Here is a 54,866-nt window from a genome sequence, read left to right as displayed (position 1 = left end):
GGCCATCGACACCGCGATCTCGATGGTCGACCTGACCACGCTCGAGGGCGCCGACACGCACGGCAAGGTCCGCGCGCTGACCGCGAAGGCCCGCCGCCCTGACCCGGAGCGGCCGGACACGCCGCAGGTCGCCGCGGTGTGCGTGTACCCGGACCTCGTCGCGACGGCCGTCGACGGGCTCAAGGGCACCGGCATCGGCGTCGCGAGCGTCGCCACGGCCTTCCCGTCGGGACGGTCGTCCCGGCAGGTGAAGCTCGCCGACGTGGCGCTGGCCGTGGAGTCCGGCGCCACCGAGGTCGACATGGTGATCGACCGGGGCGCGTTCCTCGAAGGCCGCTACGGCGAGGTGTTCGAGGAGATCCAGGCGATCAAGGCCGCCTGCGGGAACGCGCATCTGAAGGTCATCCTGGAGACCGGCGAGCTGGTCACCTACGACAACGTGCGCCGCGCCTCCTGGCTGGCGCTGCTGGCGGGCGGCGACTTCATCAAGACCTCCACCGGCAAGGTCTCCCCCGCCGCGACGCTGCCCATCACGCACGTGATGCTGCAGGCCGTCCGGGACTGGTTCACCACCACCGGCGAGCTGCGCGGCGTCAAGCCGGCTGGCGGCATCCGCACCACGAAGGACGCGATCAAGTACCTCGTCGCCGTGCACGAGGTCGCGGGCGAGCAGTGGCTCACCCCGGAGCTGTTCCGCTTCGGCGCGTCCAGCCTGCTCAACGACCTGCTGCTGCAGCGGCGCACCCAGCACGACGGCCACTACAGCGGCCCCGACTACGTGGCGGTGGACTGATGCCTGCCTTCGAGTACGCGCCCGCGCCCGAGTCGCGCGAGCTGGCGAACCTCAAGCCGAGCTACCGGCCGTTCATCGACGGCGAGTTCGTCGACGGCGGCGGCGAACCGCTCAAGACCGTCAACCCGGCGACCGAGGAGGTCCTGGCCGAGGTCTCCACGGCGAGCGCCGCCGACATCGACACCGCGGTGAAGGCCGCGCGCAAGGCGTTCGAGAAGACCTGGGGCCCGATGCCGGGCAGCGAGCGCGCGAAGTACCTGTTCCGCATCGCGCGGCTGATCCAGGAACGCTCGCGTGAGCTGGCGGTGCTGGAGACGCTGGACAACGGCAAGCCGATCAAGGAGTCGCGCGACTCGGACCTGCCGCTGGTCGCCGCGCACTTCTTCTACCACGCGGGCTGGGCCGACAAGCTCGACTACGCGGGATACGGGCCGGACCCGAAGCCGCTGGGCGTCGCCGGGCAGATCATCCCGTGGAACTTCCCGCTGCTGATGCTGGCGTGGAAGATCGCGCCCGCGCTGGCCACCGGCAACACCGTGGTGCTCAAGCCGGCCGAGACGACGCCGCTCACCGCGCTGGTGTTCGGCGAGATCTGCCAGCAGGCCGGGCTGCCGCCGGGGGTGGTGAACATCCTGCCGGGCGCCGGCGACGTCGGCGCGCGGCTGGTCGGGCACCCGGGCATCGACAAGATCGCGTTCACCGGGTCGACCGAGGTCGGCAAGCAGATCCAGCGCCAGGTCGCGGGCACGCCCAAGCGGCTCACGCTGGAGCTGGGCGGGAAGGCGGCGAACGTGGTCTTCGACGACGCGCCGCTGGACCAGGCCGTCGAGGGCATCGTCAACGGCATCTTCTTCAACCAGGGCCACGTGTGCTGCGCCGGTTCGCGCCTGCTCGCGCAGGAGTCGGTCGCCGAGGAGCTGCTGGACAAGCTGCGGCACCGCATCACGACGCTGCGGCTGGGCGACCCGCTGGACAAGAACACCGACGTCGGCGCGATCAACTCCGCCGAGCAGCTGACCAAGATCCGCGAGCTTGCCGACTCCGGCGAGGCCGAGGGCGCGCAGCGGTGGACCAGCCCGTGCCCGGTGCCCGACCGCGGGTTCTTCTTCGCGCCCACCGTGTTCTCCGGCGTGCACCAGTCGATGCGGATCGCGCGCGAGGAGATCTTCGGGCCGGTGCTGTCGGTGCTCACCTTCCGCACGCCGGACGAGGCGGTCGCGAAGGCCAACAACACGCCCTACGGGCTGTCCGCCGGGATCTGGAGCGAGAAGGGCTCGCGGATCCTGTGGACGGCGAACCGGCTGCGCGCCGGCGTGGTCTGGGCCAACACGTTCAACCGCTTCGACCCGGCGGCGCCGTTCGGCGGCTACCAGGAGTCGGGCTTCGGCCGCGAGGGTGGCCGCACCGGTCTGGAGGGATACCTGGATGTCTGAGCGGGTGACCGTCGCGAAGACGTACAAGCTGTTCATCGGCGGCAAGTTCCCGCGCTCGGAGTCCGGCCGGGTGTACCCGGTGACCGACAGCAAGGGCAACTTCCTCGCCAACGCCGCGCACGCCTCGCGCAAGGACGTGCGGGACGCGGTGGTGGCCGCGCGCAAGGCGTTCCCCGGCTGGTCGGGCGCGACCGCCTACAACCGCGGGCAGGTGCTGTACCGGGTCGCGGAGGTGCTGGAGGGGCGCCGCGGCCAGTTCGTCGCCGAGGTCGGGGCCGCCGAGGGGCTGTCCGGGCGGCGCGCCGAGGCGGTCGTGGACGCCGCGATCGACCGCTGGGTCTGGTACGCGGGGTGGACGGACAAGGTGGCGAGCGTGCTGGGCGCGGCGAACCCGGTCGCCGGGCCGTACTTCTCGTTCACCGTGCCGGAGCCGACCGGGGTGGTCGGGATCCTCGCGCCGCAGAAGTCGTCGCTGCTCGGGCTGGTGAGCGTGCTGGCGCCGGCGCTGGCGACCGGCTGCACGGCGGTCGTGGTGAGCAGCGCGGAGCGGCCGCTGCCCGCGATCACGCTGTCCGAGGTGCTGGCGACGTCCGACCTGCCCGGCGGGGTGGCGAACATCCTCACGGGGCGCGCCGCGGAGCTCGGCCCGTGGCTGGCCTCGCACGGCGACGTGAACGCGCTGGACCCGACGGGCGCCGAGGACCGCGCGGAACTGGCCCGCGAGGCGGCCGGGACGGTGAAGCGCGTGCTGGCCGTGCCCGCGGAGGAGCCGGACTGGACGCAGCGCCCGGACATCGCCCGGCTGCGGCGCTACCTGGAGGCGAAGACCGTCTGGCACCCGATGGGTGTCTAGGGGCGCGGCCGCGTGGCTGCCGGGCGGTCACGCGGCCGGACTAGCGGTCGCGGTGCCGTCCGCGGGGGCGCCAGTGGCGTCCCCGCGGGCTGGTGGCCGGGAAGTCCGGGTGGATCTCCGCGAACTCGGTGTCCGTGATGCCCATCAGCACCAGGTACTTCACGCCGTCGCGGGACAGCTCGGTGTCGCGGACGCGGCCCTCCTCGCGGAAGCCGAGCCCGGCGTGCATCGACAGCGACGCCACGTTGCCGCCGTAGATGCTGACCTCGCACTTCCGGTAGCCGCGCTCGCCGAACATGAAGCGCAGCAACGTGATCACCGCGTCGCCCGCGTAACCGCACCGCCGGTGCTGCGGCCCGATCCCGATGCCGTAGCTGAACCGGTCCGGCGAATCCGCCTCGGTCGCCGACAGCGAGCCCACCACGAGGCCGCCGCGCAGGGTCTCGATCGCGAAGTGGAAGTCGGCTTCGGCGCGGTGCGCCGCCCAGTGCCGGTACTCCCCGACGCGGCGGGTGTCCGCGGCCTCCCGGTCGAAACCGGCCAGCCTGCGCTGATCGGCAGGCGTGATCACCCGCAGCCGCACCTTCCGCCCGGCGCGCGCAGGCACGCCGGCCCAGACCGTGGCGCGGTAGCGCGCCAGGTCGAGACGGGGCGGAGGCATCACCATCGCGAGCACCATACCGGTACCCGTCAAGAAATCCGGAGGTCCTCACCGGTGATCGGGCGGCCCGGCAACGGGCTGGCGGAACTCGACCGCAGCCCGTCGAGCATGAGGGCCGCGGCACGTTCGAAGGCCAGCAGCGCGGGGTCGTCCACCGCCGGCGGCTGTCGCAGCACCAGCGAAAACAGGATGGCGACGTCGCCGGTCCCGACGTCGGCGCGGACCGATCCCTCGGCCTGCGCCGCCTGCACGATGGCGTCCAGCTCGGCCAGCAGCGCGTCGCGGGAGGCGGCGGTTTCCGGGTCGCGCTTGAGGATTTCCCTCGCCCGCTCGGAAACCAGCGCCAGCTGGACGCTGGCCTGCAGCTGGTGCGACCGCCCGATGACCCGCACCAGCGCGTCGAACGCCGTCGGCTCCTCGGCCGCTGCTTCCCGTGCGTCGGCGAGTACCTGCGCGAAGCTCTCCCGCGCGACGGCCCGGATGAGGGCCTCCCGGTCGGGGAAGCGCCGGTAGAGCGTGCCGACGCCGACTCCGGCGGCGCGCGCGATCTCCTCCATCGGCACGTCCGGGCCCGCTGCGGCGAACACCTGGCGGGCGGCGGCGACGATCTGGTCGCGGTTGCGCTGGGCGTCCGCGCGCAGCCGCGTTTCCGAAGCCGTCATGTCGTTCCTCTCCGTCACCCCCGCGAGATTCTCTCACCCGAACGTAGGTGGACGAAAAACTTCCACATCAGTACGTTGGCGGTAAGTGGACGACATCCTTCCACATTTTGTCCGGATTGGGGTGCAACACCGTGACCGCTCAGCTTCCCGCCACACTGCCCATCACCCGCGGCTGCCCGTACGCGCCGCCGGATGAGCACCGCCGACTGCGGGACGAGGCGCCGATCCAGCGGGTGACGCTGCCCAGCGGTGAGACGGCCTGGGCGATCACCCGGCACGAGGACATCCGGGCGATGCTGACCGACCCGCGGTTCAGCTCCGACCGGCGCAACCCGAACTTCCCGCTGCTGATCAAGGGACAGCGGATCAACACCGGCTTCCGCGCGTCGCTGATCGGGATGGACCCGCCGGAACACGGCCCGGCGCGGCGCAAGGTGGTCGGCGAGTTCACGGTGCGGCGGATGGAGGCGCTGCGCCCGCGCATCCAGGAGATCGTCGACCAGCACATCGACGCGATGCTCGCCGGCCCCAAGCCGGCCGACCTGGTGAAAGCGCTCTCCCTGCCGGTGCCGTCACTGGTCATCTGCGAGCAGCTCGGCGTCCCGTACGCCGACCACGAGTTCTTCCAGCTGCACTCGTCCCGCCTGCTCAGCCGGGTCACGCCGCCTGAGGAGCGCAAAGCGTCGATCGACGCGCTGCGCGACTACCTGGGCGAGCTGATCGAGCGGAAGGCGCAGGAACCGGCCGACGACCTGCTGAGCCGCCAGCTCGACAAGCAGGACGACCGCGAAGAGCTGGTCAGTCTGGCGTTCCTGCTGCTCGTCGCCGGGCACGAGACCACGGCGAACATGATCTCGCTGGGCACCATGGCGTTCCTGGAGCGCCCGGAGGACATCCGGAAGATCCAGGAGGACCCGTCGAAGACGCTGCCCGCGGTCGAGGAACTGCTGCGGTACTTCACGATCGCGGAGTTCGCGGTGTCCCGTGTGGCGGTGGAGGACGTCGAGCTCGGCGGGGTGCTCATCAAGGCAGGCGAGGGCGTGGTGCCGCTGAGCAACCTCGCGAACCGCGACCCAGACGCGTTCGACCACCCCGAGGAGCTGGACATCGAGCGCGGCGCGCGACACCACCTCGCGTTCGGTTTCGGCGCGCACCAGTGCCTCGGCCAGAACCTCGCGCGGATGGAGCTGCAGATCGTGTTCGACACGCTGTTCCGGCGGATCCCCGGCCTGCGGCCCGCCGTGCCGCTGGACTCCCTGCCGTTCAAGGACGACGCGAGCGTCTACGGTATTCACGAGTTCCCGGTGACCTGGTAGGAGGAGCCATGCGCATCGTCGCGGACACCGATCTCTGCATCGGCGCGGGCCAGTGCGTGCTGACCGAACCGGAGGTGTTCGACCAGGACGACGACGGCACGGTCGTGGTACTGGTCGAAAACCCCGAGGGCGGGCAGGTGGACAGCGCCCGCGAGGCGGTCAAGCTGTGCCCCGCCATGGCGCTGTCCCTGCAGGAGTAGCTACTTCACCGCGCCCATCGACAGACCGCGGACCAGGTGGTTCTGCGCGATCCACCCGACGATCATCACCGGCAGCGAGGCCAGCAGCGCGGCCGCGGACAGCTGCGCCCAGTACAGGCCCTCGCTGGTGATGAAGCCGACGAGGAACACCGGCACCGTGCCGGCCCGCGCCGCCGTCAGGTTGACCGCGTAGAAGAACTCGGTCCACGAGAAGATGACGCAGATCAACGCGGTCGCCGCGATGCCGGGCGCGACCACGGGCAGGATCACCCGGTACAGCAGTGTCGGGAGGTTCGCCCCGTCGACGCGCCCGGCCTCGATCATCTCGGTGGGCACCTCGAGGAAGAACGAGCGCATCATCCAGATCGCCAGCGGCAGGTTCATCGCCGTGTAGAGGATGACCAGCGCCCACACGTTGTCCAGCAGCTGCGTGCGCTGCGAGATCACGTACAGCGGGATGATCGCGGCCACGACCGGCAGCATCTTCGTGGACAGGAAGAACCCGAGCACGTTGCTGGTCTTGGGCACCGGGGCGAGCGACAGCGCGTACGCCGCCGGGACGCCCAGGAGCAGCACGATCAGCGTGGACAGGATCGTCACGAACGCCGAGTTGCCGAGGTAGGGCAGGAACCCGCGCTCGAAGATGCTGGCGAACTGGTCCAGTGTCGGGGTGAACGCGATCCGCGGCGGATCGGTGTAGGCGTCGGCCTCCTGCTTGAAGGCGGTCAGCACCATCCAGATCAGCGGGAACACGAAGAGGATCGCGACCACCCAGGTGGCGGTGGTCAGTGAGGCGGGACCGAGCCGCCTGCGCAGGGTGCTCACTTCACGACCCCCTTGCTCACGTCGAACGCGCGGAACATCAGGCGCAGCGCGAAGGTCGCGACGATCAGCGTCAGTACCACCACGACGACGCCCATCGCCGAGGACTGGCCGATGTCGAAGCCCTGGAACGCGCGCTGGTAGATGTAGTACGGCAGGTTCGTGCTCGCGGTGCCCGGACCGCCCTGGGTCATCAGGAAGATCGCGTCGAAGCTGTTCACGATGTAGATCGCGCCCAGCAGCACCGACAGCTGCAGGTACCGGGACAGGTGCGGCAGCGTGATCGACGCGAACGTCCGCCACCGGCCCGCGCCGTCGACCTGCGCGGCCTCCAGCACGTCCTTCGGCTGGCTCTGCAGGCCGGCCAGGACCAGCAGCATCATGAACGGCGTCCACTGCCACACGACCTGCGCCATGACCGAGGCGAGCGGGAACTCCGACAGCCAGTCGGTTTCGCCGCCGAAGACGAAGTTGAGCAGCCCGTAGGTCGGGTCGAACATCGTCGTCTTCCACAGCAGCGCGCCCGCCGCGGGCAGGATGAGGAACGGCGTGATCAGCAGCGTCCGCACCACGCCGCGGCCGAGGAACTTGCGGTCCAGCAACAGCGCCAGGCCGAGCCCGAGCAGCAGCGCGACGAACACGCACACCACGGTCAGGACGACCGTGTTGAGCATCGCGCCGCGGAACTGCGAGTCGGCGAACACGTCGGCGTAGTTCTGGAACCCCACGAAGTGCTGCGAGCCGGGCCGCACGAGGTTCCACGACTGGAACGAGTAGACCACCGTCAGGATGAACGGGATCTGGGTCACCACGATGGTGAACAACAGCGCGGGCAGCAGGGGCGCCCGGCGGGCCCAGGCTCCGGTGCCCTTGCGCTTCTCCGGTTTCGCTTCGACTCTCTGTCCACTTGCGACTGTGGGCGCAACGGCGGTCATTTCGTCTCCCGGTAGGAATCGCCGACGGTCTGCGCGTACTCCTGCGACTGCTCGATGGCCTCGTCGACGGTGATCTGACCGGCGATCGCGGCCGAGAGCTCCTGGCTGACCCGGGTGCCCAGGTCCTGGAACTCGGGGATGCCCACGAACTGGATGCCAGGGTAGGGCACCGGCTTCGTCATCACCTTGCGCTGATCGGCCGCGTCGATGCCGTCCAGCGTGGGCTGGGCGTAGGCCTTCGCGGCCTCGGCGTACTCGGGGATCCGGTAGGTGGAGAACCGGCAGCCCGGCGGGACCCGGTTCCAGCCGTAGGTCTTGCCGACGGTCTGCACGAACTCCTTGTTCGTCATCCACTGCAGGAACTTCCAGGCGTCCTGCTTGTTCTTGCCGACCTTCGGGATCGCCAGCGCCCACGTGTAGAGCCAGCCGCTCGCCTCGGTCTTCACCACCGGCGCGGCGACGTAGCCGGACTTGCCGACGACCTTGCTCGACTCCGGGTCCTCGTTCGTCCCGGCCATCACGGTCGCGTCGTACCACATCGCGGCCTGGCCCTGGCCGTAGCGCGTGCCGCACTCGGAGAACCCGGCGCTGGAGGCGCCGACCTCGCCGTGCTCGCGGACCAGGTTCACGTAGAAGTTCGCGGCCTCGCGGAACTCCGGCGTGTCCAGCTTCGCGTTCCAGTCCTGGTCGAACCACTGCGCGCCGAAGGTGTTGGCGACGGTGGTGAACGGCGCGAGGCTTTCGCCCCAGCCGGGCTTGCCGCGCAGGCAGATGCCGGCGACACCGGCTTGCGGGTTGTCCAGCTTCGCGGCGAAGTCGGCGATCTGCTGCCACGTCGGGTGCTCCGGCATGGTCAGCCCGGCCTGCTCGAACAGGTCCTTGCGGTAGGCCAGGAACGACGACTCGCCGTAGAACGGCACCGCGTACATCGAGCCCTGGTAGGACAGCGAGTCGCGGATGCTCGGGATGAAGTCGGCCGGGTCGTAGCCGGGGCTGGCGTCGATGTAGGGCTGCAGGTTCTCCAGCCAGCCGTTGGCCGCCCACTGCGGGGTCTCGTAGTTGCTGATCATCACCGCGTCGAACTCGCCGCCCTGGGTCGCGGTCGAGGCGGTGATCTTCGCGCGCGCCTGGTTCTCCGGCAGCGACACGAACTTGAGCTTGACGCCCGGGTTCGCCGCCTCGAACTCGTGCGACAGCGAAATGGCGTCGTTCATCTGCGGGTTCGCCACGATCGCGATGACCAGGGTGTTGCCGCCCGCGCCGAGCGCGCCGGCGCCCGCGCAGCCGGTCAGGGTCAGCAGCGCGGTGACCGCGAGGAGTGCCAGCCGCTTACGCATCCGTGGCCCCCGGCAGCACCTGCACCTTCAGACCCGCACCACTGCGCATCAGGTCCAGCGCGTCCGGGAACCGCTCCAGCGGCAACGCGTCGGTCAGCAGGGCTTTCGTGTCGATCGCGCCGGAGGCCACCAGGTCCAGCGCGGCGCCGTAGGAGTGCAGAACAGCCATCGATCCCACCACCGTGATCTCGTCGTTGTAGATCCGGAACGGCGAAAGCGCGACACGTGCCTCCGCCGGGGCGACGCCGAAGACGAGCAGACGCCCGCCGCGGCGCAGCGCGTCGAACGCGGCCTCGATCGCCGGGGCCGCACCGGTGCAGTCCGCCGCCGCGTCGAACCGCTCACCGTCCAGTTCGGACACATCGGTGGCGACGGCGTGCGCACCGAGGTCCTTCGCCCGCGGCAGGCGGGACGCGTTGCGGTCGACGACCGTGACGCGCGCGCCGGCCCGCTGCAGGAGCATCTGCATGACCAGGCCCATCGTCCCGGCGCCGACGACCAGGAAGTGCTCGCCCGCCTCGACCCCGATGCGCCGGACGCCGTGCACCGCGCAGGACACCGGCTCGACGAGGGCGCCCTCCTGCCAGGACAGGTGGTCGGGCAGGCGGTAGCAGGTGCTCGCCGGGACTGCGACGTACTCGGCGAAGGCGCCGTTGACGGTGTCGCCGGTGGCGCCCCAGTTCTCGCAGAGGTTGCCGTGGCCGGCGCGGCACGGGTCGCAGTAGCCGCAGAACAGGGACGGGTCGACGGCCACGCGGTCGCCGACCTGCCAGCCGCCGGGGACGTTCTCGCCGATCTCGACGATCTCGCCGGCGAACTCGTGGCCGGGGACGATCGGGTAGGGCGTCGGGGGGAAGTGGCCGTCGGCGATGTGCAGGTCCGTGCCGCAGATGCCGCACGCGCCGACCTTGATCACGACGTCGCGCTCCCCCGGCGTGGGATCGGGAACCTCGCCGACCCTGATGGAACCCGGCTGATCGACGATGGCGGCCCGCATGCCGTCTCACCTCTTCCTGCGCTCATCTGAGCGCCTCACGACTTTGTGGTCACATGTCTGGTCATGCATTAGAGGGGTTTTGGTGGTTTCTCGTCAACGGAGCTGGCGCTATAGTGCTCAGATGAGCGAGACTGGCATGCTGGACGGGCTCACCGCGACGCTGGTGGCGCACCGGTTCTACGTGCTGGGGCATTCCAAGATCGAAATCGCCGCCGACTTCGGGATCAGCAGGTTCAAGGTGGCGCGGCTGATCGACGCGGCGTTGTCGCAGGGCCTGGTGCGAGTGGAGTTCGCTCCCCCGGCGCCGGTCGACGTGCGGCTGTCCGACGAGCTGCGGTCCGCGTATGGGCTGCGGCAGGCGTTCGTGCTCAATCGAGCGGCGAGCACGGGGCCGCGTCCGCAGGTGCGGCGGCAGATCGGGGCGTTCGCGGCGCAGCTGCTGTCGGAGACGGTCACCGAGGACGACGTGGTCGGGTTGTCGTGGGCGCGGTCGGTGAACGCGATGGCGGCGGCGGTGCGGCGGCTGCCGAAGTGCCCGATCGTGCAGTTGTGCGGGGTGCAGGCCGGGATGGACATGCGGGACCGGTCGGTGGAGACGGTGCGGCACGTGGCGGAGGTGTCAGGCGGGGACGCGTACCCGATCTACGGGCCGCTGGTGCTGCCGGACCGCCGGACGACGGAGATCCTGCGGCGGCAGCCGGGGATCGCGGAGACGTTCGCGCAGTTCCCGCGCCTGACGAAGGCCGTGGTGAGCATCGGCGCGTGGCTGCCCGGCGAGTCGACGGTGTACGACGCGGTGTCCCCGGCCGAACGCGAGGCGATCACCGCGCGGGGCGCTCGCGCGGAGGTCGCGGCGCGGCTGTTCGACGGCGAGGGGAAGCCGCTGTCGACGGGGCTGGCGCACCACGTGCTGGCGATCGACACGGCGGAGCTGCTGAAGGTGCCCGAGGTGATCGCCCTCGGCTACACGGCGCCGAAAGCGGAGGCCATCGACGCCGTGCTGCGGTCGGGGTTGGTGTCGACGCTGATCACGGACACGCCTGCCGCGGAAGGCGCGCTACGCCTCCGCCAGGGCTGACCGGCTACTTCACCCACTCTGGGGTGCCGGGTCCGCCACGCCCGGGCACTGTGTTGGCCGGCACCATGGCGGCTACTCGCGGCACCGCGTTGCCGTTCCATGCCCGGTCTGGACCGCTCCCGGCGGCGTCTTGGCACTCCCGGCGCCGCGCCGGCCCTGCGCCGTGGTGGGCATTCCCGACAGCGTGTTGCCCTTCCGCGCGGAGATTTCACCGACTACGGCGCCCAGTTGTCACGGCCGGCTTCGCTCCCGGCACTGATCAAGCCGCCGGCGGGGGCCGCACGTGTCGGCCATCCCGGCCGTGTTCGCCCCTCCGGGCAGCGAGTTGGCGCTCCCCCGGCATGTTCGCCACTCGCGGCGGCGAATCTGCCTCGCAGGACCGCTACTTCACCCGCACCGGCAGCGTGTCCACGCCGTAGACGATCGACGTCCGCCGGTAGCTCAACTGCTCCAGCTCGACGTCCAGCCGCAGGTCCGGGAAGCGCCGCACCAGCGCCGGGTACGCGGCACGCAGCTCCATGCGCGCCAGCTCCGCCCCGATGCACCGGTGCGCGCCCCAGCCGAAGGCCAGGTGCTGCGTCGCCGGGCGGGCGGGGTCGAAGGACTCCATGCCGTCGCCGAGGGCGGCGTCCCGGTTGGCCCCGCTCAGCGACACGAACACGATGTCGCCCTTGGCGATCTCCTGCCCGCCGACCGTGACGTCCTCGCGCGCGAACCGCGGGAACGCCACCTGCACCACCGTCAGGTACCGCAACAGCTCCTCGACGAAATCACGCGCGGCGTCGTCGGAGTCGCGCACCAGTTCGAACGCCCGCCGGTCGCGCAGCAGCACGATCGCGCCCAGCGCCAGCATGCTCGCCGTCGTCTCCAGGCCGCCGGTCAGCACACCGTCGGCGAGACCGGCCAGCTCCTGGTCGGAGATGTTGTCGCCGTGCTCCTTGACCAGCATGCCGAGCAGACCGTCACCGGGCTCGACGCGCTGCTTCTTCACGATTTCGAGCAAATAGGACAGTGACTCCGAGATCGCCCCGAACGAGGCGCCCGCACCGGCGAACAGGTCGAACCGGACCGTGCTCAGCCGCTGGAAGTCGTCACGGTCCTCATAGGAGACGCCGAGCAGTTCGCAGATCGTCAGCGACGGGATCGGCAGCGCGAACGACTGCATCAGGTCGACGGTGCCGCCGTCCTTCTCCATCGCGTCCAGCTGCTCGGCGATGATCTCGTCGATGCGCGGCGTGAGGCGGTTCAGCCGCCGCATCGTGAACTCCGGCGTCAGCATCTTGCGCAGGCGCGTGTGGTCCGGCGGGTCCGCGAACCCGAGCCCGCCGGGGTTCTGCTCGGCGGAAAGCCCCGCCTTGCCGACGAGGTTGGTGTAGTCGTTGCTGAACTTGTCCGTGGCGGCGAGCACTTCCTTCGCCTCGCCGTACCCGGTGACCAGCCACGCGGTGATGCCGAAGGGCAGCGGCAACTTGCTGACCGGCGCCTCCGCCCTGGTGGCGCCCAGTTCGGGCACGGGGTCCAGGCCGTCACGGCGCAACGGCATGAGCGCGGAATCAGGCAGGACCGAGAGGTCGAAGCCCTTTTTCTGCGCTCTGGCGAGGTAACGGCGGCCCACCCAGGAAACCACACGTGCGCGAAGCCCCATGGCCGCAGATTACACGCGGAGTCCGACGATTCCGGCGTCGCAAGAGAAGTCACTCGCGCAGGTGGTGCAGGTCACCCACTAGGTCGGTGTCTGGTCTGGACCCGGGTGGGGCGGGTACATCGTGGCGTCACGACAACCAGGGGAGTGAGCCGTAATGCCTGACAGGGCCCGCCTCGGGACGGTCGCCGCCGCGGTGTGCGTCCTCCTGCCGTTCGGCCCGGCGGTGGCGAACGCCGCGCCGGCCGAAACCGTGCTCGCGCAGGAGCAGCTCAGGAACATGCCGCAGGGGCTGTGGGGGCTGCTGGGGTTGCTGGGACTGTTCGGCCTCGTGGGGCTGGCCCGCCGCGGGCCGAAGCGCAACGCCAAGAACCCGCTGGCCGGCTACTCCGGCGAGGACGAGGTGGCCCAGGGACGTCACCAGGCGCCCGCGCCGCGCGGTGGGTCGCCGATGGACATCCTGCCCGGGCAGAACCCGCAGGTCGAGCGCCCACCGGCGGTCGCGATGGACGCGGCGGGTCAGCGGCCGGAGGCAGCCGCGCCGATGCCCGACCCGCGCCGGCCGGTGAGCAAGACGCCGGCCGACGTGCCGATGCCGTCGTACATGTCCTCGCCGTATTCCGCGGAGAGCCAGCCGGCGCACAGCTCGGCGGGAGCGGCTTACGGTTCCGCCGAGATGCCCGGCGGGGCTCAGTACGGCGATGGCAGGTCGGCGATGTTCGCCTCCGGTGACATGCCCGCCGCGGCTCAGTCCAGCTACGCCTCCGGGGAGATGCCCGCCGCGGCGCAGACCGGCGATGGCAGGTCGGCGGCGTTCGCCTCCGGGGAGATGCCCGCCGCGGCGCACTCCGCCGATGGCAGGTCGACGGCGTTCGCCTCCGGCGAGATGCCCTCCGGAGCGCAATCCGGTTACGCCTCTGGCGACAGCAGGTCGACGGCGTTCGCCTCCGGCGAGATGCCCGCCGCGGCGCAATCCGGCTACGCCTCCGGCGACAGCAGGTCAGCGGCGTTCGCCTCCGGCGAGATGCCCTCCGGAGCACAGCCCGGCTACGCCTCCGGTGACAGCAGGCCGGCGGCCGTCACCTCTGGGGAGATGCCCGCCGAGGCGCAGCCCAGCTACGCCTCGGGCGAGATGGCCTCCGGCGAGAGCAGGCCGGTGCCGTCCGGCTACGCGGCCGCGGATGGGACCCGGCCGGCCTACGGCTCCGCGGACGTCCAGCCCGCAGGCCAATCACCCGCCTCCGGGGAGATGCCCTCGGCGGCACAGGCGTGGGCGAGCACGGACACGCCGTCCGGGGCGCAGCCCGCCCCCGAGATCCCGTCCCCGGCGCAGCCCTACGCGCCCGGGCGGCAGCCCGCGTACGCCGCCGCGGAGGCGCAGGTCGCCTCGCCGATGGACGTCGCGCCCACGGCCCCGACGCCGGCGCTGTACCGCCGCAACCCGGAGCCGTTCCCGCAGACCGACCAGGACCCGCCGCCGCAACAGCCCGCGGTCCCGCAGCAGCAGGGCACTTTCGCCGGCCTGCCGCGCTACCCGGAAACCGCCGCCCCCGAGCCCGGCCCGCCCGACACCGGCCCCCGGCACCGGCGTTGAGGAATGGCTCCTGGCCGCGGCCTACCGCGGCCAGGAGCCACCGGACCTACCGGCGGTAGCGCCCCGGATGGAAGTCCGGGTAGCTCCGCAGCAAGCTGGGCAAGACCGCCAGCCACGCGCCGCACATCCCGGCCGCGCGGCGGCAACACCTCCGCCGCACGCCGGACAGCACCACCATCCACGCGCTGGACACCCCAGCCGCACGCCGGACACCACCCCCAACCGCGCGCGGGACAGCACCGCCAGCCGCGCCGGTCCACGTCAGCCGCGAGGGGCCTCAGCCTCCGAGTTGGTCCACCGCCGTCACGCGGACCACCGCTGCGCCGGCCTCGTCGGAGGCTGCCAGGTCCACCTCGGCGCTGATGCCCCAGTCGTGGTCGCCCGCGGGGTCGTCGAAGATCTGCCTCACCCGCCAGACCTCGGGCTCCTTCTCGATGATCAGCATCGCCGGGCCGCGCGCGTCCGCCCCGGTTTCGATCCGGTCGTGCTGCTCGTAGTAGGCCTCGAGCGCGGCTTCCCACTCGATGTCGTTCCAGCCGGACGCCGCGTCCAGCTCCCCCAGCTCCGCGTACGACCGCCGGGCGGCCAACTCGACGCGCCGGAACATCTGGTTGCGCACCAGCACCCGGAACGCCCGCTCGTTGCCCGTGACCGGCGGCGGCTTCTCCGGCAGGCGCTCCGCGGGCACCGGCTCCTCCCCCGGGTGCCGCAGCGCCTCCCACTCGTCCAGCAGGCTCGAGTCGACCTGGCGCACCATCTCGCCGAGCCACGCGATCAGGTCCTCCAGCGGCTCGGTCTTCGCCTCGTCCGGCACCGTGCGCCGCAGCGCGTCGTAGGTGTCCGCCAGGTACCGCAGCACCAGGCCCTCCGACCGCGCGAGCGAATAGAAGTTGATGTACTCGACGAAGTTCATCGCCCGCTCGTACATGTCCCGCACGACCGACTTCGGCTTCAGCTCGTAGTCGGCGACCCACGGGTGCCCGCGCCGGTACGTCTCGTACGCCGCCTCCAGCAGCTCCTCCAGCGGCTTCGGGTACGTCACCTCGTCGAGCAGCGCCATCCGCTCCTCGTACTCGACGCCCTCCGCCTTCAACGCCGCGACCGCCTCGCCGCGCGCCTTGAACTGCTGCTGCGACAGCACCGGCCGCGGGTTCTCCACTGTGGACTCGATCACCGACACCACGTCCAGCGCGTACGTCGGCGACTCGGTGTCCAGCAGCTCGATCGCGGCCAGCGCGAACGGCGACAGCGGCTGGTTCAGGGCGAAGTCGAGCTGCAGGTCCATCGTCAGCCGCACGATCCGGCCCGTCGAATCCGGTTCGGACAACCGCTCGACGACGCCCGCGGCCACCAGCGCGCGGTAGATCGCGATCGCCCGGCGGATGTGCTTGCGCTGCGACGGCCGGTCCTCGTGGTTGTCCTCCAGCAGGTGCCGCATGTGCTCGAACGCGTTGCCCGGCCGCGAGATCACGTTCAGCAGCATCGCGTGGCTCACCTGGAAACTCGACGTCAGCGGCTCGGGCGGCGACGAGATCAGCCGCTCGAACGTGCTCTCCGTCCAGTTGACGAACCCCTCGGGCGCGCTCTTGCGGACGATCTTGCGCTTCTTCTTCGGGTCGTCTCCCGCCTTCTGCAGCGCCTTCGCGTTCTCGATCACGTGGTCCGGCGCCTGCACGACCACGTACCCGTCGGTGTCGTACCCGGCCCGGCCCGCGCGCCCGGCGATCTGGTGGAACTCGCGTGCCTTGAGGTGCCGCTGGCGCACCCCGTCGTACTTGGTCAGCGCCGAGAACACCACCGTGCGGATCGGCACGTTGATGCCGACGCCGAGCGTGTCCGTCCCGCAGATCACCTTCAGCAGCCCGGCCTGCGCGAGCTGCTCGACCAGCCGCCGGTACTTGGGCAGCATGCCGGCGTGGTGCACGCCGATGCCGTGCCGCACCAGCCGCGACAGCGTCTTGCCGAACCCGGCGGAGAACCGGAAGTCCCCGATGGCCTCGGCGAGCGCGTCCTTCTCGGCGCGGGTGGTGACGTTGATGCTCATCAGGGCCTGCGCCCGCTCGATCGCGGCGGCCTGCGAGAAGTGCACGACGTAGACCGGGGCCTGCCCGCCGGTGAGCAGTTCGGTCATCGTCTCGTGCAGCGGGGTGAGCGCGTACCGGTAGGTCAGCGGCACCGGCCGCTGCGCCGACGTGACCACCGCGGTGGTGCGCCCGGTGCGGCGGGTCAGGTCCTTCTCGAAGAAGGTGACGTCACCGAGAGTGGCCGACATCAGCACGAACTGCGCGTTCGGCAGCTCCAGCAGCGGCACCTGCCACGCCCAGCCGCGGTCCGGCTCGCTGTAGAAGTGGAACTCGTCGGCCACGACCTGGCCGACCGGGGCGTCGGCACCGAACCGCAACGCGATGTTCGCGAGGATTTCCGCCGTGCAGCAGATGATCGGGGCATCCGGGTTCACGGCGGAGTCGCCGGTCATCATCCCGACGTTGTCGGCGCCGAAGATCTCGATGAGCTGGAAGAACTTCTCCGAGACCAGCGCCTTGATGGGCGCGGTGTAGTAGCTGCGCAGGCCGTGGGCCATCGCGGTGAAGTGCGCACCCACCGCGACCAGGCTCTTTCCCGAGCCGGTCGGGGTGGACAGGATCAGGTTGGCGCCGGAGACGACCTCGATCAGCGCCTCTTCCTGCGCCGGGTACAGCTCGAGTCCGCGTTCGGCCGTCCAGGCCGAAAACGTCTCGAACAGCGTGTCGGGATCGGGATCCGCTGGTAGGAGGTCTGAGAGGCTCATCGTGGGTACCATCGTGCCACCCGCGGCCGGAGAGCAGATGGGGCCCATCGCGGCCGGTCCCGTCAAGCCGTAGGCTTCCCACACACAGGTGTAATCCGGAGGGCTTTCATGGCACAGGACATCGTCCCGATCGAACTCGGGCTGCCGCAGGGGGACCTGGTGACCCTCTGGGCCCCGCGCTGGCGGGAGGACGGCGAGGAGTGGGAGGCCTTCCTCGGTGACGAGGAGGATCTGTACGCCTTCCCCGACGCCGCGCACCTGGCCGCGTTCGTCCGCACCGCCGAGCAGCACGACCTGATCGACCACCCGGCGTGGAACGCGGTCCCGGCGCTGAACGTGCCGGAGCTGATCCCCGACGACGACCACTCCTACGACCTGGTCGGCGTGCCCGAGCTGGTCGCCGAGGACCCGGACTCGTGGACGATCAGCGAGCTGGCCGAGATCGTCGGCATCGTGCGCTCGCTGGCCGACGTGTGCGAGCTCGACGAGGTCCACGAGGTGCTGGACGCCACCGAGGGCTTCTCGCTGCTGGAGCAGGGCAGGCTGCCGTTCACCGGCCGCGAGGGCGAGCGCCTGTGGAACGACCTGTCCGAGGCCGTGTCCGAGAAGTGGGACACCGTGCTCGACGCGATCGACGGCCTGGTCAAGGTGCCGGACGTGGACGCCGGTGTGCTCGAGCAGACCGCCGAGGAGCTGGCCACCTTCCTGGAGGAGTCGGCCGAGGCCGAGGTCGAGTCCGAGCAGGCCGACGAGGACCTCGACACGGTCGAGAGCACCGACGCCGACGACGAGGAAGAAGAGGACGTCCCGGTCGGTTTCTGGGGCGAGGTCGGCATCGACCCGATCAAGATCATCACCGCCGGCGACGAGTACTACTCGCTGCGGTGCTACCTGGACGACGAGCCGATCTTCCTGGGCAGCGACGGCCGGATCGACGTGTTCAAGTCGGAGAAGGCGCTCGCGCGGGCGCTGGCCGACTCCGCCGCGTTCGCCGACTCCGACCTGGCCGAGGTGTCCACTTGGGACGAGGTGCTCGCCAAGGCCACCGCGGGTGAGCTGGAGGTCGAGGTCGACACCGAGAACACCTACGTGCTGGCCGGCCTGGACGAGGACCTGGCCGAAGGCCCGGACGCGATCGACCCGACGCAGCTGGACCTGGCGGTCGAGCTGCTCACCGACGCCGCGGACTGGGCGGGCGACGACACGGTGGCCGCCGCACTGTCCACTTCGGAGAGCCTGGGGTGGCTGGTGTCGTTCGTGCTGAAGCCGGACCCGGGCCGGCTCGCGCCGAGCGCGCCGTTCGACACCGAGCAGAGCGAGTGGCGCAAGCTGGTGGAGGCCTTCGAGAACCGGCTGCGGGTGCACTGACCCGTCACGGACCGAGCAGGCGCGCCGCGTTCCCACCGAGGACCGCGGCGCGCACTGTTTTCGACGGCGTGACGCGCTCGACCAGCGCGCGGGCCAGCGCCGGGTCGCCGTAGGGCGCGTCCGAGCCGAACAGCGTCCGGTCCGGCACCTCCGCGATCGCCAGCCGCACGGAGAACACCAGGCTCGCCGTCGACAGCTCGAGCCAGAGGTTCGGCGTCTCGCGGACGAGCTCGATCGCGTCGGTCCAATGCCGGCCGCCGAGCTGGCTGATCACCAGCGGCGTCCGCGGGTACTTCCGAGCGAGCGCGCCGATGGTCGCCAGGTCGGCGGCGGTGGTCGGGGCTGCGCCGTGGACCACCACCGGCAGGTCGCCGGCCGCGCGCAGCACCGGTTCGAGCAGATGGGCGCCGCCGGGCGGCGGGGTCAGCTCGCCGATGCCGCGCCACTTCCGGCCTGCCTCCTCGACCGCGGCCGCCACCTCCGCCCCGGGCCGCGTCAGGTCCACCGAGCCGAAACCGACGAACCGGTCCGGGTGCGCGGCGACCGCGTCGTCGAGTTCGCACAGGGCCGCGGCCAGGCCTTCGCCGCTGCCGGCCAGGCTCTGCGACAGGACGGCCATCTCCCCCTTCAGCTCGTCCAGCGTCGTCGCGCGTTCGGGGTGCGGACGGGTCGCGAACAAGATCGCTTTGTCGACACCGGCTTCGTCGAGCAGGGCGAGGTGCTTCTCGACCGGATTGTGGACGTGGCTGTGGGCGTCGATGATCAAGGTCTTCCTCCGGGAATCGTGGTACTCCCGGCAGTGTTGATCCCTGACATGGTGGGAAGGTCAAGTGATGCTGATCGGTGAGCTCGCCAGGCGCACCGGGACGACCGAGCGGCTCCTGCGGTACTACGAGCGCGTGGGGTTGCTGACCGCTCAGCGCCGCGACAACGGGTACCGCGAGTACGACCCCGGCGCGGTCGAGCGCGTCCGGCAGATCCGCGAACTGCTCACCGTCGGCCTGCCCACCCGGGAGATCCGCCGCATCATCGACTGCGCCCACCCGGACGGCACGCTGGACGCCTGCCCCGGCGTCCTCGACACCCTGCGCGCCCGGCTCACCGAGCTGGACGCCCGCGCCGCGGAACTGACCGCCGCGCGGGCCGCGCTCCGCCAGGCGATCACGACGACCGAGTCTCGGCTCGGACCGGCGTGAGGCCGATCGCCAGCACCGGGAACACCGCGGCGACGCAGAACGCCAGCGCGTAGCGGGAGTCGCCGATCACCAGGCCCAGCAGGGGTGGCGTGAGGGACGCCGCGATGTTCTGCGCCGTGTTCTGGGTTCCCATCGCGCGCCCCGCCCAGTCGATCCCGGCCAGCTCCGCCGACGCGGTGAACCCGAGCCCGTTGTCCGCCACCGTGATCACCGCGGCCAGGACCAGCGCGAACAACACCACCCACATCCAGCTCACGTCGCCGACGGCGACCAGCAGCATGACGGCCGCGCTCGCCACCGCCAGCTGCCGCATCGGGCGCAAGCGGCTGCCCACCCGGTCCGACCAGTACCCCGACACCAGACGGCCGACCGCGCCCAGTACCTGCACCGCCGCCAGGAACCACCCCGCCGCCAGCGCGCTCCAGCCGTGCGCCGACACCAGGTACACCGGCGCGAACGCGGACACCGCGAACTGCGGCACCACCAGCAGCGCGCTCGCCCCGTGCAGCCGCCACAGCGTCGGCGTCCGGTACGGCGACGCCGGCTTCGGCGCGTCCGGCTTCTTCTCCGGCCGCGGCGGGTCGATCACCAGCCACGCCACCAGCGCGGCGACCACCAGCCCGAACACCGCCGGGAACAGCACCGCGGACTGGAAGCCCCAGTGCCGCGCCAGCGGCGGCAGGGCCAACGCGGCCACGCCGACGCCGAGCGGCTGCGCGGTCTGCCGCACCCCCATCGCGGTGCCCCGCTCGTCCGGGCCGAACCAGCCCATCACCGCGCGCCCGCTGGCCGCGTTGACCGACGCGGTCAGCGCCCCGGCGAGCAGGAACAACGCGAACAGCACCCCGGTCGACGGCGTCACCAGCGAGGTGACCAGCAGCAGCGCCGACGACGTGCCGAGACCGATCGCCATGACCAGGCGCTCGCCGTAGCGGTCGGCCGCCGCGCCCCAGGCGATCAGCGTGAACAGCAGGCCGATGCTGGGCGCGGCGACGATCGTGCCCGCCTCCGCGAGCGTCAGCCCGGCCGCGCGCATCTCCGGCACCAGGAACGGGATGCCGTAGAGGAACGAGCAGCTCGCGGTCTGGGCCGCGAGGCCGAGCGCGAGGATGCCCCACCGGCGCCTACTCCTCGTGTCCAGCCCCGCTGCCCGGCTCATCGCGACCATCCCAAGATGTGAGAACTTGTTCTTACATCTTGGACTTTACTTGCCGACGCTAACGATCACAAGAGCTTTCAGACCAACTCGGCGTAGCCCGGTTTGATCACGTTGTTGATCAGGTCGAGCCGTTGATCGAAATCGAGGAACGCCGACTTCATCGCGTTGATCGTGAACCACTGGAAGTCGGACCACCCGTAGCCGAACGCGTCGGCGAGTGCGGCGAACTCGCTCGACATCGAGCAGCCGCTCATGAGCCGGTTGTCGGTGTTGACGGTCACCCGGAAGCGCAAGTCCGCGAGTAACCCGATCGGATGGTCGGCGATCGACGCGGCGGCGCCGGTCTGCACGTTGGAGGACGGGCAGATCTCCAGCGGGATGCGGCGGTCGCGGACGTAGCTCGCCAGCCGGCCGAGGTGGACCGTGCCGTCCGGATCGCGTTTGATGTCGTCCACGATCCGCACACCGTGCCCGAGTCGTTCGGCGCCACAATGCTGAATCGCCTCCCAAATGGAAGCGAGTCCGAACGCCTCACCGGCGTGAATGGTGAAATGCGCGTTATTGGTGCGCAGATATTCGAATGCGTCGAGGTTGCGGGTGGGCGGGAATCCGGCCTCGGGTCCCGCGATGTCGAACCCGGCCACTCCGGAGTCCCGGTAACGCACCGCGATCTCGGCGATCTCAGCCGCCCGGGCGTGCTGACGCATCGCACACAGCAAAGTACCCATTCGGATGACTTTTCCCTGCTGAGCGGCTCGACGCTCACCCTCCGCAAACCCCGCCTGGACGGCCTCGACGACCGCGTCCAGCGACAGGCCGCGCTCGACGAACAACTCCGGCGCGTAGCGCACCTCGGCGTAGACGACGCCGTCGTCGGCGAGGTCCTCCACGCACTCCGCGGCCACCCTGACCAGCGCTTCCTCGGTCTGCATCACGCCGCAGGTGTGGGCGAAGGTCTCCAGGTAGGACTCCAGGGAGCCGGAGTCGGCGGCGTCGCGGAACCAGCGGCTCAGCTCGGCCACGTCCGTCGTGGGCAGATCGCGGTACCCGAGGGCGTCGGCCAGTTCGATCACGGTCGCAGGACGGAGTCCTCCGTCGAGGTGATCATGGAGCAGTACCTTGGGCGCCCGCCGGATGTTTTCCATGGTCAGGGGCGCTCTGGTGGCGTTGTCGGACATGCTCCGACGGTACCCCCGCGGCGGTCACCTACATGGACGCGCGCGGTCGCGACTCTCAGCCTCCACTCAAGCTTCAGACCGCCGCCCGGCGGCTCGCATTCGGCCGGTCGGGGTGACCACGACGTTCCCGCCTTTACGGGGGCGATACCCAGAGCAATTCCGCAATGGTTAAGCTTCGCCCACGTCCCTCTTTCCCCGCCGACGAAGGACACCGAAGTGACCACTGATAACCACATTGGAGCTCCGTCCTTCGACCGGATGCGCAACATGCTGGTGCGCGCGGCCGAAGTCCGCGAGAGCGAGCAGCAGCAGATCTTCGACGCGCTCGACGACATCTACGCGCGGCTCGCTCCGGTCGACTCGCTGGGCGCCGTGCGCAAGCGGCTGTCGGAGCTGCCCGACCGCACCGAGGTCGGCGTGCTCGCCGAGCGCCTGGACGAGGCCATGTCGCGCCTGGAGGCGCAGGACAACGCGCTGGCGGACCTGGCGCGCGCGGTGGAGAGCATCGTCGACAAGCTGGCGAAGCCGTTCGCCCAGCTCGACGGCCGTCTCGACGGTGTGGCCGCCCGCTTCGAGGGTGTCGCGGGCCGGATGGACGGGCTCGAGGACAAGCTGGAGAACATCCACCGCCGCCTCGACGACCTGAACGGGCACCTGGACAAGCAGGACGCGAAGCTCGACGCGCTGCCGCAGGCCGTGCACGGGCCGGTGAAGGAGCGCATCGAGATGGCCGAGTCCATCCTGCGCGACCGGGTCGACTCGGGCATGAGCGAGCTGCGCGAGCGGGTGGACAACGGCGTCGGCGAGCTGCGTGAGCGCGTCGAGAACGGCCTGTCCGACCTGCGCGGCCGCGTGGACGAGGCGGACAACCAGCACCGCGAGCGCGTCGAGGCGGCCACGCAGGCCCTGCGCGGCGCGATCGACGAGACCGGCGAGATGCTGGACCCGACGGAGCGGCTGGAAGCGCTGTCCGCCCGGCTGGAGCAGATCACCGGGCGCCTGGACGACCTGGCCGGCCGGATCGACAAGGTCGACGAGGGTGTGGCCGCGCAGTTCGGCGACCTCGGCGGCGCGGTCAAGAGCGGCTTCTCGCGGGTCGAGGGCACGCTGTCCAGCCGCCCGGACACCGAGTCGGTGGGTTCCCTGGTGCGCCGCAGCAACGAGGAGTCGGAGCGGCGCATCGGCGGCCAGCTCGACGAGGCGATGGCGACGTTCGCGGAGCTGATGCTGGGTGGCGGCCCGTCGGTGCCGCAGATCGCCCCGCCGCCGCCCGCGCAGCGCCAGCCGCGCCGGGCCCGCAACGGCCGGGCGCCGAAGAACGCCGACGTGAAGCCCAAGTCCGAGGGCGACGACACCGAAGCCTGAGTTCTCGTGGATCGGCCCCGGGCGTGCCATGCCCGGGGCCTTTTCCGTGTCTAGGCTCGGGGCATGTTGCGGTTGGGAATCCCGGTGCTCGGTGTCGACGACCTCGCTCGGGCGGAGGCGTTCTGGACGGAGGCGCTCGGCCTGCGCGTGACGAGCGAGTGGGAGAACCCGAACTGGCGCACCCTCAGCGACGACGATGGTCCGGTGCTGGGGCTGATGCGCAGCGAGACCCCGGTGCAGCGCCACCCGCGGATCCACCTGGACCTGTTCGTGGAGTCGGCGGACGAGCAGGCCGCCGAGGTGGCCCGGTTGGTTGGCTTGGGGGCGGTGCAGGTGGACTGGGATCTGTATCCGGAGGACCCGGACTTCGTGGTGCTGGCCGACCCCGAGGGAAACGTGTTCTGCATCGTGGACCTGGGCCACGCAGCCGCGGAGACCTGAGGCGGCTCTGGGGGTGTTCGAACCGAAAGCCGGCAACGAAAGCAAGCCGACTACCCCAACCAGACCTCCCCCGCCCCCGATCCACAGCCGATCTTTAGTCGCCGACCAGCCGTGTCAAGGCACGCTTTCCCGCCTTGACACGGCTGCTCGGCGACTGAAACACACTCAAGGAGAGGGGGCGGGGGTGGTCGAAAGGTGACCGTCCGGCGCCGTGAGGCGCTTTTTCCGCCCGCAGGGCGGACTCCCCGCCGGGCGAAGGCGCGGCTTTAAAGATCAAAAGAGTCCTCGCCGGACGGGCAGGCTCCGGGATGACCAGGGGTTGGGTGCCTCGTCCCACCTCATGCAGTGGGCCGCTGGGTGGTCATCCCGTCGCCTTCCGGTTTGTGCATATCACCTTGAGCCAGGGCCGCAAGGTTGGCATGGTCGGCCGCCGGTTGGCGGCCTGGGTTGCGGCCCTGGCTCAAGGTGATCGTTGCGTGTCAGGCGACGGGATGACCACCCGGCTCGGGTTTTGTTCAAAGCCCTGGCTTCGCGCCGCTCAGTCGGTGCGGTGCAGGATCAGGTTGCCCGGTTCCGGGGGTGTGTCAGTGATCTGGACAGCCTCGCTCAACGCCTCCAGTGCGGCCGGCACCGCATCCGGAGTGTCGGTGTGCAGCTCCAGCAACGGCTCCCCCGCCACCACCCGATCACCGGGCTTGGCCAGGCACACGACGCCGGCCGCGTGCTGCACCGGGTCCTCCTTGCGCGCCCGGCCGGCACCCAGCCGCCAGGCAGCCACCCCGACGGCGTACGCGTCCAAAGCGGACAGATAACCCGACGACGGCGCAGCGAACACCGTGACGTGCCCCGGTTGCGGCAACGGCGCAGCAGGATCACCACCCTGAGCCGTGATCATCCGGCACCACGTCTCGTACGCCTCGCCCGAGGCCAGCACCCGAGCCGGGTCCACCGAGATGTCCGCGAGCGCCAGCATCTCCCGCGCCAGGGCCACGGTCAGCTCGACCACGTCCGCCGGTCCGCCGCCCTGCAGCACCTCGACGGCCTCGGCGACCTCCACCGCGTTCCCCACGGCGGACCCGAGCGGCGTGTTCATGTCCGTCAGCAAAGCGGTCGTCGCCACGCCGTGCGCCGAGCCGATCTCGACCAGCGTCCTGGCCAGCTCCAGCGCCTGCTCACGCGACTTCATGAACGCCCCGGACCCCGTCTTCACGTCCAGGACCAGGCCTGCCGAGCCCTCCGCGATCTTCTTGCTCATGATCGAGCTGGCGATCAACGGCACCGACTCGACCGTGCCCGTCACGTCCCGCAGCGCGTACAGCTTCCGGTCCGCCGGGGCCAACCCGGAGGTCGCCGCGCAGATCACCGCGCCTACCGAGTTCAGTTGCGCCGTGATCTCGTCGACCGACAGCGCGGCCCGCCAGCCGGGGATCGACTCCAGCTTGTCCAGCGTCCCGCCGGTGTGGCCGAGGCCGCGGCCGGAGAGCTGGGGCACCGCCGCGCCGCACGTGGCGACCAGCGGGGCCAGCGGCAAGGTGATCTTGTCGCCGACCCCGCCGGTCGAGTGCTTGTCCACCGTCGGCCGGTCCACGCGCAGCGACAGCCGGGTTCCCGAGTCGATCATCGCGCCGGTCCAGGTCGCCGTCTCCCGCGCGTCCATCCCGCGCAGGAACACCGCCATCGCCAGCGCGGCCATCTGCTCCTCGGCCACCTCGCCACGCGTGTAGGCGTCCACGACCCAGCGGATCTGCTCGTCGCTCAGCGCGCCGCCGTCCCGCTTGGCCCGGATGACGTCGACCGCCGCAAACGCTTTCACGGCAGGTCCGCGGGACCGAACGCGTCCGGCAGCACCGAGGTCATCGGCAGGACCCCGGACGGGGTGTCCACCAGGCACGAACCGCCGCCCAGCTCGAACAGGATCTGCCTGCACCGGCCGCACGGCATCAGCAGATCACCGCTGCCGGACCGGCACGCCACCGCCACCAGGCGACCACCGCCGCTCAACCGCAACTGCCCGGCCATGGTGCACTCCGCGCACAACCCGAGCCCGTAGGAAGCGTTTTCCACGTTGCAGCCGACGACCACCCGGCCGTCGTCCACGAGCCCGGCCACGCCGACGTGCAGGCCCGAGTAGGGCGCGTACGCGCTCTTCGCCGCCTCGACGGCTTGAGCGCGCAACGCCTCCCAGTCGATCTCGCTCACTAGTCCCCCTCGCCACGCCGGTACCGGGCACCGCCGGCCTTCGGCGGCCGCAGCCGTTGCGACGCCACCGCCAGCACGATCAACGTCACCACGTGCGCGGTGTACGGGGTCAGCTCGCTCGGCAGCGTGTCGTTCGACCAGTAGATCCAGTACAGGACACCGGCGCCGACCACGCCGAGCGCGGCCGCGATCCACTGGCGGCGGATCAGCTGCACCACGACGATCACGAACAGCAGCAGCACCACGCCGTACAGCAGCGCGAGCACCGCCCGGCCACCGCCGGAGAGCTGCAGACCGTCCGCGTACCCGAACAGCGCCGCGCCGCCGAGCAGGCCACCCGGCCGCCAGTTGCCGAAGATCATCGCGGCCAGACCGATGTACCCGCGGCCGTTCGTCTGGTTCTCCAGGTAACCGCCGCCGCCCTGCAGCAGCACCAGCGACGCGCCGCCCATACCGGCCAGGCCACCGGAGACCAGCACGCCCAGGTACTTGTGCGCGTACACGTTGATGCCCAGCGACTCGGCCGCCACCGGGTTCTCCCCGCACGACCGCAGCCGCAGCCCGAGCCGCGTCCGCCACAGCACCAGGTAGCTCACCGGCACCAGCAGGATCGCGATCATCGTCAGCGGCGCCACCCCGGTGACGAGCCCGTTGAGCAGGCCGGCCGCGTCCGAGATGAACACCCGCTGCTGGTCCTCCAGGTCGGTGAGCCAGTTCGACAGGAACGTCGCCGAGTAGGTGTCGAACGTCGGCACCGTCGGCGACTGCCGCGGGTTGCCGGACAACGGCTCGAAGATCAGCGTCGCCAGGTACTTGGCGACGCCGAGCCCGAGCAGGTTGATCGCGACACCGGAGACGATGTGGTTGACGTTGAACGTCACCGTCGCGATCGCGTGCAGCAGGCCGCCGAGCGCGCCGAACACGATCGCCGCGCCGAGGCCGGCCCACGGGCCGCCGTAGTAGGCGCCCCACGCCGCACCCCAGGTGCCGAGGATCATCATGCCCTCGAGCCCGATGTTGACCACGCCGCCGCGCTCGGACCACAGACCGCCGAGCGCGCACAGCAGGATCGGCAGCGCGAGCCGCAGCGCGGTCTGCGCGGTGTTCGTCGAGGTCAGCGTGTTGACCCCGGTCAGGTACGACGCGGTGGACAGCACCGCGACGATCCCGATCGCCCAGATGATCCCCCGCGCCCAGCCGGGGATCCGGCGCTTGCGCGGAGCGGGCGGCACGGTCAGCGGCGCCGCGGTTTCCGTCGCGAGACTCACACCGCACCCCCTTCACTCACCGAAGCGGGACGCCCGCCCGACAGCGCGCGGCCGACGCGGCGCTGCGCGGCGGCCAGGTCGGCCCGCTTCACGATCTCGTACGCCACGACGACCGACAGCACGATCGCGCCCTGCATGATCGTCGCGATCTCCTTCGGCACGTCGACCTGTTCCAGCGACACCGCCGACTTGTCCAGGAACGCCCACAGCAGCGCGCCGAGCGCGATGCCGCCGGGGTGGTTGCGGCCCAGCAGCGCGACCGCGATGCCGGTGAAGCCGTAGCCCTGGGTGGAGGTGATGGCGTAGGTGAAGTCGCGGCCGACCAGCTCGGGGACGGCGACCAGGCCGGCCACCGCGCCGGACAGCAGCATCGCGATCAACGTCATCTTCTTCGCGTTGACGCCACCCGCGGCCGCCGCCGTGGTCGACTCGCCGCTGGCCCGCAGCTCAAAGCCGAACCGGGTGCGGTTGAGCATGAACCAGTAGGCGAACCCGATGACCGCGGCGATGATCACGAACCCGAACAGCTCGCCGCCGCCGATCGGGATGTTCGGCACCCGGCCGGACGGGGCGATCTCCTCGGTCTTGAGGTTGTTCCCGGTCAGCACGCCGAACTGGTCAGGGTTGATCAGGAACGCCACGATGCCGCCGACGATCGCGTTGAGCATGATCGTCGAGATGACCTCGCTGACGCCGCGGGTCACCTTGAGGATCGCCGGCACCGCCGCGTAGATCGCGCCGGCCAGCGCCGCGACTCCGATGATGAAGACGACGTGGATCACCGGCGGCAGCACGAACGCCCCGCCGACGATCGCGGCGACGACGGCCGCGAAGCGGTACTGGCCCTCGACACCGATGTTGAACAGGTTCATCTGAAAGCCGATGGCCACCGCGAGCCCGGACAGGTAGTAGACCGTCGCCAGGTTCACCGTGTCCACGGCGGTGGTGCCCTTGAACAGCTGACCGATCATGGTGCCGTAGGCCTGCAGCGGATCGGCTCCGGAGATCAGCAGTGCGATCGAGCAGATCAGCACCGAGAAGACGATCGCCAGCAGGGGCGGCAGCACCTTGGTGCGCCAGGAGGTCACGCGGCTTCCTCCGCTCCGGTCATGGCAGAGCCCAGTTCCTGAGGTGTGACGGTGGCCGGGTCGGCCTCGCTCACCAGACGTCCGCGCAGCATGACGCGGATGGTGTCGGACAGGCCGATCAGCTCGTCGAGGTCGGCCGAGATCAGCAGCACCGCGAGGCCGTCGTGCCGGGCCTGGCGGATCTGCTCCCAGATCAGCGCCTGCGCGCCGACGTCGACGCCGCGGGTCGGGTGCGAGGCGATCAGCAGCACCGGGTTGCCGGACAGCTCGCGGCCGACCACCAGCTTCTGCTGGTTGCCGCCGGACAGGGCCGCCGCGGGCACCTCGATGCCGGGCGTGCGGACGTCGTACTCGGCGACGATCCGCTCGGTGTCCTTGCGGGCGCCGGGGATGTCGAGCAGCTGGCCCTTGGAGACCGGCCGCCGGGTCTGGTAGCCGAGGATCCGGTTGGCCCACAACGGTTGCGTCAGCAGCAGGCCGTGCCGGGTGCGGTCCTCGGGCACGTAGCCGATGCCGGCCTCCCGCCGGGCGAGCGTGCCGAGCCCGGTCAGGTCGCGTGCCGTGCCGTCGGCGTCGACCAGCTCGATCGACCCGCCGCTGGCCTTGCGCATGCCCATGATCGTCTCGACCAGTTCGGTCTGGCCGTTGCCCTCGACACCGGCGATGCCGAGCACCTCGCCCGCGTGCACGGTGAAGGTGATGTCGTCGAGCACCGCGCGCTCGGAGCCTTCGACGGTCAGCCGCAAGCCGGACACGCGCAGCACGTCCCGGTCGGTGACCGTCGACTCGCGGGTCTCCGGGCTGGGCAGCTCGGACCCGACCATCATCTCCGCCAGCTCGCGCGAAGAGATCTTCTTCGGGTCGGCGGTGCCGACGGTGGTGCCGCGCCGGATCACGGTGACCGTGTCGGCGATCGCGCGGACCTCGTCGAGCTTGTGCGAGATGAAGATGAAGGTGAAGCCCTGCGCCTGCATGCCGCGCACCGTCTCGAACAGCGCGTCGACCTCCTGCGGCACGAGCACCGCGGTCGGCTCGTCGAGGATGACGATCCGCGCGCCGCGGTAGAGCACCTTCATGATCTCCACGCGCTGCCGGTCGGCGACGCCCAGCGTCTCGACCAGCGCGTCCAGCGGCGCGGACAGCCCGACCTGCTTCTCCAGCTCGGCCAGCTTCGCGCGCGCCGCGCGGCCGATGCCGTGCAGGTTCTCCGCGCCGAGCAGGACGTTCTCCCGCACGGTCAGGTTGTCGGCGAGCATGAAGTGCTGGTGCACCATGCCGATGCCGGCGCGGATCGCGTCCTGCGGGTTGCGCAGCCGGATCTGCTCGCCGTTGATCGCGATGGTGCCCTCGTCCGGCGGCTGCATGCCGTAGAGGATCTTCATCAGGGTGGACTTGCCGGCCCCGTTCTCGCCGCAGATGGCGTGGACCTCGCCCGACGCCACCGTCAGGTTGACGTCGGAGTTGGCGACCACGCCGGGAAAGCGCTTCGTGATGCCGCGCAGCTCGACGGCCGGTGGAGAGTTGGTCATGAGACCCCCGGAAACGGCGCACGGGGCCCGGGAAGGGATCACCCTCCCGAGCCCCGGACGCGGCTGGAAAAGATCTACTTCTGCGGCGTGGTCGGGACGCTGATGCTGCCCGAGATGATCGCCTGCTTGTAACCCTCGAGCTGCGGCTTGATGTCGTCGACCTTGCCACCGGAGGTGGAGTAGCCGACGCCGTCCACCGACAGGTCGAACCGCTTGGGCAGCGAGCTCAGCGTGTTGCTCGCCAGCGCCCGGATGTAGTCGTACACGGCCACGTCGACCCGCTTGAGCATGGAGGTCATGATGACGTCCTTGTACTCGGCGACGGTCGACTGGTTGTACTGGTCGGAGTCGACACCGATGGCGAGGCCCTTGGCCGCGCTCGCGGCCTGGAAGACGCCCTTGCCGGAGGCGCCGGCGGCCTGGTAGACCACGTCGGCGCCGGCGGAGAACTCGGCGGCGGCCTTGATGTTGCCCTTCGCCGGGTCCTGGAAACCGGTGTTGTCACCGGCCGGGGTCAGGTAGTCGCTGGTGATCTGCACCTTGTTCGACGCGGCCTTCGCGCCCGCGATGAAGCCGGCCTCGAACTTCTGGATCAGCGGGGTGTTCACGCCGCCGACGAAGCCGACGTGGCAGTTCTTGCTCTTGTAGACCGCCGCGACGCCCACCAGGAAGGAGCCCTGCTCCTCGGAGAACACCAGCGGGGTGACGTTCGGCGCGGTCACCGAGTCGTCGTCCACGATGGCGAACTGGGTGTTCGGGAACTTCGGCGCGACGGCCTGCACGGCGCTGGCGTAGGCGAAGCCGATCGCCAGGATCGGGCTGTAGCCGTCCGCGGCCAGCTGGGTCAGGCGCTGCTCCTTGGCGGCCTCGTCCTCGGTCGGCGACGCGGTGCTCTCCCGGACGTCGGTGACGCCCATGTCGGCCTTGGCCTTGTCCACGCCCGCGGCGGCGGCGTCGTTGAACGACGCGTCACCACGGCCCCCGATGTCGAACGCGAGCGCGACCCGCAGCTTGCTGGCGTCGACCCGCTCGCCCGCGGCGCTCGAAGTCGTCGACGCCGCGGTGGCCGCCGGCGCCTGTGCCGTGACGCAGGAACCGGCCGCGGCGTTGTCGTTGTTGCTGCTCCCGCTGGTGCCGGAGTCCTTCGCACACCCCGCCAGCGCGAGCGCCGCCGCCATGGCGGTGGCAGCCAGTGTGGTGGCACGCGTCTTACGCACCCTGTCTCTCCCTCCCCGCTGGTGTTCCAGCGGACCCGAGAACGACCCGGCTCATTGCCGGGCTCGACGGGCGAACGGTACCCGCCTGTGAGCAAATGGCCATGCCAGAGCCACAGCACGTAACCTAAATGTTTGCTTGTTCTCCGGCACGGCGACAGTTCAATCACATTGAGTCACGCCCACCCGACCGAGTGAGCGAGATTCACCTCACTTCGCGAAGTTTGGGCGACGTGCTAACGGGGATGAGACCTGCGACACGCAGAGGGTGTCTGGTCGATCACACACACCAACCACAGGTTGAGTGCGGTATGGCGAGCAGGTCTAGCATCCCCTTTATCCAAGCTCGATGGCCTTGAACACCCCGCCGGGGCGCCTGCGAAGTCCCAGGTGGACGCTCCCGCGGCCCGGTGGATTCGCAGGTCAGCCGGGCACAGTCCAACCACGACGTTGGAGGCCGTACACCGATGTCCACCACGGCGAGCACCGCCGCCGACCAGACGGCGGCGGAGGCGAGCGATCGGGCGGGTGCCTCACGCCGGAGCGGGACCTTCTACCGGGGCGACCCGGGCATGTGGTCCTGGGTCCTGCACCGGATCACGGGCGTGCTCACCTTCTTCTTCCTGTTCGTCCACGTCCTCGACACCGCGCTGGTCCGGGTTTCCCCCGACACGTACAACGAGGTCATCGAGACCTACAAGACCCCGCTGGTCAACCTCATGGAGGTCGGCCTGGTCGGCGCCGTGCTGTTCCACGCGCTGAACGGCATCCGGGTCATGCTGGTCGACTTCTGGTCGAAGGGCACCAAGTACCAGAAGCACATGCTGTGGACGGTCGCCGTCATCTGGGTGCTCGTCATGATCCCCGGTGCCATCGCGATGATGTGGCGCACGGTGTCGGAAATGTTCGGAGGCTGAGCGAGAGATGGCAACCGAGACCCTCGCACTCGACAAGCCGCGCTCGCCGCGGCGCCCCGCCGCCCGCCGCAGCAACTTCGAGCTCTACAGCTGGCTGTTCATGCGGATCTCCGGCCTCGCGCTGGTCGTACTGGTGCTCGGCCACCTGTTCATCATGAACATCCTCGACGGCGGCGTGCACCGGATCAACTGGGGCTTCGTCGCAGGCCGCTGGTCCTCGCCGTTCTGGCAGTTCTGGGACCTGGCGATGCTGTGGCTGGCCCAGCTGCACGGCGGCAACGGCCTCCGGACGGTCATCGACGACTACGCACGCAAGGACAGCACGCGCTTCTGGCTGAAGATCGTGCTCTACGTGTCGATGGTCATCATCCTGTTCGTGGGCACCCTGGTGATCTTCACCTTCGACCCCGACATGGCCGGCAGCTGACCCACCACCACCCGAGGAAGAAGCGGACATGCAGTTCCACAAGTACGACGTGGTGATCGTGGGCGCCGGTGGCGCCGGGATGCGCGCCGCCATCGAGGCGGGCCAGCGGGCCCGCACCGCGGTCCTCACCAAGCTCTACCCGACCCGCTCCCACACCGGCGCGGCTCAGGGCGGCATGTGCGCCGCGCTGGCCAACGTCGAGGAGGACAACTGGGAGTGGCACACCTTCGACACGGTCAAGGGCGGCGACTACCTGACCGACCAGGACGCGGCGGAGATCATGGCCAAGGAGGCCATCGACGCCGTGCTCGACCTGGAGAAGATGGGCCTGCCGTTCAACCGGACGCCGGAAGGCAAGATCGACCAGCGCCGGTTCGGCGGGCACACCCGTGACCACGGCAAGGCCGCGGTGCGCCGGGCCTGCTACGCGGCCGACCGCACCGGTCACATGATCCTGCAGACGCTGTACCAGAACTGCGTCAAGCACGGGATCGAGTTCTTCAACGAGTTCTACGTGCTCGACATGATCACGACCGAGACCGAGAACGGGCCCGTCGCCACCGGCGCGGTCGCCTACGAGCTCGCGACCGGCGAGATCCACGTCTTCCAGGCGAAGGCGGTCGTGTTCGCCACCGGTGGCTTCGGCAAGGTCTTCAAGACCACGTCGAACGCGCACACCCTCACCGGCGACGGCATGGGCATCTACTACCGCAAGGGCCTGCCGCTGGAGGACATCGAGTTCTACCAGTTCCACCCGACCGGCCTGGCCGGCCTCGGCATCCTGCTCACGGAGGGCGCCCGCGGTGAGGGCGCGATCCTGCGCAACGCCTCGGGTGAGCGGTTCATGGAGCGCTACGCCCCCACCATCAAGGACCTCGCGCCGCGCGACATCGTCGCCCGGTCGATGGTCCTGGAGGTCCTCGAAGGCCGCGGCGCCGGCCCGCACAAGGACTACGTGCTCCTCGACTGCACGCACCTGGGCGCCGAGGTCCTGGAGACGAAGCTGCCGGACATCACCGAGTTCGCCCGCACCTACCTGGGTGTGGACCCGGTGAAGGAGCCGGTGCCGGTGTACCCGACCGCGCACTACGCGATGGGCGGCATTCCGACGAACGTGCACGGCGAGGCCCTGCTCGACAACGACACCGTCCTGCCCGGCGCCTACGCCGCCGGCGAGGTCGCGTGCGTGTCGGTGCACGGCGCGAACCGGCTGGGCACCAACTCGCTGCTGGACATCAACGTGTTCGGCCGCCGCGCCGGCATCGCCGCCGCCGAGTACGCCAACAACCACGACTTCGTCGAGCTGCCGGAGAACCCGGCCAAGATGGTCGAGGGCATGGTCGACCACCTGCGCACCGCGCACGGTGGCGAGCGGGTCGCGGACATCCGCACCGAGCTGCAGCAGACCATGGACACCAACGCGGCCGTGTACCGCACCGAGGACACGCTGAAGACCGCGCTGACCGACGTGCAGCGGCTCAAGGAGCGCTACGGCCGGATCTCGATCCAGGACAAGGGCAAGCGGTACAACACCGACCTGCTCGAGGCGATCGAGCTGGGCTTCCTGCTCGACCTGGCCGAGGCGCTGGTCAACGCGGCGCTGGCGCGCAAGGAGTCCCGCGGCGGGCACGCCCGCGAGGACTACCCGAACCGCGACGACGTCAACTTCATGCGGCACTCGATGTCGTACAAGATGCTGCCGGAAACGCCCGACCCGGACGCCCCGCTGGGCATCAACGGGTTCATGGCCGACATCCGGCTGGACTACAAGCCGGTGACCTTCACCCGGTACGAGCCGATGGAGCGGAAGTACTGACATGACCGCGGTAGCCGAACAGAAGACCGTGAACGGCATTCCCGCGCCCGAGGGCTCGGTCACCATCACGGTGAAGATCCAGCGGTTCAACCCGGAGATCGACGACGCGCCGCACTGGGAGTCCTACGAGGTCCCGGCGCTGCCGACCGACCGGGTGCTGAACCTGCTGTTCAACATCAAGAACTACGTGGACGGCACGCTGTCGTTCCGCCGGTCGTGCGCGCACGGCATCTGCGGTTCGGACGCGATGCAGATCAACGGCATCAACCGGCTGGCCTGCAAGGTGCTCGTCAAGGACCTGCTGGCGAAGGACGGCAAGGAGACCACCGTCACCGTGGCCCCCATCAAGGGCCTGCCGACGCTGAAGGACCTCTACGTCGACATGGAGCCGTTCTTCGAGGCGTACCGGGCGGTGAAGCCGTACCTGATCACCTACGGCAACGAGCCCACGCGCGAGCGGATCCAGTCGGCGGCGGACCGCGAGCGGTTCGACGACACCACCAAGTGCATCCTGTGCGCGGCGTGCACCTCGTCGTGCCCGGTGTACTGGAACGACGGGTCGTACTTCGGCCCGGCGGCGATCGTCAACGCCCACCGGTTCATCTTCGACAGCCGTGACGAGGGCTCCGAGGAGCGGCTGGACATCCTGAACGACGCCGAGGGCGTGTGGCGCTGCCGCACGACCTTCAACTGCACCGACGCGTGCCCGCGTGGCATCCAGGTGACGAAGGCGATCCAGGAGGTAAAGCGCGCGCTGCTGTTCAAGCGCGTCTGAGGTTCCTGTGGAAGAGGCCCCCTCGCCCTGGTGGCGAGGGGGCCTCTCTCGTTGGTGGTGCGTCGGTCAGGTGCGGCGGCCGCGGACGGCGAGCACGATGATCGCGGCCACGACCACGACGGCCGCGCCGCCGAGCCAGAACGGCCAGACGGGCGTGCCTTCGCCGGTGGCCTCGGCGAGGGGCGTGGCCTCAGCGGTTTCGGTGGGCTGGTCGTCGCCGAAGACGCCCCCGCTCGGGCCGGTGTAGGCCGGGCCGGGTTCCGGCGTGCCTGCCACCGTGAGGTCCAGCGTGACCGGGGCCGGGACGTTGTCGCCCTCGTCGAAGGTCGCGCCCAGTTTGACCGCGATGTAGTACCAGCCCGCGACGGCCTGCGTGCGCACCGTCGAGTCGTCGGCCTCGCGGTTGTGGTAGCGCACGGGCGCGGTGGCGATCGCGTCTTGGGTCGGCAGCACGCCGCCGGAGCCGGTGAAGACCGTGGTGTCGGAGTCGATCTCGGCGCGGTACGGGTTGTAGGCGGTGGTGGCGATGTTCGAGACGTTGTCGACGCCGCTGCCGCCCGCCTGTCCGAAGTGGACGCGGTAGGCCAGGCCCTGGCCCCAGCCCAGCTTGACGCGGTAGAACACGTACTCGCCGCGCTGGAGAGTGTCGGTGTAGCGGCCGCTGCCCGTCAGCGGGGCGGCGACGTTGAACGAGCCGCCGCCGACCACGGGCGTGCCGGCGCCGGTGGGTTCGGTGAACGCGGTGGTGGGCAGGACTGCCTCGGGGCCACCGTCGGCGACCGCGGGCTCGACGCCGACGAGCAGTTCGACCGGCAGCCGCTCGGGCACCTCGGCCGACACGCGGTCCCAGGTCAAGGCGAAGTAGTACCGCCCGCCGCCGCGGCAGTTGTCGGTGCTGCCGCTGCCCTTCTTCGGCTCGGTGGCGCCGTCCCAGGCCTTGGCGATCGTGAGGGCGACGCCGTCGCTGGACATGGTCGCCTGCTCGGACAGGAAGGCGTGGCAGTCCTCGCCGCCCGCGCCGTAGACGCGCAGCTGGAGCGAGTTGATGTCGTCGAGCCGGTCGACGCCGGGCAGGCGGGGGAAGGAGATCGTGCCGCTGAAGTAGGCGGTGGCGCCCTGCGGGACGTCGACCGCGTAGTAGCGGGTTTCCTTCTGGCCGAGGGTGTCCAGGTGCTGGCCGGAGGCGGCGACCGGCGCGGTGTCCCAGCTCGCGGCGCCGGCGATCGGGGTGCCCGCGGGCTCGTAGGTGCGCAGCGCGGTGGCGGAGACGCGCGGCAGGATGCGCTCCAGGGTCTTGCCGTCGGGCGCGTCGCTGTAGGTGCCGCCGGTGACCTGGGCGATGCAGGTGAGCTGCTCGCGGGACTTGGCGTCGACGTCGAAGCCGACCGCGTGCACGACGACCTTGGCGCCCTGGGCGGTCAGTTCCCTGGCGACCTCGCACGGGTCGGGCGGGGCGCAGGTGTCCTCGCCGTCGGAGACGAGGACGATCGCGCGCGGACCGGTCTGCGGGAGCGCGGCGGCGGCGGTGCGCAGGGCGGTGCCGATCGGGGTGTAGCCGCTGGGCTGGATGCCGTCGACGGCCGCGGTGAGGGCGGGTTTGTCGATGGTCTTCGGGGGGCTGAGGACCTGGACGTCCTGGCAGCCCTGGGCCTTCTCGGCGTCGGACGAGCCGGTGCGGGTGCCGTAGACGGTGAGGCCCACTTCAGCCTCCGCGGGAGCCGACCCGATGAACCGGCGGAGGGCGCTCTTCGCGGCGTCCATCTTGGTGCCGGTGGCGTCCGCCTGTTTCATCGAGCCGGACCCGTCGAGGACGAGCATGGTCGGGGCGTAGGCGGGTTGCTGCGCTTCGGGCTGCGCCTGTGCCTGTGCGTGGGCTGGGGCGAGCCCGACGGCCAGCAGACCAGCGACGGCCGCCGGGAGGAGCCTGGAAAGTCGGAACATGATCCCCCATCCGTGTGATCGATGCCGCTTGGATGCGATCGCAAACGGATGGGTTCCGCCTACTTCCGGAAGACGGTGGGCAACGGCCCGCGCGCGACGGCGGGTTCCAAGGTGAAGCCGAGCGCACGGGCAAGCGTGGCCAGGGTGCCGACGAATTCGGCCCGCCGGTCGTTCGACAGCGGGGGCGGGATCAAGCCTGGCGGCGCTTAGCCATGTCGCGACAGCGCCGCGCCGGGCCGGCTCTACGGGACGCCCTTCTCCAGGAGAGCTATCCACTCACCGCAAGCGGCTACCCCGCACGTTCGGCGGCGCGATGCTCCAGCACCCACTGCCAGCCGGTCAGGCGTCGACCTTTTCGGGGCGCTTCGTGCGCAGCCCGCGCCATCCGATGATCCCGATGATCGTTCCCAGCGTGAAGCTCACGATCGCCAGGATGAGGTGCACCACGAAGAACCCGGTGGCCGACCCGTCCGGCCCCCACGAGTTCTCGCTGGCCCACAGGTTCTTCACGAACGTGATCCAGATGACCCAGGACCAGATCCCGAAAGCCAGCAGGAACCACGCCACACGTCGAGACATGCTCCGAGTATCCCCCGATCGGATCAGGGCGCCGCGCCGGGGAACCGGTACGCGCGTCCTCTAGCCTGCTTTGGTGCGACGCGGTTTTCTGCTCTCCCTCGTTCTGGTTGTGTTGTCCGGTCTCGTGCCGTTCGCCGGCACCGCGGCGGCCGCTCCCGCCGTCTGCCCTGACGCGGTCGTGCCACCCCCGCCGGTGGACACCTCCGAACAGCCACCGCCCGGCGTCGCCTCGCCCGCTCCCCTTCCGGTGCCCAAGGCGGCCGTCGGCGGGGCTCGGATGGGCGAGTGCGGTGTCGTCTACCCGTCCGGCGCCGCCGTTCCGCCCGACACCACCGCCGCGTCCTGGGTGGTGCAGGACCTCGAAACCGGCGAGGTGCTCGCCGCGAAGAACCCGCACGCCCGGCAGCGCCCGGCGTCGCTGATCAAGACGCTGCTGGCGCTCGTGGTGATCCGCGACCTCAAGCCGGACCAGGTGATCGTCCCGACGGTCGAGGACGCCAGCCAGGAGTGCACCTGCGTCGGCCTCGTCGCGGGCGGGCGCTACACCGTCGACCTGCTGCTGCACGGCCTGCTGATGCACTCCGGCAACGACGTCGCCCACGCCTTCGCGACCGCGCTGGGCGGGGTGCCTGCGACCGTGCGGAAGATGAACGAGCTGGCCGCGGAACTCGGCGCGACGGACACCCGCGCCGCGACGCCGTCCGGCCTCGACGGCCCGGGCATGTCGGCGTCGGCCTACGACATGAGCCTGATCTTCAACTACGCCATGAAGCAGCCCGAGTTCGCCGACTCGATCGCGACCCGCGCGGTCCAGATCCCGGCGCAGCCCGGCAAACCGGCGTTCTCGATCGTCAACGACAACAAGCTGCTCGGCACCTACAACGGGTTCCTCGGCGGCAAGACCGGCTTCACCGACGACGCCCGCCACACCTACGTCGGCGGCGCCGAGCAGAACGGCCGTCGCGTCGCAGTGGTCCTGATGCGCGCCGAGAACCGCCCGACCCCGGTGGTGAACCAGGCCAAGGCGCTGCTGGACTACGGCTTCGCGCTGGCCCGGTCCAACGCCTCGCCCGTCGGGCACCTGGTGTCGCCCGTCGTGTCGGAGGAGACCGCGGGCAGCACCTCGGACGTCGCCGGTGTCTCCGACGCCGGGGCCGCCGCCGGGGAGAAGGATCCGTTCGGAGTGACGGGGTGGATCCTGACGCTGGTGGTGGCGGTGATCATCGTGGCCGGGTTCGTGATCGGGCACCACCGCAAGAAGGGGCAGGGGCCGCAGGCCTACTGACGGCCTTCGGACCGGCCGGCGCTGTTGTGCGGGAGCCGCGCTGCTACCGCCGGCGCCGGCCGAGCCAGGCCAGCATCGCACCGGCGCTGAACGCTCCTGCCACGGCGCCCGCGCCGGGGCCGCGCCGCACCTCCACCGTCGGGCGGATGACCGCCGGTGGCGGGGGCTCGACCGTCGTCACGAGGTTCTCCCGCGCGGTCGCCGTCCAGGCCGTCACGAACAGCAGGAACCGGGACACCAGGTTGGCGAACACCAGCAGACCGATGATCGGCCCGAACAGGGCCCCGCTCGGCGAACTGGTCACGCTCGCCAGGTAGATCGAACCGACCTGCTTCAGCACCTCGAAACCCACCGAGGCGATCGCGGCGCCCTTGATCGCGCTGCGCGCCGACACCTTCTCCCGCGGCAGCCGCGACAGCACCCACAGGAACACCAGCATGTTCGCCAGCAGCGACAACAGGATCGTCGCCAGGCGGAGGATGAACACCGCCCACCCCTGGTCGTCCAGGCCGACCCACCGCAGGATCAGGTTGCCGACCCCACCGCCGATCGCGGTCAGGCCGAACGACACCACCAGCGCCAGCCCGAGCCCGGCCAGCGCGAGCAGGTCCTTGATCGTCGTCGAGACGATCGGGCGGCTCTTCTTCTCCTGTCCCCACTGGGCGGTCAGCGCGTCCCGCAGGTTGCTCATCCAGCCGATCCCCGAGTACAGGGCCAGCAGCAGACCGAACACCCCCGTGCCGCCGCGCGACTTCAACGCCGTGTCCACGATGTTCGCGACGAAGTCCCCGATGCCCGCCGGCGTCGACGACACGATCCCGTCACGCAGCTCGTTCAGGGCGGCCTCGTTGTTCGCCAGCACGAACCCGGCGATCGAGAACCCGACCATGAGCAGCGGGAACAACGACAGCACGCTGAAATACGTGATCGCCGCCGCGTAGTGGTTGCCGTAGCGCTCACCGAACGCGTCGTTGGCCCGCACCAGGTGATCGAGCCACGGGTACTTCCGGCGCAGCCGCGGGACCAGCTTTTCCTTCTCTTCCGCCACGGGAAAACGCTAACGACCCCGCCCCGACCTCGCAATTCGGGGCCGGGGCGAGTCCACTGTGGACGTCAGGACGCGGGCGGCAGGAATCCGACGCGGTCGAACACCCGGGCCAGCGTCCGCGACGACACCTCGCGCGCCTTCTCCGCGCCGCGGGCCAGGACCTTGTCCAGTTCGGCCACATCGTCCAGATAGGACTGGACGCGCTCCTGGATCGGGGTGACCCACTCGACCAGGACCTCGGCCAGGTCCTTCTTCAGGTCGCCGTACCCCTTGCCCTCGTAGGCCGCCTCCAGGTCCGCGATCGTGCGGTCGGTCAGCGCCGAGTAGATCGACAGCAGGTTCGACACGCCGGCCTTGTTCTCCCGGTCGAACTTGACCTCGCGGCCGGTGTCGGTGACCGCCGAGCGGATCTTCTTAGCCGAGCGCTTCGGGTCCTCCAGCAGCTCGATGATGCCGTTCGGCGAGGACGCCGACTTGCTCATCTTCACCGCCGGGTCCTGCAGGTCGTAGATCTTCGCCGTGCCCTGCACGATGTGCGGCTCCGGCACGGTGAACGTCTTGCCGAAGCGCTGGTTGAACCGCTGCGCCAGGTTGCGGGTCAGCTCCAGGTGCTGGCGCTGGTCCTCGCCCACCGGCACCGCGTCCGCCTGGTAGATCAGGATGTCCGCGGCCATCAGCACCGGGTAGGTGAACAGGCCGACGCTCGCGTGGTCGGTGCCCTGCTTGGCGGCCTTGTCCTTGAACTGCGTCATCCGGCTGGCCTCGCCGAACCCGGTCAGGCACTCCAGCACCCAGGACAGCTGCGCGTGCTCGGGCACCTGACTCTGCACGAACAACGCGCTGCGCTCCGGGTCCACACCCAGCGCGAGCAGCTGCGCGGCCGAGACGCGGGTGCGCTGCCGCAGCACCTTCGGGTCCTGCTCGACCGTGATCGCGTGCAGGTCGACGACCATGTAGAAGGTCTCGTGCGTGTCCTGCATGCGCACCCACTGCCGGAGGGCGCCGAGGTAGTTGCCGAGGTGGAACGAGTCGGCGGTCGGCTGGATCCCGGAGAGCACGCGCGGGCGGGCGGTGGTTTCTGGCGCTTCGGACACGACCCTGATTGTCTCAGGCCCCGCGGACGGCGATCGCAGCGAGGTCCGCCGCCGGGCCGCGCAGCCGCGACCCAGCGCGCCAGACCAGCCGGAGCTCGCGGTGCAGGTCGAGTCCGCCGACGTCGACGGCGACGAGCGTGCCCGCCGTGATTTCCGCGGCGACGGTGTGCGCGCCCAGCACGGCCGGGCCGATGCCCTCCATGACCGCCGACTTGATCGCGGTCGTCGACGAAAGTTCCAGCAGCGGCTCGGCCAGCTCCGCGGGCGCCAGCGCGACTTCCAGCGCGCGGCGGGTGCCGGAGCCGCGTTCCCGGCTGATCAGCGGCGTAGCGGCCAGCTCGTCCGCCCGCGTCGGCCGCCGTCGCCGGGCCCACGGGTGGCCGGGAGCGACGACGAGCCGGAGTTCGTCGACGGCCACCGTCTCGGCCTCGAGTCCCGCCGGCAGGTCCGGCCCTTCGACGAACCCGAGGTCGACCTCGCGGGCCAGCACCTGCGCGGCGACCTCCCCCGAGTTGCCCGAGGTGAGCGCCACCGCGGTGCCCGGGTCGAGGCGGCGCAGCGCGGCGAGCCACCGGGGCAGCAGGTACTCGGCGACGGTCAGGCTGGCCGCCACGCGCAGGTGCTCGTCCCGGCGGGCGCGCAGCGCGGCGATCCCGGCTTCCAGGTCGGTGGCGGCCTCCACGACCGGCCGGGCCCAGTCGGCCACCAGCGCGCCGGAGTCGGTGAGCCGGGAGCCGCGCGGCGACCGGTCGACGAGCGCGACGCCGATCTGCGCCTCCAGCTGGCGGATCCGGGCGCTGGCCGCGGGCTGCGAGATCCCGTGGGCACGCGCGGCCGCCCCGATGCTGCCGAGCTGCGCGACGGACAGCAGCAGCTCGAAGCCGGCGAGGTCGGTGACACGCAGGGGCATAGACACAGGTTATGAGCTCATCGGCCGGTGATCCCTACCGGATGCGGCGTGGTGGACCGAACGTGGAGGCATGCTCGAACGCGCGCCGCGCCTGTCCCGCCCCGGCACCACCCCGAACTGGTTCGCTTCCGTGATGGGCAGCGGCATCGTCGCGACTGCCCTCCCGGCGCCGCTGTCGGTGCTGCGGCCGGTGGTCACGGTCGTGTGGGCGCTGGCCGCGGTGTGGCTGGTGGTGCTGGTCTGGCAGCTGGTCGCGGACCGGCGGCGGCAGCACCGGCACCTGCGCGACCCGGTGCTGGTGCACTTCTGGGGCGCGCCGCCGATGGCGCTGCTGACGATCGGCGCGGGCGCGGTGGCCCTTGGCCGGGACTGGATCGGCACCGGCCCGGCGCTGGTGGCCGGCGCGGTGCTGTGGACCGCGGGCACGGCGCTGGGGCTGGTGACCGCGGTGGGCGTGCCGTACCGGATGATCACCGGCCGCATCCCGGCCGCGGAGCCGTTCGCGGGCTGGCTGATGCCGGTCGTGCCGCCGATGGTCTCGGCGGCCACCGGCGCCGCGCTCGTGCCGCACCTGCCGGCCGGGCAGCCACGGCTGGCGCTGCTGCTGGCGTGCTACGCGATGTTCGGGATCAGCCTGTTCGCCACGGTCGTGCTGCTGCCGCAGATCTGGCACCGGCTGGTGACCGCGGGGACGGAGGCCGCCCGGGTGCCCGCGCTGTGGATCGTGCTGGGGCCGCTGGGCCAGTCGATCACCGCGGCGAACCTGCTGGGCGCTGCCGCGCCGGGGGTGCTGCCGTTCGGGGCCGCGGCGGAGGCGTTCGGGTTGTTCTACGGCCTCGCCGCGTGGGGGTTCGCGATGCTGTGGCTGGCGATCGCGGCGGCGGTCACGTTGCGGACCGTGCGCGCCGGGATGCCGTTCTCACTCACCTGGTGGAGCTTCACGTTCCCCGTCGGCACCTGCGTCACCGGCACGAGCGCGCTGGCCGCGGTGACCGGTTCGGCGTTGTTCGGCGGGGCCGCGGTGGCGCTCTACGTTTTGCTCGTGGGCGCCTGGGTAACCGTCGTACTGCGGACGGGTCAGACCTGGGGACGCCGGTAGGGGGTCAGGGCCGGGCGCGTGGGCTCTTCGGGGGCCTCGACGACGACGGGGACGACGGCCTCCGCCTGGGCCTTGCGGCGCTGGCGCACGATGCCCAGTGCCATGCCGATGATGCCGAGCAGGACCGCGGCGAGGCCGACGGGGCCGAGCAGGCCGAACGAGACGCCGGTCGGTTCGGCCTGGGTGGCCGGCGACGCCGCGGCGACGCCGGTGGTGGTCGCGGTCGCGAAGACCGCCAGGACCAGGCCGGCCCGCAGTACGTGCACTGTTCGGTTGCGCACCGGTGTGCCTCCTGAGACGAGACTGCCGTTCCAAGGTGTGCGTCACCCTAATGGGCGACGGTTACCAGCGTGAAAACTACCGACCGTGTCAAGGCCGATCGTTTTTGATCACGTGCGGGGCAGAGAGTAGCGCCCAACGGAGTGCCGGGGACACGGGGGCCACACCCGAACCAGCACCAAGCACGACGTGCCAGCTCAGACGGCTCGCGCTAGTCGGTCTGCTTCGGGTGCCCGACGCCCGCGTGCTGAACCCAGACCGTCCGCCGCGGCTCGTCGAGGAGGTACCAGACCCGGGCCGCGCCGGTCACCTCCAACTGCCACCGCGGGAGGCTGCGCCCCTGGTGCGTCCCGTGCGCGAGTCCGCCCTTGAGCTGGTGGTGGCGGCTGGTCGGCTTCCCGGGGCCCGGACCGGGGTCCGTCCGCATGGTCTCCCAGGCCTTCCGCAGGTTCCCCCGGGCCGCCGCTTCGAGTTCGTGCCGGCCCTTGACGGCTTCCGTGGTGCTGAACCGGATCTCCCACTCGCCGCCGACGGCAGGCGGAGCGACCGGGTCACCACGCTTGGGGCTCACGCGTCCGCTGCCCCCGGAGCTGGGACCGGGCCGAAGTCGTCTCCGTCCCGCTGCAGCACGGCGAGCAGCTCGGGATCGGCGTAGACCTCCGCCGTGTGCCGCCACGAGGTGATGACCTGAGCCACGGGAGCCGGATTGCGCAAGGCCTCCGCACCTTCGAGCGCGTCGACGAGTTCGACGACGAAGGCCTGCACGTCCTCGCGCGGCAGGAAGCGCACCCACGGGAAGGCGTCTGGCACGACCTCGGTGACCAGGGACCGGATCTGGTCGTCGTGCTTCATCAGCGCCAGGAACAGCCGGGTGGTGGCGGACGCGGCTTCGTCCGCCTGCTCGGCCCGGCTCGACGTGGTCAGGACGAGGTCTTCCTCGTCCGCCGCGCGGCGGTGCACCCGCAGCGTCCGGGCACGCCGCAGCTTGCTCAAGGTGTCCTTGGGCTTGTTGAGCAGGTCGGAGAGGTTGACCTCCGGTGCGGTCATAGTTTCAAACTACTTGCGAACTACTGCGACGGCGAGTCAGGACTTGCTCTGGTCGTTGCTCAGCCACTTCTCCGGGCGCACGCGGACCAGCAGCGACTTCTCCCCCAGCGCGTCGTCCACGTAGGCGCGCGCGTCGGGCTCCGGGAGGTACCTGGCGGTGATCGCGAGGGCCTCCTCGCGCGTCGGCGGGTCGTCGTTGGCCACGACGGGTCCCTCGATCGTCACGTACTTGTACGGCCAGTTCTCGTTCTGCACGGTCAGGCTGAGCCGGCCCGCCTTGCGCGCCAGCTTCTCCTTCACCGTCCCGCGTTCCATCCACAGCAGAACGTCGCCACCGGGCCGGTAGTCGTACCAGATCGGCACGGCCAGCGGCGCCCTTCCGTCCCGCTCGACGGCCAGCACGCCGATGTGCACGCCGGCCAGGAAATCCTCACGCTCGGAAGCGGTCATCACGAATGACACGAGCTGCCCCCAATCAGTCGGTGTGCCAGGGACAACACCCGTGTTCATCCGGACATTCCGGCTATTCCGGAGAAAAGTCGAACGTCGCCGTCACCGGGGCGTGGTCGGACCACCGCAGCTCGTAGCTCGGCGCCCGCTCCACCACCACCGACGTGCACTTCTCGGCCAGGCCGGGCGTCGTGACCAGGTAGTCGATGCGCCAGCCGGCGTCGTTGTCGAAGGCCTTGCCGCGGTAGGACCACCACGTGTACGGGCCGGGCCCCTCCGGGTCGAGCTTGCGCTGCACGTCCACGTACCCGGCTTCGCCGAACACGCGGCTCATCCAGGCCCGCTCCTCGGGCAGGAAGCCGGAGTTCTTCTGGTTGCCCTTCCAGTTCTTCAGGTCGATCTCGGCGTGCGCGATGTTCCAGTCACCGCCGACGACGACCTCGCAGCCCGCCGCCTCGGCCTTGCCCCGCAGCTCGACCAGGTACGGCAGGAACGCGGCCATGAAGCGTTCCTTCTCGTCCTGGCGCGGCGTCCCCACGTCGCCGCTCGGCAGGTACAGGCTGGCCACGACCACGCCGGGCAGGTGCACCTCGAGGTAGCGCCCGCTGTCCTCGAACTCGGCCTCGCCGAAGCCGACGCGGACCTCCGACGGCTCGGCCCGGCTGTAGACGGAGACGCCGTTGCGGCCCTTCACCGCGGACGGCGCGTGGTGCGCGTGCCACCCCGCCGGCGCGACGACGTCCTTGGGGAGCTGCCCGGCCTCGGCGCGCACCTCCTGGCAGAGGATGACGTCGGACCCGCTGGCGGCGAGCCACTCGACGAACCCCTTCTTGGCGGCGGCGCGCATGCCGTTGACGTTGACTGTGGAGACGGTGAACACGCCCAGCACGCTACCGGCCGCCACCGACGTTCCCGGACACTGCTGCCATGAGCGAGCTCATCGTCCTCGGCAGCTGCGGCGCGTGGCCGGAGCCGGGCCGCGCGTGCGCCGGCTTCCTCCTCACGCACGAGGACTTCCGCGTCGTACTGGATCTGGGCTACGGCACCGTCGGCGCCCTGCTGGAGCACTGCCCGCACGGCGAGGTCGACGCCGTGATCGTCACCCACCGCCACCCGGACCACTGCGTGGACCTCAGCGCACTGGCCCGCGTCCGGCACTACGAGGCCCCGGACGCGCCCAAGATCCCCCTCTACTGCGAGCCGGGTGTGCTGGACGTCCTACGCGCCCTGGAGCCCCGGCCGGACCCCGCGACCGTGTTCGAGGTGCACGACCTCGGCCGTCCGGCGCGGGTCGGGCCGTTCTCCCTGACCCCGTTCCCGCTGCCGCACCACGTGCCGGACTACGGCGTGCGCCTCGCGGCGCCCGGCCTCACCGTCGCCTACACCGGCGACTGCGGACCGACGGAGGCCCTGCGTGAACTGGCGCGCGACACCGGCCTCTTCATCGCCGACGCGACACTGCAGGAAGAACCCCCGCCGGGCAGCCCGCGCGGCGTCATGACCGCCACGGAGGCGGCGACCTGGGCGGCTGCCGCGGGCGCGCGCCGGTTGCTGTTGACCCACTTCTGGCCGGGCAGCGATCGGGCGATCTCCGCGGCGCAGGCGCGCGCCGTGTTCGGCGGCGAGGTGATCGTCGCCGAGGAGGGTCTGGTCGTGGCGCTCTGAGGTCAGCAGTTCCCGCTGACCGGCTGCAGGTACTCCGTCTTCGCCCACTTGTTCTCGGCGATCTTGCGGAACCCGTTCTGGACCTCGGCCTGGGCGTCGGTCTCGGCGTTCTGGTTGAACTTGCCCACGATGTCCGCACCGGTGTCCGGCGCCGCCCGCACGTTGAGCACGTCCGCGGTGACGGTCACGCGGCAGCCGCCAGAGCCGCCGCCGGTGGCGCCCTCCGAGACCTGCTTGTCGCTGCCCATCACGTAGATCAGCCCGACGCCGGCCAGGATCGCGACGATGATCAGTGCCCGCTTGGGGATGCCCAGGAACACGGGTGCTCCTCACCAGCTGAAAGTGCGCGTTCCGGGTAAGGGTAGCCACACTTCAGCACCCCCGACAGGCCCGCGCGGGCGAACCACCCGAGAGGCGTCACGACGCGGGCACGCTCGGTGACGAAACGGTCTGCCAGACGCTGTCGTGGCGCACCACGTGAGTGCCGGCGCGGGCCAGGAGGGCGACGACGACCGGATCCCGGTACGGATCGAACGGGCGCTGGGCCTGCCACAGGTGACCGGACAGGGCCTTCGCCAGCTGTTCGGCCGCCCCGGCCCCGCGGACGGTCAGGACGGTGAGCGAGACGATCCGGTCCCCAGGGACGCGGCAGACCACGTCCAGGCGGCTGCGCGCGGCGCCGATCAGCCGCAACGCGCCGAGCACCAGCCCGCACAGCAGCTGCGCGAGCATCTCCAGCAGCGCGAACGGCACGAGCACGAGCCAGACGAGGAGCTGCACGCCGGCCACGACCGCTTCCAGCGCCTGCCCGGCGAGCCCGGCGACCAGCAGCAGCGGCGCGAGGTAGAGCCACTCCCAGCCGCGGATCTCCCGGTCCTTGGCCTTGCGCTGCTCCCGGCGCTCCTGGCGCCACTCCGACGGTGTGCGCCGCGGATCGGTCCGCACGGCGCGGTAGCGGTCGTACTCGCCGGACGCGATGTTCATCGGCTGGATCACGCGCTTCCACGGCGCGAAGCGGCGCGTCAGCGTCCAGACGTGGTCGTCGGGGTGGATCACCTGCACCCGCGCAGTCATACCCGAGACCGCGGGCGGACGAAGAAGAGGCCCGGTCACCGTGCGGTGACCGGGCCTCTCGCAGTGGCCGGAAAAACGCGGACTCAGCCCTGTGCGATCTTCGCCGCCAGGTTCTCGTCCAGGGTCGCCAGGAACTCCTCCGTCGTCTGGAACGGCTGGTCCTTGCCGACGAGCAGCGCCAGATCCTTGGTCATCTTGCCGCTCTCGACGGTCTCGATGACGACCTGCTCGAGCTTGTTGGCGAAGCCGACCAGCTCGGAGTTGCCGTCCAGCTTGCCGCGGTGCTCGAGACCCCGGGTCCACGCGAAGATCGACGCGATCGGGTTCGTCGAGGTCGGCTTGCCCTGCTGGTGCTGGCGGTAGTGCCGGGTGACCGTGCCGTGCGCGGCCTCGGCCTCCACGGTCTTGCCGTCCGGCGTGCGCAGCACCGAGGTCATCAGGCCCAGCGAGCCGAAGCCCTGCGCCACAGTGTCGGACTGCACGTCACCGTCGTAGTTCTTGCACGCCCAGACGTAGCCGCCCTCCCACTTCAGCGAGGCGGCGACCATGTCGTCGATCAGGCGGTGCTCGTAGGTCAGGCCCTTGGCGTCGAAGTCGGCCTTGAACTCGGCCTCGAAGATCTCCTGGAAGGTGTCCTTGAACATGCCGTCGTAGGCCTTCAGGATGGTGTTCTTCGTCGACATGTAGACCGGCATGCCGCGGTCCAGGCCGTACTGCAGCGAGGCGCGCGCGAAGTCCTCGATCGACTTCCGGTAGTTGTACATGCCCATCGCGACGCCGCCACCCTCCGGGTAACGGGCGACCTCGAACTCGATCGGCTCGGAGCCGTCCTCGGGCACGTACGTCATGGTCACCGTGCCGGGGCCGGGAACCTTGAAGTCGGTGGCCTTGTACTGGTCACCGTGCGCGTGGCGGCCGATGATGATCGGCTTCGTCCAGCCCGGGACCAGCCGCGGGATGTTCTGGATGATGATCGGCTCACGGAAGACGACACCGCCGAGGATGTTGCGGATGGTCCCGTTCGGGCTCCGCCACATCTTCTTCAGGCCGAACTCCTCGACCCGGGCCTCGTCCGGCGTGATGGTGGCGCACTTGACGCCGACGCCGTGCTTCTTGATGGCGTTCGCGGAGTCGACGGTGATCTGGTCGTCGGTCCGGTCGCGCTCTTCGATACCCAGGTCGTAGTACTCGAGGTTGATGTCGAGGTACGGGTGGATCAGCTTGTCCTTGATGAACTTCCAGATGATGCGAGTCATCTCGTCGCCGTCGAGTTCTACGACGGTGCCCTCGACCTTGATCTTGGCCATGAGCCGCGGTGCTCCTCTCGCGGATCTGCGCGTGTCTGTGCAGCACGTCTATGCGGTACAAGCGTACTGCTATTAGGAGACGAACGCCTTAAGTGGTGACGTACCTCAGTCTCGCAAAGGCCCGAAGTGGCAGAAGTCACGCCCCTGGCGGAGCAGGTTCCCCGCCATGCGGTTCACGGCGCGGAGGTGGGCCGGGGTCGACGTGGTCGTGCTGAACCTGCCGCACGCCGGGCCAGGCCTGCTGGAGCCGCTCGCCGAGGCGCTGATCAGGTCGGGAAGTGCGCGCTGACGGGCACGGGTGCGACCATGGGCCCATGCCGAAGAAGCTCCGTCTCACCGGTGACGCCGACGCGGACAAGCTCCTCTCCGAGGACCCGTTCGCCCTCCTCACCGGGATGCTCCTGGATCAGCAGATCGCGATGGAGACCGCGTTCATCGGGCCCAAGAAGATCGCCGACCGCATGGACGGCTTCGACGTGCGCAAGATCGCCGAGTCCGACCTCGACGAGTTCGTCGAGCTGTGCGTGACCCCGCCGGCGATCCACCGCTACGGCGGCTCGATGGCGCGCCGCGTGCACGCGCTCGCCAACCACATCGTCGAGCACTACGACGGCAAGACCGACCGGATCTGGAAGCAGGGCAAGCCGGACGGCAAGGAGGTCCTGCGCCGCCTCAAGGAGCTGCCCGGCTACGGCGACCAGAAGGCGCGGATCTTCCTCGCCCTGCTCGGCAAGCAGCGCGGGGTCCAGCCCGAGGGCTGGCGGGAGGCCTCCGGCGCGTACGGCGAAGAGGGCTCGCGCCGCTCCATCGCCGACGTCGTCAGCCCGGAAACGCTCGCCGAGGTCCGCGCCTTCAAGAAAGCCGCCAAGGCCGCCGCGAAGAACTGATCAGCCGGGGTGGGCGCCGACCGTGTCGCGGATTTCGGCGCCCAGTCCCGAACCGCTCTCCCGCGCGCAGTGCGCGCAGCAGAAGAACCGGCCCTCGACCTCGGCGCCGTGCCCGAGGATCCGGCACCCGCAGTGCTCGCACGACGGCGCGATCTTCTGCGCCGCGCATTCGATGCTGTCGAACGTGTAGGTGTCCCCGCTGACCGTCCGGACCTCGAAGGACATCCAGTAGTCGTTTCCACAGACCACACAGCTAGCCATCGCCAGAACTCCTTTTTCGCATCGGGATGAATGGAAGCCTGCTCGCCTCCCGGAAACCCGGCAACTTGATCAATTCCCGGTCCAGTGACAATTGCCCCGCGCCCGATTTACCCTGGTTTCGCGGGAGGTGGTCGGTGATGCACGCAGCCGTAGGAGACCGGATCCTCGTCCACGGTCGCACCGTCGGAGCGGCCGAGCAGCGCGGTGAGATCGTCGAAGTCCGCGGGGAGAACGGCGGGCCGCCCTACCTCGTGCGCTTCGCCGACGGCCACGAAGGCCTGATCTTCCCCGGCTCGGACTGCGAGGTCAGTCACGACAAGCAGGAGCACAACGCCTGACCGGGCCGCGCACGTGGTCATGGTCACCCGGCCGGCGGGATGACATCGGGCTCCCGCCTGGTTGACACTGGTCGAGGGACAGCTCGTGCCGCCATGGACGGCGATGGGCTGTCCTTATTCATGTCCGTTGACTGTATCGATGCAGACGACCCTGGAGAGGAGAACCGTGCCCATCGCGCTGCTCGCGCTCGCCGTCGGTGCCTTCGGTATCGGCACCACGGAATTCGTCATGATGGGTGTCCTTCCGCAGACGGCCGCGACGTTCGGGGTGGACATCCCGACCGCCGGTCACCTCATCTCCGCCTACGCTCTCGGTGTCGTCGTCGGCGCGCCGCTGCTGACGGCGGTCGCCGTCCGGCTGCCGCGCAAGACGATGCTGCTGGCGATGATGGCGCTGTTCACGGCGGGCAACCTGCTGTTCGCCGTCGCGCCGAACCAGGAGTTCGGCGTGGTCTTCCGGTTCCTCGCCGGACTGCCGCACGGCGCGTTCTTCGGCGCCGGGGCGGTCGTGGCGTCGAGCCTGGTCAAGCCAGGCGACCGCGCGAAGGCCGTGTCGCTGATGTTCCTCGGCCTGACCCTGGCCAACGTCGTCGGCGTGCCGCTGGGCACGCTGCTCGGCCAGCAGGTCGGCTGGCGTGCCACGTTCGCCGTGGTCGCGGTGATCGGACTGGTCGCCGTCCTGGCGATCGCGAAGCTCGTGCCGCACCAGGGCCGCCCCGAGTCCCCCTCCCTGCGCGGTGAGCTGGGCGCGTTCCGCCGCCCGCAGGTGTGGCTGGCCCTGGCGATCGTCACGTTCGGGCTGGGCGGCGTGTTCGCCTGCCTGTCCTACGTGACGCCGATGATGACCGACGTCGCCGGCTACGACCCGCAGGCGGTGACGCTGCTGCTCGCGCTGGCCGGTGTCGGGATGACGATCGGCAACCTGCTCGGCGGGCGGCTGGCCGACAAGGCGCTGATGCCGAGCCTGTACGTGGCGCTGCTCGCGCTGGCCGCGGTGCTCGCGGTCTTCACGGTCACCGCGCACAACAAGGTCGGCGCGGCGATCACGATCTTCCTGGTCGGCGTCGCCGGGTTCATGATCGGCCCGATGATGCAGACCCGCGTCATGGTCAAGGCCGGTGGCGCGCCGTCGATGGTGTCCGCCGCGGTGCAGTCCGCCTTCAACGTCGCCAACTCGATCGGCGCCTACCTCGGCGGCCTGGTGATCGCGGGCGGGCTCGGCCTGGTCTCGCCGAACTGGGTCGGCGCGGGGCTGGCCATCGTGGGCCTGACGATCGCCGTGGTGTCCGGCTCGCTGGACCGCCGCGAGGAGGCCACGCGGACTCCGGCGATGGCCGAGGCCTGACTCAGGTGCCGAACGGCCCGTCGGTGATCGTGAAGGCCAGGAAGAGGATGAGCACGCCGAGCCCGGCGTAGCTGAGGACGTCCACCGGGCGGCCGCGGATGGCCAGGAGGCCTGCCCGCACGCCCGGCAGGACGGCCCGCAGGATCGCCGCCACGAGCAGGGCGCCGCCGATGATCGCGGCGCCCTGCCGCCAGTGGTACTGCCAGATCCGCACGCCCGCGACCGCCACCAGCAGCATCACGAGCAGGAACGGGACCTGCTCCAGGACGGCCGCGCGGTTACGCCGTGGCGAGTGCACGCTCGGCCGCCTCGACGACGTTGGTGACCAGCATCGCCCTGGTCATCGGGCCGACCCCGCCGGGGTTGGGCGACAGCCACCCGGCGACCTCGGCGACCGCCGGGTCCACGTCGCCGGTGAGCTTGCCGTCGACGTGCGAGACGCCGACGTCCAGCACCGCGGCGCCGGGCTTGACCATGTCCGGCTTGATCAGGTGCGGCACCCCGGCCGCGGCGATCACGATGTCCGCTCGCTTGACCTCGGCCGCCAGGTCCCTGGTGCCGGTGTGGCACAGGGTCACGGTGGCGTTCTCGCTGCGGCGGGTCAGCAGCAGGCCCATCGTGCGGCCCACGGTGACGCCGCGGCCGACGACCGTGACGTTCGCGCCCGCGATGGGCACGTCGTGGCGCTTGAGCAGCTCGAGGATCCCGTACGGGGTGCAGGGCAGCGGGCCTGCCTCGTTGAGCACCAGCCGCCCGAGGCTGACCGGGGCGAGGCCGTCGGCGTCCTTCTCCGGCGCGATGCGCTCCAGGATCCGGCACGCGTCGAGGTGCTTGGGCAGCGGGAGCTGGACGATATAGCCGTGGCAGGCCGGGTCGGCGTTGAGCTCGTCGATGACGGCTTCGAGCTTGTCCTGGCTGATGTCGGCGGGCAGGTCGCGGCGGATCGAGTTGACCCCGATCTTCGCGCTGTCCGCGTGCTTCATCCGCACGTACGAGTGCGAGCCGGGATCGTCGCCGACCAGGACGGTTCCCAGCCCGGGCGTCACGCCCCGCTCGGCCAGGGCGGCCACCCGCGGCTTGAGCTCTTCGAAGATGGCGTTCTTGGTCGCTTTGCCGTCGAGAACCGTCGCAGTCACGGTCACCATTCTGGCAAAGGAATGAACGGGGCCTCACGCGAGGACGGCGGAGGACACTATGGGTAGTGCCGCTGAAACGCTTAGTACCTCGATTGATGTATCTGCACTGGTCATTGCCCCTATTGGTGCGGGTGGTGTGCAATCGGATCAGTGACCAGTCAAAATGGCCTGGTGGCGCAACCGACGACCCAGCTGAACGCGACCGAGCAGGACACCCTGGTCAAGCAGATCGGACTGGCCCTGCTGCGGGCCGCTCCGCGGGACTGGCGGCGGGTGACCGCGACCTACCGGGCGGTCGGCCGCTACCACGAGCTGTCCGGTGAGGTGCTCCTCGAAGACGGGTCGGCCCAGGAGTGGATGGCCACCCACGACATCGCCACGCTGTTCGGCCGGTTGCGGGCCGGGATGTACCGCGAGGGCCGCGGCACCTGGTTCAACGCGCGTTACCAGCTCGACCACCCATCGAGCTACAACCTGGAGTACGACCGCGACGAGCCGCGGTGGGACCTGATGCCCCCGCCGCAGGCCTACGCCGACGAGCTGCGGATGTTCCCCCGCTCCGAGGACAACGTGCCGGAGTGGCTGATGCGCCGCATGGCCGGCCTGGCGCCCGAGCAGCCCGGTCCGCGCTTCCGGATCGCCCGGATCTTCGACGGCCACGAGCCGAACGGCCGCCCGGTGCTCAACCGTCCCGAGCTGGACGCCGACGAGCAGCAGCGGGTGCTCGAATACCTGAACAACGCGCCGGTCGTGCGCGCCGAGCGCGGGTTCGACCTGGACCGGCTGGCGCAGCAGCCCGCCGCGACCGTGCCGGTGGCCTTCCACACCGACGGGGTGTGGATCTGGCCTGCGGCGGTCAATTACTACTTGCAGGAGTACGGCGTCGCGCCGGAGGCCGAGCTGGTCGCGCACATCGCCGCGGCCGGGCACACGCTGCCGGAGGTGCCGGAGCAGACCGTGCAGGCCGCCGGGGCGTACCTGAATCGCGGTCCCGCGCAGCCGCCGCGCCGGGTGCCGGAGCAGGCCGCGCCGCCGCCCGCCGAGCCCGCTCCCGCTGTTGCGGCGGAGCCGGTCGAGCAGCCGACGACGCTGACGCCGGTGATCGACCCCGACGCCGGGCCGCCGACCATGCTGGTGCAGCCGGCGGTGAAGGACGCCGAGCCGGAGCCCACGGAGGCCGGGGACGAAACCCGCAGCTGGGACGCGCGCGAGGCGTTCACGGACTCGCCGCGTGGTGCCGAAGCTGCGCGTGGTGGCGAAGGGGCTGCGCGTGGTGCCGAAGGGTCTGCGGAAGGCCGGCCGTGGGAGCCGACCTGGGAGCCGCGGGACGGTTCGGCCGCCGACGAGGAGCCCACGGAGGGCCGGGGCTGGGACGGCCGCGAGGCGTACGCCGCGCAGGAAAGCGCTGAGGCGCGCGGTTTGGCTGGTGCCGAGGGTCGCGGTGCAGGCCCGGAGGGTGCGGAGGCGCGTGGCCTCGGCGCCGAGGGCGCGGAAGCGCGTGGCTTCGGCGCCGAGGGGGCGGAAGCGCGTGGCTTCGGCCCGGAGGGGCGCGGCTTCGGCGGTCCGGAGGGGCCGGAGGCGCGTGGTTTGGCCGGCCCAGAGGGACCGGAGGCGCGTGGCTTCGCCGGCCCGGAGGGTCCGGACGGGCGTGGGCTCACCCCCGAGGCTCGCGGGCCGGAGCGCTTCGGACAGGAAGCCCCGGAGGGCCGTGGGCTGCCGCAGGAACGCCCCGGACCGGAAGCCCGTGGGCAGGAACGCTTCGGCCAGGCAGGCCCCGACGGCATCCCCGGCCAGGAGGGACTCGCCGGCCCTGGCTTCGGCCAGGAAGGTCCGGAAGGGCGGGGCAGCGGGCCCGAATCCCGCGCCTTCGGCCAGGAAGGCCGTGGCGCCGGGCCGGAACCCCGCGGCTTCGGCCAGAAGGCGCCCGAGGGCAGTGGCCAGCACGGTCTTGCCGGACCCGAGTCCCGCGGCTTCGGCCAGGAAGGGCACGGCACCGGACCCGAGTCCCGCGGCTTCGGCCAGGAAGGGCACGGCACCGGACCCGAGTCCCGCGGCTTCGGCCAGGAAGCG

At 70.6% G+C, this 54,866-nt stretch carries 55 protein-coding genes and 1 pseudogene (1 of these 56 running past the window's edge); 23 read left to right on the top strand and 33 right to left on the bottom strand.

Annotated elements, in window-relative coordinates:
* The 3 genes in view from deoC to AMY39116_RS0332675 are tightly spaced (each overlapping or abutting the next) and all read left to right on the top strand, a layout consistent with a single transcriptional unit that may run on beyond the window.
* Positions 1 to 793, top strand: partial view of a deoxyribose-phosphate aldolase gene (gene deoC / locus AMY39116_RS0332685; protein ID WP_020421818.1) — the 3' portion only. The gene continues 161 nt to the left of window position 1, outside the view; 793 of the gene's 954 nt are visible here — the last part of the coding sequence; its start codon lies beyond the left edge, outside the window; it ends in the stop codon at positions 791 to 793.
* Positions 793 to 2,226, top strand: coding sequence for an aldehyde dehydrogenase family protein (locus AMY39116_RS0332680; protein ID WP_020421817.1), 1,434 nt, complete (start codon positions 793 to 795; stop codon positions 2,224 to 2,226). The genes deoC and AMY39116_RS0332680 overlap by 1 nt, the downstream gene beginning before the upstream one ends.
* On the top strand, positions 2,219 to 3,079 hold the full coding sequence (locus AMY39116_RS0332675; RefSeq protein ID WP_027936424.1) for an aldehyde dehydrogenase family protein: 861 nt from the start codon (positions 2,219 to 2,221) through the stop codon (positions 3,077 to 3,079). Before AMY39116_RS0332680 ends, AMY39116_RS0332675 begins: the two co-directional genes overlap by 8 nt.
* 40 nt (positions 3,080 to 3,119) lie before the next feature.
* Here AMY39116_RS0332675 and AMY39116_RS0332670 read toward each other — a convergent pair whose 3' ends face one another.
* Both AMY39116_RS0332670 and AMY39116_RS0332665 read right to left on the bottom strand, forming a co-directional pair.
* On the bottom strand, positions 3,120 to 3,758 hold the full coding sequence (locus AMY39116_RS0332670; protein WP_020421815.1) for a GNAT family N-acetyltransferase: 639 nt from the start codon (positions 3,756 to 3,758) through the stop codon (positions 3,120 to 3,122).
* Positions 3,759 to 3,769: 11 nt separating this feature from the next.
* Entirely contained in the window at positions 3,770 to 4,402 is a 633-nt protein-coding gene (locus tag AMY39116_RS0332665; protein WP_020421814.1) for a TetR/AcrR family transcriptional regulator, read from the bottom strand.
* Positions 4,403 to 4,533: 131 nt separating this feature from the next.
* Here AMY39116_RS0332665 and AMY39116_RS0332660 point away from each other — a divergent pair, with 131 nt between their 5' ends.
* On the top strand, positions 4,534 to 5,718 hold the full coding sequence (locus AMY39116_RS0332660) for a cytochrome P450 (RefSeq protein ID WP_020421813.1): 1,185 nt from the start codon (positions 4,534 to 4,536) through the stop codon (positions 5,716 to 5,718).
* A gap of 8 nt (positions 5,719 to 5,726) precedes the next feature.
* Positions 5,727 to 5,918, top strand: a complete 192-nt coding sequence (locus AMY39116_RS0332655; RefSeq protein ID WP_020421812.1) for a ferredoxin — start codon at positions 5,727 to 5,729, stop codon at positions 5,916 to 5,918.
* On the opposite strand, the gene AMY39116_RS0332650 is transcribed toward AMY39116_RS0332655, so the two are convergent.
* Genes AMY39116_RS0332650 through AMY39116_RS0332635 form a run of 4 tightly spaced genes read right to left on the bottom strand, consistent with a single transcriptional unit; the run spans position 5,919 to position 10,009 of the window.
* Positions 5,919 to 6,734: a carbohydrate ABC transporter permease gene (locus tag AMY39116_RS0332650; protein ID WP_027936423.1), complete on the bottom strand. Its 816-nt coding sequence runs from the start codon at positions 6,732 to 6,734 to the stop codon at positions 5,919 to 5,921. It lies immediately after the preceding gene.
* Between the two features lie 5 nt (positions 6,735 to 6,739).
* Positions 6,740 to 7,675, bottom strand: a complete 936-nt coding sequence (locus tag AMY39116_RS0332645) for a carbohydrate ABC transporter permease (protein WP_020421810.1) — start codon at positions 7,673 to 7,675, stop codon at positions 6,740 to 6,742.
* The gene (locus AMY39116_RS0332640; protein ID WP_020421809.1) at positions 7,672 to 9,012 is read right to left on the bottom strand and encodes a sugar ABC transporter substrate-binding protein; all 1,341 of its coding nucleotides are present in this window, start codon (positions 9,010 to 9,012) and stop codon (positions 7,672 to 7,674) included. The genes AMY39116_RS0332645 and AMY39116_RS0332640 overlap by 4 nt, the downstream gene beginning before the upstream one ends.
* Positions 9,005 to 10,009 carry a zinc-dependent alcohol dehydrogenase family protein gene (locus AMY39116_RS0332635; protein ID WP_020421808.1) on the bottom strand — a complete coding sequence of 335 codons (1,005 nt, stop codon included), beginning with the start codon at positions 10,007 to 10,009 and terminating at the stop codon, positions 9,005 to 9,007. The genes AMY39116_RS0332640 and AMY39116_RS0332635 overlap by 8 nt, the downstream gene beginning before the upstream one ends.
* Before the next feature lie 136 nt (positions 10,010 to 10,145).
* Between AMY39116_RS0332635 and AMY39116_RS0332630 the strand changes: the two genes are divergently transcribed.
* Entirely contained in the window at positions 10,146 to 11,087 is a 942-nt protein-coding gene (locus tag AMY39116_RS0332630; RefSeq protein ID WP_020421807.1) for a sugar-binding transcriptional regulator, read from the top strand.
* Between the two features lie 382 nt (positions 11,088 to 11,469).
* On the opposite strand, the gene AMY39116_RS0332625 is transcribed toward AMY39116_RS0332630, so the two are convergent.
* A complete protein-coding gene (locus AMY39116_RS0332625) occupies positions 11,470 to 12,732 on the bottom strand; it encodes a cytochrome P450 (RefSeq protein ID WP_027936422.1) in 1,263 nt (420 codons plus the stop codon).
* Positions 12,733 to 12,886: 154 nt separating this feature from the next.
* Here AMY39116_RS0332625 and AMY39116_RS0332620 point away from each other — a divergent pair, with 154 nt between their 5' ends.
* Positions 12,887 to 14,323: a hypothetical protein gene (locus AMY39116_RS0332620; protein WP_027936421.1), complete on the top strand. Its 1,437-nt coding sequence runs from the start codon at positions 12,887 to 12,889 to the stop codon at positions 14,321 to 14,323.
* Positions 14,324 to 14,600: 277 nt separating this feature from the next.
* Here the strand turns inward: AMY39116_RS0332620 and AMY39116_RS0332615 are convergent, their stop codons facing one another.
* Positions 14,601 to 17,111 carry an RNA helicase gene (locus AMY39116_RS0332615; RefSeq protein ID WP_020421805.1) on the bottom strand — a complete coding sequence of 837 codons (2,511 nt, stop codon included), beginning with the start codon at positions 17,109 to 17,111 and terminating at the stop codon, positions 14,601 to 14,603.
* A 108-nt stretch (positions 17,112 to 17,219) separates the two neighbouring features.
* Here AMY39116_RS0332615 and AMY39116_RS0332610 point away from each other — a divergent pair, with 108 nt between their 5' ends.
* On the top strand, positions 17,220 to 18,479 hold the full coding sequence (locus AMY39116_RS0332610) for a hypothetical protein (RefSeq protein WP_020421804.1): 1,260 nt from the start codon (positions 17,220 to 17,222) through the stop codon (positions 18,477 to 18,479).
* Positions 18,480 to 18,483: 4 nt separating this feature from the next.
* Here AMY39116_RS0332610 and AMY39116_RS0332605 read toward each other — a convergent pair whose 3' ends face one another.
* Positions 18,484 to 19,245, bottom strand: coding sequence for an amidohydrolase family protein (locus tag AMY39116_RS0332605; protein ID WP_020421803.1), 762 nt, complete (start codon positions 19,243 to 19,245; stop codon positions 18,484 to 18,486).
* Positions 19,246 to 19,312: 67 nt separating this feature from the next.
* Here AMY39116_RS0332605 and AMY39116_RS0332600 point away from each other — a divergent pair, with 67 nt between their 5' ends.
* Positions 19,313 to 19,675, top strand: a complete 363-nt coding sequence (locus AMY39116_RS0332600; RefSeq protein ID WP_020421802.1) for a MerR family transcriptional regulator — start codon at positions 19,313 to 19,315, stop codon at positions 19,673 to 19,675.
* On the opposite strand, the gene AMY39116_RS0332595 is transcribed toward AMY39116_RS0332600, so the two are convergent.
* Positions 19,641 to 20,834 (bottom strand): MFS transporter, encoded by a 1,194-nt coding sequence (locus AMY39116_RS0332595; RefSeq protein ID WP_162146061.1) that lies wholly within the window; start codon positions 20,832 to 20,834, stop codon positions 19,641 to 19,643. The genes AMY39116_RS0332600 and AMY39116_RS0332595 overlap by 35 nt on opposite strands.
* A gap of 77 nt (positions 20,835 to 20,911) precedes the next feature.
* Positions 20,912 to 22,012: an adenosine deaminase gene (locus AMY39116_RS0332590; RefSeq protein ID WP_027936420.1), complete on the bottom strand. Its 1,101-nt coding sequence runs from the start codon at positions 22,010 to 22,012 to the stop codon at positions 20,912 to 20,914.
* A 216-nt stretch (positions 22,013 to 22,228) separates the two neighbouring features.
* Here AMY39116_RS0332590 and AMY39116_RS0332585 point away from each other — a divergent pair, with 216 nt between their 5' ends.
* Together AMY39116_RS0332585 and AMY39116_RS0332580 are read left to right on the top strand one after the other, a co-directional pair.
* Positions 22,229 to 23,377, top strand: a complete 1,149-nt coding sequence (locus AMY39116_RS0332585; protein WP_027936419.1) for a hypothetical protein — start codon at positions 22,229 to 22,231, stop codon at positions 23,375 to 23,377.
* A gap of 63 nt (positions 23,378 to 23,440) precedes the next feature.
* Entirely contained in the window at positions 23,441 to 23,818 is a 378-nt protein-coding gene (locus AMY39116_RS0332580; RefSeq protein WP_027936418.1) for a VOC family protein, read from the top strand.
* A 538-nt stretch (positions 23,819 to 24,356) separates the two neighbouring features.
* Here the strand turns inward: AMY39116_RS0332580 and AMY39116_RS0332575 are convergent.
* The 6 genes from AMY39116_RS0332575 to AMY39116_RS0332550 form a co-directional block, all read right to left on the bottom strand.
* Complete coding sequence (locus AMY39116_RS0332575) at positions 24,357 to 25,631, bottom strand: thymidine phosphorylase (protein ID WP_020421797.1); 1,275 nt, start codon at positions 25,629 to 25,631, stop codon at positions 24,357 to 24,359.
* Complete coding sequence (locus AMY39116_RS0332570) at positions 25,628 to 26,017, bottom strand: cytidine deaminase (protein WP_020421796.1); 390 nt, start codon at positions 26,015 to 26,017, stop codon at positions 25,628 to 25,630. Before AMY39116_RS0332570 ends, AMY39116_RS0332575 begins: the two co-directional genes overlap by 4 nt.
* The gene (locus AMY39116_RS0332565) at positions 26,017 to 27,285 is read right to left on the bottom strand and encodes an ABC transporter permease (RefSeq protein ID WP_020421795.1); all 1,269 of its coding nucleotides are present in this window, start codon (positions 27,283 to 27,285) and stop codon (positions 26,017 to 26,019) included. Before AMY39116_RS0332565 ends, AMY39116_RS0332570 begins: the two co-directional genes overlap by 1 nt.
* Positions 27,282 to 28,373, bottom strand: coding sequence for an ABC transporter permease (locus tag AMY39116_RS0332560; protein WP_020421794.1), 1,092 nt, complete (start codon positions 28,371 to 28,373; stop codon positions 27,282 to 27,284). Before AMY39116_RS0332560 ends, AMY39116_RS0332565 begins: the two co-directional genes overlap by 4 nt.
* Positions 28,370 to 29,902, bottom strand: coding sequence for an ABC transporter ATP-binding protein (locus tag AMY39116_RS0332555; RefSeq protein WP_017986772.1), 1,533 nt, complete (start codon positions 29,900 to 29,902; stop codon positions 28,370 to 28,372). The genes AMY39116_RS0332560 and AMY39116_RS0332555 overlap by 4 nt, the downstream gene beginning before the upstream one ends.
* A gap of 74 nt (positions 29,903 to 29,976) precedes the next feature.
* Positions 29,977 to 31,080, bottom strand: coding sequence for a BMP family protein (locus AMY39116_RS0332550; protein WP_020421793.1), 1,104 nt, complete (start codon positions 31,078 to 31,080; stop codon positions 29,977 to 29,979).
* A gap of 503 nt (positions 31,081 to 31,583) precedes the next feature.
* On the opposite strand from AMY39116_RS0332550, the gene sdhC reads away from it, so the two are divergent.
* From sdhC to AMY39116_RS0332530, 4 genes are read left to right on the top strand one after another with little or no spacing between them, the layout of a single operon-like run.
* Positions 31,584 to 32,033: a succinate dehydrogenase, cytochrome b556 subunit gene (gene sdhC, locus AMY39116_RS0332545; protein ID WP_017986770.1), complete on the top strand. Its 450-nt coding sequence runs from the start codon at positions 31,584 to 31,586 to the stop codon at positions 32,031 to 32,033.
* A gap of 7 nt (positions 32,034 to 32,040) precedes the next feature.
* The gene (locus tag AMY39116_RS0332540; RefSeq protein ID WP_020421792.1) at positions 32,041 to 32,460 is read left to right on the top strand and encodes a succinate dehydrogenase hydrophobic membrane anchor subunit; all 420 of its coding nucleotides are present in this window, start codon (positions 32,041 to 32,043) and stop codon (positions 32,458 to 32,460) included.
* A 28-nt stretch (positions 32,461 to 32,488) separates the two neighbouring features.
* Positions 32,489 to 34,276 (top strand): succinate dehydrogenase flavoprotein subunit, encoded by a 1,788-nt coding sequence (sdhA, locus tag AMY39116_RS0332535; RefSeq protein ID WP_020421791.1) that lies wholly within the window; start codon positions 32,489 to 32,491, stop codon positions 34,274 to 34,276.
* A 1-nt stretch (position 34,277) separates the two neighbouring features.
* Positions 34,278 to 35,051, top strand: a complete 774-nt coding sequence (locus AMY39116_RS0332530) for a succinate dehydrogenase iron-sulfur subunit (RefSeq protein ID WP_020421790.1) — start codon at positions 34,278 to 34,280, stop codon at positions 35,049 to 35,051.
* A gap of 66 nt (positions 35,052 to 35,117) precedes the next feature.
* On the opposite strand, the gene AMY39116_RS0332525 is transcribed toward AMY39116_RS0332530, so the two are convergent.
* Both AMY39116_RS0332525 and AMY39116_RS0332515 read right to left on the bottom strand, forming a co-directional pair.
* On the bottom strand, positions 35,118 to 36,992 hold the full coding sequence (locus AMY39116_RS0332525; protein ID WP_027936417.1) for a VWA domain-containing protein: 1,875 nt from the start codon (positions 36,990 to 36,992) through the stop codon (positions 35,118 to 35,120).
* Positions 36,993 to 37,331: 339 nt separating this feature from the next.
* Complete coding sequence (locus tag AMY39116_RS0332515; protein WP_027936416.1) at positions 37,332 to 37,571, bottom strand: SCO4848 family membrane protein; 240 nt, start codon at positions 37,569 to 37,571, stop codon at positions 37,332 to 37,334.
* Positions 37,572 to 37,644: 73 nt separating this feature from the next.
* On the opposite strand from AMY39116_RS0332515, the gene AMY39116_RS0332510 reads away from it, so the two are divergent.
* The gene (locus tag AMY39116_RS0332510; RefSeq protein WP_157358774.1) at positions 37,645 to 38,856 is read left to right on the top strand and encodes a D-alanyl-D-alanine carboxypeptidase family protein; all 1,212 of its coding nucleotides are present in this window, start codon (positions 37,645 to 37,647) and stop codon (positions 38,854 to 38,856) included.
* A gap of 43 nt (positions 38,857 to 38,899) precedes the next feature.
* Here AMY39116_RS0332510 and yhjD read toward each other — a convergent pair whose 3' ends face one another.
* The 3 genes from yhjD to AMY39116_RS0332495 form a co-directional block, all read right to left on the bottom strand.
* Positions 38,900 to 39,904, bottom strand: coding sequence for an inner membrane protein YhjD (yhjD, locus tag AMY39116_RS0332505; protein ID WP_020421785.1), 1,005 nt, complete (start codon positions 39,902 to 39,904; stop codon positions 38,900 to 38,902).
* A gap of 65 nt (positions 39,905 to 39,969) precedes the next feature.
* A complete protein-coding gene (gene trpS, locus AMY39116_RS0332500) occupies positions 39,970 to 40,998 on the bottom strand; it encodes a tryptophan--tRNA ligase (RefSeq protein WP_020421784.1) in 1,029 nt (342 codons plus the stop codon).
* A gap of 13 nt (positions 40,999 to 41,011) precedes the next feature.
* A complete protein-coding gene (locus AMY39116_RS0332495) occupies positions 41,012 to 41,908 on the bottom strand; it encodes a LysR family transcriptional regulator (protein WP_020421783.1) in 897 nt (298 codons plus the stop codon).
* Positions 41,909 to 41,978: 70 nt separating this feature from the next.
* Here AMY39116_RS0332495 and AMY39116_RS0332490 point away from each other — a divergent pair, with 70 nt between their 5' ends.
* The gene (locus AMY39116_RS0332490) at positions 41,979 to 43,007 is read left to right on the top strand and encodes a TDT family transporter (RefSeq protein WP_020421782.1); all 1,029 of its coding nucleotides are present in this window, start codon (positions 41,979 to 41,981) and stop codon (positions 43,005 to 43,007) included.
* On the opposite strand, the gene AMY39116_RS0332485 is transcribed toward AMY39116_RS0332490, so the two are convergent.
* The 5 genes from AMY39116_RS0332485 to AMY39116_RS0332465 form a co-directional block, all read right to left on the bottom strand.
* Complete coding sequence (locus AMY39116_RS0332485; RefSeq protein WP_369794373.1) at positions 42,986 to 43,288, bottom strand: hypothetical protein; 303 nt, start codon at positions 43,286 to 43,288, stop codon at positions 42,986 to 42,988. The genes AMY39116_RS0332490 and AMY39116_RS0332485 overlap by 22 nt on opposite strands.
* Before the next feature lie 209 nt (positions 43,289 to 43,497).
* A complete protein-coding gene (locus tag AMY39116_RS0332480; protein ID WP_020421780.1) occupies positions 43,498 to 43,857 on the bottom strand; it encodes a hypothetical protein in 360 nt (119 codons plus the stop codon).
* Positions 43,854 to 44,333 (bottom strand): hypothetical protein, encoded by a 480-nt coding sequence (locus AMY39116_RS0332475; protein WP_020421779.1) that lies wholly within the window; start codon positions 44,331 to 44,333, stop codon positions 43,854 to 43,856. The genes AMY39116_RS0332480 and AMY39116_RS0332475 overlap by 4 nt, the downstream gene beginning before the upstream one ends.
* Before the next feature lie 36 nt (positions 44,334 to 44,369).
* Positions 44,370 to 44,783, bottom strand: coding sequence for a pyridoxamine 5'-phosphate oxidase family protein (locus AMY39116_RS0332470; RefSeq protein WP_020421778.1), 414 nt, complete (start codon positions 44,781 to 44,783; stop codon positions 44,370 to 44,372).
* 73 nt (positions 44,784 to 44,856) lie between these two features.
* Positions 44,857 to 45,687: an exodeoxyribonuclease III gene (locus AMY39116_RS0332465; protein ID WP_020421777.1), complete on the bottom strand. Its 831-nt coding sequence runs from the start codon at positions 45,685 to 45,687 to the stop codon at positions 44,857 to 44,859.
* Positions 45,688 to 45,710: 23 nt separating this feature from the next.
* On the opposite strand from AMY39116_RS0332465, the gene AMY39116_RS0332460 reads away from it, so the two are divergent.
* Complete coding sequence (locus tag AMY39116_RS0332460) at positions 45,711 to 46,448, top strand: MBL fold metallo-hydrolase (protein WP_020421776.1); 738 nt, start codon at positions 45,711 to 45,713, stop codon at positions 46,446 to 46,448.
* A gap of 2 nt (positions 46,449 to 46,450) precedes the next feature.
* Here the strand turns inward: AMY39116_RS0332460 and AMY39116_RS0332455 are convergent, their stop codons facing one another.
* The 3 genes from AMY39116_RS0332455 to AMY39116_RS0332445 all read right to left on the bottom strand — a co-directional run bounded on the left by AMY39116_RS0332455 (position 46,451) and on the right by AMY39116_RS0332445 (position 48,829).
* Positions 46,451 to 46,768: an SH3 domain-containing protein gene (locus AMY39116_RS0332455; protein ID WP_020421775.1), complete on the bottom strand. Its 318-nt coding sequence runs from the start codon at positions 46,766 to 46,768 to the stop codon at positions 46,451 to 46,453.
* A 97-nt stretch (positions 46,769 to 46,865) separates the two neighbouring features.
* The gene (locus AMY39116_RS44015) at positions 46,866 to 47,522 is read right to left on the bottom strand and encodes a hypothetical protein (RefSeq protein ID WP_051123642.1); all 657 of its coding nucleotides are present in this window, start codon (positions 47,520 to 47,522) and stop codon (positions 46,866 to 46,868) included.
* A gap of 83 nt (positions 47,523 to 47,605) precedes the next feature.
* The gene (locus AMY39116_RS0332445; RefSeq protein WP_020421773.1) at positions 47,606 to 48,829 is read right to left on the bottom strand and encodes an NADP-dependent isocitrate dehydrogenase; all 1,224 of its coding nucleotides are present in this window, start codon (positions 48,827 to 48,829) and stop codon (positions 47,606 to 47,608) included.
* 166 nt (positions 48,830 to 48,995) lie between these two features.
* On the opposite strand from AMY39116_RS0332445, the gene AMY39116_RS47945 reads away from it, so the two are divergent.
* Positions 48,996 to 49,118, top strand: coding sequence for a hypothetical protein (locus tag AMY39116_RS47945; protein WP_020421772.1), 123 nt, complete (start codon positions 48,996 to 48,998; stop codon positions 49,116 to 49,118).
* A 25-nt stretch (positions 49,119 to 49,143) separates the two neighbouring features.
* Positions 49,144 to 49,716 (top strand): HhH-GPD-type base excision DNA repair protein, encoded by a 573-nt coding sequence (locus AMY39116_RS0332435; protein ID WP_020421771.1) that lies wholly within the window; start codon positions 49,144 to 49,146, stop codon positions 49,714 to 49,716.
* Here AMY39116_RS0332435 and AMY39116_RS0332430 read toward each other — a convergent pair whose 3' ends face one another.
* On the bottom strand, positions 49,717 to 49,977 hold the full coding sequence (locus AMY39116_RS0332430; protein ID WP_026153780.1) for a hypothetical protein: 261 nt from the start codon (positions 49,975 to 49,977) through the stop codon (positions 49,717 to 49,719).
* A gap of 137 nt (positions 49,978 to 50,114) precedes the next feature.
* Here AMY39116_RS0332430 and AMY39116_RS0332425 point away from each other — a divergent pair, with 137 nt between their 5' ends.
* Together AMY39116_RS0332425 and AMY39116_RS0332420 are read left to right on the top strand one after the other, a co-directional pair.
* Entirely contained in the window at positions 50,115 to 50,315 is a 201-nt protein-coding gene (locus AMY39116_RS0332425; RefSeq protein ID WP_020421769.1) for a DUF1918 domain-containing protein, read from the top strand.
* A 166-nt stretch (positions 50,316 to 50,481) separates the two neighbouring features.
* Positions 50,482 to 51,660, top strand: a complete 1,179-nt coding sequence (locus AMY39116_RS0332420) for an MFS transporter (RefSeq protein WP_020421768.1) — start codon at positions 50,482 to 50,484, stop codon at positions 51,658 to 51,660.
* Between the two features lies 1 nt (position 51,661).
* On the opposite strand, the gene AMY39116_RS0332415 is transcribed toward AMY39116_RS0332420, so the two are convergent.
* Together AMY39116_RS0332415 and AMY39116_RS0332410 are read right to left on the bottom strand one after the other, a co-directional pair.
* Positions 51,662 to 51,958 carry a DUF3017 domain-containing protein gene (locus AMY39116_RS0332415; protein WP_020421767.1) on the bottom strand — a complete coding sequence of 99 codons (297 nt, stop codon included), beginning with the start codon at positions 51,956 to 51,958 and terminating at the stop codon, positions 51,662 to 51,664.
* Entirely contained in the window at positions 51,939 to 52,805 is an 867-nt protein-coding gene (locus tag AMY39116_RS0332410; protein WP_020421766.1) for a bifunctional methylenetetrahydrofolate dehydrogenase/methenyltetrahydrofolate cyclohydrolase, read from the bottom strand. The genes AMY39116_RS0332415 and AMY39116_RS0332410 overlap by 20 nt, the downstream gene beginning before the upstream one ends.
* Positions 52,806 to 52,967: 162 nt before the next feature.
* Here AMY39116_RS0332410 and AMY39116_RS47670 point away from each other — a divergent pair.
* Positions 52,968 to 54,866: pseudogene (locus tag AMY39116_RS47670) on the top strand (hypothetical protein); the annotation flags it as partial.

The sequence above is a fragment of the Amycolatopsis sp. ATCC 39116 genome (assembly GCF_000231075.2).
GTDB lineage: Bacteria > Actinomycetota > Actinomycetes > Mycobacteriales > Pseudonocardiaceae > Amycolatopsis_E > Amycolatopsis_E tucumanensis.
Note: the sequence above shows the minus strand (reverse complement) of the source record. Positions and strands in the feature narration are given on the sequence as shown.

Coding starts and splice junctions, on each gene's coding strand:
- AMY39116_RS0332680 (WP_020421817.1), top strand. CDS start 793: ATGCCTGCCTTCGAGTACGCGCCCGCGCCCGAGTCGCGCGAGCTGGCG.
- AMY39116_RS0332675 (WP_027936424.1), top strand. CDS start 2,219: ATGTCTGAGCGGGTGACCGTCGCGAAGACGTACAAGCTGTTCATCGGC.
- AMY39116_RS0332670 (WP_020421815.1), bottom strand. CDS start 3,758: ATGGTGCTCGCGATGGTGATGCCTCCGCCCCGTCTCGACCTGGCGCGC.
- AMY39116_RS0332665 (WP_020421814.1), bottom strand. CDS start 4,402: ATGACGGCTTCGGAAACGCGGCTGCGCGCGGACGCCCAGCGCAACCGC.
- AMY39116_RS0332655 (WP_020421812.1), top strand. CDS start 5,727: ATGCGCATCGTCGCGGACACCGATCTCTGCATCGGCGCGGGCCAGTGC.
- AMY39116_RS0332645 (WP_020421810.1), bottom strand. CDS start 7,675: ATGACCGCCGTTGCGCCCACAGTCGCAAGTGGACAGAGAGTCGAAGCG.
- AMY39116_RS0332640 (WP_020421809.1), bottom strand. CDS start 9,012: ATGCGTAAGCGGCTGGCACTCCTCGCGGTCACCGCGCTGCTGACCCTG.
- AMY39116_RS0332635 (WP_020421808.1), bottom strand. CDS start 10,009: ATGCGGGCCGCCATCGTCGATCAGCCGGGTTCCATCAGGGTCGGCGAG.
- AMY39116_RS0332630 (WP_020421807.1), top strand. CDS start 10,146: ATGCTGGACGGGCTCACCGCGACGCTGGTGGCGCACCGGTTCTACGTG.
- AMY39116_RS0332625 (WP_027936422.1), bottom strand. CDS start 12,732: ATGGGGCTTCGCGCACGTGTGGTTTCCTGGGTGGGCCGCCGTTACCTC.
- AMY39116_RS0332620 (WP_027936421.1), top strand. CDS start 12,887: ATGCCTGACAGGGCCCGCCTCGGGACGGTCGCCGCCGCGGTGTGCGTC.
- AMY39116_RS0332615 (WP_020421805.1), bottom strand. CDS start 17,111: ATGAGCCTCTCAGACCTCCTACCAGCGGATCCCGATCCCGACACGCTG.
- AMY39116_RS0332610 (WP_020421804.1), top strand. CDS start 17,220: ATGGCACAGGACATCGTCCCGATCGAACTCGGGCTGCCGCAGGGGGAC.
- AMY39116_RS0332600 (WP_020421802.1), top strand. CDS start 19,313: ATGCTGATCGGTGAGCTCGCCAGGCGCACCGGGACGACCGAGCGGCTC.
- AMY39116_RS0332595 (WP_162146061.1), bottom strand. CDS start 20,834: ATGAGCCGGGCAGCGGGGCTGGACACGAGGAGTAGGCGCCGGTGGGGC.
- AMY39116_RS0332590 (WP_027936420.1), bottom strand. CDS start 22,012: ATGTCCGACAACGCCACCAGAGCGCCCCTGACCATGGAAAACATCCGG.
- AMY39116_RS0332580 (WP_027936418.1), top strand. CDS start 23,441: ATGTTGCGGTTGGGAATCCCGGTGCTCGGTGTCGACGACCTCGCTCGG.
- AMY39116_RS0332555 (WP_017986772.1), bottom strand. CDS start 29,902: ATGACCAACTCTCCACCGGCCGTCGAGCTGCGCGGCATCACGAAGCGC.
- AMY39116_RS0332550 (WP_020421793.1), bottom strand. CDS start 31,080: ATGGCGGCGGCGCTCGCGCTGGCGGGGTGTGCGAAGGACTCCGGCACC.
- sdhC (WP_017986770.1), top strand. CDS start 31,584: ATGTCCACCACGGCGAGCACCGCCGCCGACCAGACGGCGGCGGAGGCG.
- AMY39116_RS0332540 (WP_020421792.1), top strand. CDS start 32,041: ATGGCAACCGAGACCCTCGCACTCGACAAGCCGCGCTCGCCGCGGCGC.
- sdhA (WP_020421791.1), top strand. CDS start 32,489: ATGCAGTTCCACAAGTACGACGTGGTGATCGTGGGCGCCGGTGGCGCC.
- AMY39116_RS0332530 (WP_020421790.1), top strand. CDS start 34,278: ATGACCGCGGTAGCCGAACAGAAGACCGTGAACGGCATTCCCGCGCCC.
- AMY39116_RS0332525 (WP_027936417.1), bottom strand. CDS start 36,992: ATGTTCCGACTTTCCAGGCTCCTCCCGGCGGCCGTCGCTGGTCTGCTG.
- AMY39116_RS0332515 (WP_027936416.1), bottom strand. CDS start 37,571: ATGTCTCGACGTGTGGCGTGGTTCCTGCTGGCTTTCGGGATCTGGTCC.
- AMY39116_RS0332495 (WP_020421783.1), bottom strand. CDS start 41,908: ATGCCCCTGCGTGTCACCGACCTCGCCGGCTTCGAGCTGCTGCTGTCC.
- AMY39116_RS0332490 (WP_020421782.1), top strand. CDS start 41,979: ATGCTCGAACGCGCGCCGCGCCTGTCCCGCCCCGGCACCACCCCGAAC.
- AMY39116_RS0332475 (WP_020421779.1), bottom strand. CDS start 44,333: ATGACCGCACCGGAGGTCAACCTCTCCGACCTGCTCAACAAGCCCAAG.
- AMY39116_RS0332470 (WP_020421778.1), bottom strand. CDS start 44,783: ATGACCGCTTCCGAGCGTGAGGATTTCCTGGCCGGCGTGCACATCGGC.
- AMY39116_RS0332460 (WP_020421776.1), top strand. CDS start 45,711: ATGAGCGAGCTCATCGTCCTCGGCAGCTGCGGCGCGTGGCCGGAGCCG.
- AMY39116_RS44015 (WP_051123642.1), bottom strand. CDS start 47,522: ATGACTGCGCGGGTGCAGGTGATCCACCCCGACGACCACGTCTGGACG.
- AMY39116_RS0332445 (WP_020421773.1), bottom strand. CDS start 48,829: ATGGCCAAGATCAAGGTCGAGGGCACCGTCGTAGAACTCGACGGCGAC.
- AMY39116_RS47945 (WP_020421772.1), top strand. CDS start 48,996: ATGCGGTTCACGGCGCGGAGGTGGGCCGGGGTCGACGTGGTCGTGCTG.
- AMY39116_RS0332435 (WP_020421771.1), top strand. CDS start 49,144: ATGCCGAAGAAGCTCCGTCTCACCGGTGACGCCGACGCGGACAAGCTC.
- AMY39116_RS0332430 (WP_026153780.1), bottom strand. CDS start 49,977: ATGGCTAGCTGTGTGGTCTGTGGAAACGACTACTGGATGTCCTTCGAG.
- AMY39116_RS0332425 (WP_020421769.1), top strand. CDS start 50,115: ATGCACGCAGCCGTAGGAGACCGGATCCTCGTCCACGGTCGCACCGTC.
- AMY39116_RS0332410 (WP_020421766.1), bottom strand. CDS start 52,805: ATGGTGACCGTGACTGCGACGGTTCTCGACGGCAAAGCGACCAAGAAC.